This is a genomic window from Azospirillaceae bacterium, from assembly GCA_028283825.1.
In the GTDB taxonomy this organism is placed as follows: Bacteria; Pseudomonadota; Alphaproteobacteria; order Azospirillales; family Azospirillaceae; genus Nitrospirillum.
Genome location: JAPWJW010000005.1, coordinates 865,072 through 921,799, shown reverse-complemented (window position 1 = coordinate 921,799; position 56,728 = coordinate 865,072). Strand labels below are relative to the sequence as shown.

The 56,728-nt window shown below is 66.0% G+C and carries 37 protein-coding genes and 1 pseudogene (1 of these 38 cut by a window edge); 28 read left to right on the top strand and 10 right to left on the bottom strand.

What is annotated here, in order from left to right; genetic code table 11:
- The 7 genes from PW843_30465 to PW843_30435 form a co-directional block, all read left to right on the top strand.
- The coding region (locus tag PW843_30465; protein ID MDE1150895.1) for a hypothetical protein at nucleotides 1-4,810 on the top strand (4,810 nt) is incomplete at its 5' end.
- A gap of 452 nt (nucleotides 4,811-5,262) precedes the next feature.
- Nucleotides 5,263-7,566, top strand: a complete 2,304-nt coding sequence (locus tag PW843_30460; GenBank protein ID MDE1150894.1) for a hypothetical protein — start codon at nucleotides 5,263-5,265, stop codon at nucleotides 7,564-7,566.
- 775 nt (nucleotides 7,567-8,341) lie between these two features.
- On the top strand, nucleotides 8,342-9,223 hold the full coding sequence (locus PW843_30455) for an autotransporter outer membrane beta-barrel domain-containing protein (protein MDE1150893.1): 882 nt from the start codon (nucleotides 8,342-8,344) through the stop codon (nucleotides 9,221-9,223).
- Between the two features lie 294 nt (nucleotides 9,224-9,517).
- Nucleotides 9,518-12,370 carry a TonB-dependent receptor gene (locus tag PW843_30450; GenBank protein ID MDE1150892.1) on the top strand — a complete coding sequence of 951 codons (2,853 nt, stop codon included), beginning with the start codon at nucleotides 9,518-9,520 and terminating at the stop codon, nucleotides 12,368-12,370.
- A gap of 4 nt (nucleotides 12,371-12,374) precedes the next feature.
- Nucleotides 12,375-13,748 (top strand): hypothetical protein, encoded by a 1,374-nt coding sequence (locus PW843_30445; protein ID MDE1150891.1) that lies wholly within the window; start codon nucleotides 12,375-12,377, stop codon nucleotides 13,746-13,748.
- A gap of 22 nt (nucleotides 13,749-13,770) precedes the next feature.
- Nucleotides 13,771-15,993: a carboxylesterase family protein gene (locus PW843_30440; protein ID MDE1150890.1), complete on the top strand. Its 2,223-nt coding sequence runs from the start codon at nucleotides 13,771-13,773 to the stop codon at nucleotides 15,991-15,993.
- A gap of 24 nt (nucleotides 15,994-16,017) precedes the next feature.
- Nucleotides 16,018-16,764 carry a dienelactone hydrolase family protein gene (locus PW843_30435; GenBank protein MDE1150889.1) on the top strand — a complete coding sequence of 249 codons (747 nt, stop codon included), beginning with the start codon at nucleotides 16,018-16,020 and terminating at the stop codon, nucleotides 16,762-16,764.
- Between the two features lie 29 nt (nucleotides 16,765-16,793).
- Here PW843_30435 and PW843_30430 read toward each other — a convergent pair whose 3' ends face one another.
- Genes PW843_30430 through PW843_30420 form a run of 3 tightly spaced genes read right to left on the bottom strand, consistent with a single transcriptional unit; the run spans nucleotide 16,794 to nucleotide 18,813 of the window.
- Nucleotides 16,794-17,270 (bottom strand): hypothetical protein, encoded by a 477-nt coding sequence (locus tag PW843_30430; protein MDE1150888.1) that lies wholly within the window; start codon nucleotides 17,268-17,270, stop codon nucleotides 16,794-16,796.
- 9 nt (nucleotides 17,271-17,279) lie between these two features.
- Nucleotides 17,280-18,515 carry a LysR family transcriptional regulator gene (locus PW843_30425; protein MDE1150887.1) on the bottom strand — a complete coding sequence of 412 codons (1,236 nt, stop codon included), beginning with the start codon at nucleotides 18,513-18,515 and terminating at the stop codon, nucleotides 17,280-17,282.
- On the bottom strand, nucleotides 18,454-18,813 hold the full coding sequence (locus PW843_30420; protein MDE1150886.1) for a hypothetical protein: 360 nt from the start codon (nucleotides 18,811-18,813) through the stop codon (nucleotides 18,454-18,456). Before PW843_30420 ends, PW843_30425 begins: the two co-directional genes overlap by 62 nt.
- A 286-nt stretch (nucleotides 18,814-19,099) precedes the next feature.
- On the opposite strand from PW843_30420, the gene PW843_30415 reads away from it, so the two are divergent.
- The 10 genes and pseudogenes from PW843_30415 to PW843_30370 all read left to right on the top strand — a co-directional run bounded on the left by PW843_30415 (nucleotide 19,100) and on the right by PW843_30370 (nucleotide 29,353).
- Nucleotides 19,100-20,074, top strand: coding sequence for an ABC transporter substrate-binding protein (locus PW843_30415; protein ID MDE1150885.1), 975 nt, complete (start codon nucleotides 19,100-19,102; stop codon nucleotides 20,072-20,074).
- A 147-nt stretch (nucleotides 20,075-20,221) separates the two neighbouring features.
- A pseudogene (locus PW843_30410) lies at nucleotides 20,222-20,749 on the top strand (amidohydrolase family protein).
- A 79-nt stretch (nucleotides 20,750-20,828) separates the two neighbouring features.
- Nucleotides 20,829-21,245, top strand: a complete 417-nt coding sequence (locus PW843_30405; GenBank protein MDE1150884.1) for an amidohydrolase family protein — start codon at nucleotides 20,829-20,831, stop codon at nucleotides 21,243-21,245.
- A 151-nt stretch (nucleotides 21,246-21,396) separates the two neighbouring features.
- A complete protein-coding gene (locus PW843_30400) occupies nucleotides 21,397-22,245 on the top strand; it encodes an amidohydrolase family protein (protein MDE1150883.1) in 849 nt (282 codons plus the stop codon).
- 41 nt (nucleotides 22,246-22,286) lie between these two features.
- Nucleotides 22,287-23,657 carry an MFS transporter gene (locus PW843_30395; protein MDE1150882.1) on the top strand — a complete coding sequence of 457 codons (1,371 nt, stop codon included), beginning with the start codon at nucleotides 22,287-22,289 and terminating at the stop codon, nucleotides 23,655-23,657.
- Between the two features lie 45 nt (nucleotides 23,658-23,702).
- Nucleotides 23,703-24,692, top strand: a complete 990-nt coding sequence (locus PW843_30390) for a hypothetical protein (protein ID MDE1150881.1) — start codon at nucleotides 23,703-23,705, stop codon at nucleotides 24,690-24,692.
- Nucleotides 24,693-24,872: 180 nt separating this feature from the next.
- Nucleotides 24,873-25,727 (top strand): aldolase/citrate lyase family protein, encoded by an 855-nt coding sequence (locus PW843_30385; protein ID MDE1150880.1) that lies wholly within the window; start codon nucleotides 24,873-24,875, stop codon nucleotides 25,725-25,727.
- Nucleotides 25,728-25,752: 25 nt separating this feature from the next.
- A complete protein-coding gene (locus PW843_30380; GenBank protein ID MDE1150879.1) occupies nucleotides 25,753-27,303 on the top strand; it encodes an acetolactate synthase large subunit in 1,551 nt (516 codons plus the stop codon).
- Between the two features lie 179 nt (nucleotides 27,304-27,482).
- Nucleotides 27,483-28,367 carry a hypothetical protein gene (locus tag PW843_30375; protein ID MDE1150878.1) on the top strand — a complete coding sequence of 295 codons (885 nt, stop codon included), beginning with the start codon at nucleotides 27,483-27,485 and terminating at the stop codon, nucleotides 28,365-28,367.
- Entirely contained in the window at nucleotides 28,364-29,353 is a 990-nt protein-coding gene (locus PW843_30370) for an aldo/keto reductase (protein ID MDE1150877.1), read from the top strand. Before PW843_30375 ends, PW843_30370 begins: the two co-directional genes overlap by 4 nt.
- Here the strand turns inward: PW843_30370 and PW843_30365 are convergent.
- Both PW843_30365 and PW843_30360 read right to left on the bottom strand, forming a co-directional pair.
- Nucleotides 29,350-30,582, bottom strand: a complete 1,233-nt coding sequence (locus tag PW843_30365) for an MFS transporter (GenBank protein MDE1150876.1) — start codon at nucleotides 30,580-30,582, stop codon at nucleotides 29,350-29,352. The two genes, PW843_30370 and PW843_30365, sit on opposite strands and share 4 nt — an antisense overlap.
- On the bottom strand, nucleotides 30,583-32,268 hold the full coding sequence (locus PW843_30360) for a thiamine pyrophosphate-binding protein (protein MDE1150875.1): 1,686 nt from the start codon (nucleotides 32,266-32,268) through the stop codon (nucleotides 30,583-30,585). It abuts the gene before it with no gap.
- Nucleotides 32,269-32,799: 531 nt separating this feature from the next.
- Between PW843_30360 and PW843_30355 the strand changes: the two genes are divergently transcribed.
- The 7 genes from PW843_30355 (at nucleotide 32,800) to PW843_30325 (ending at nucleotide 44,355) form a co-directional block, all read left to right on the top strand.
- A complete protein-coding gene (locus PW843_30355; GenBank protein MDE1150874.1) occupies nucleotides 32,800-35,007 on the top strand; it encodes a type I secretion system permease/ATPase in 2,208 nt (735 codons plus the stop codon).
- On the top strand, nucleotides 34,994-36,451 hold the full coding sequence (locus tag PW843_30350) for an HlyD family type I secretion periplasmic adaptor subunit (GenBank protein MDE1150873.1): 1,458 nt from the start codon (nucleotides 34,994-34,996) through the stop codon (nucleotides 36,449-36,451). The genes PW843_30355 and PW843_30350 overlap by 14 nt, the downstream gene beginning before the upstream one ends.
- The gene (locus PW843_30345) at nucleotides 36,452-37,504 is read left to right on the top strand and encodes a hypothetical protein (GenBank protein MDE1150872.1); all 1,053 of its coding nucleotides are present in this window, start codon (nucleotides 36,452-36,454) and stop codon (nucleotides 37,502-37,504) included.
- 1,098 nt (nucleotides 37,505-38,602) lie between these two features.
- Entirely contained in the window at nucleotides 38,603-40,177 is a 1,575-nt protein-coding gene (locus PW843_30340; GenBank protein ID MDE1150871.1) for a matrixin family metalloprotease, read from the top strand.
- A 63-nt stretch (nucleotides 40,178-40,240) separates the two neighbouring features.
- On the top strand, nucleotides 40,241-41,074 hold the full coding sequence (locus PW843_30335) for a hypothetical protein (GenBank protein ID MDE1150870.1): 834 nt from the start codon (nucleotides 40,241-40,243) through the stop codon (nucleotides 41,072-41,074).
- A gap of 779 nt (nucleotides 41,075-41,853) precedes the next feature.
- Nucleotides 41,854-43,476: a matrixin family metalloprotease gene (locus PW843_30330; protein MDE1150869.1), complete on the top strand. Its 1,623-nt coding sequence runs from the start codon at nucleotides 41,854-41,856 to the stop codon at nucleotides 43,474-43,476.
- 63 nt (nucleotides 43,477-43,539) lie between these two features.
- Nucleotides 43,540-44,355, top strand: a complete 816-nt coding sequence (locus tag PW843_30325; protein MDE1150868.1) for a sulfotransferase — start codon at nucleotides 43,540-43,542, stop codon at nucleotides 44,353-44,355.
- Between the two features lie 79 nt (nucleotides 44,356-44,434).
- Here PW843_30325 and PW843_30320 read toward each other — a convergent pair whose 3' ends face one another.
- Both PW843_30320 and PW843_30315 read right to left on the bottom strand, forming a co-directional pair.
- Nucleotides 44,435-46,426, bottom strand: coding sequence for a serine hydrolase (locus PW843_30320; GenBank protein MDE1150867.1), 1,992 nt, complete (start codon nucleotides 46,424-46,426; stop codon nucleotides 44,435-44,437).
- 20 nt (nucleotides 46,427-46,446) lie between these two features.
- On the bottom strand, nucleotides 46,447-48,645 hold the full coding sequence (locus PW843_30315; GenBank protein ID MDE1150866.1) for a TonB-dependent receptor: 2,199 nt from the start codon (nucleotides 48,643-48,645) through the stop codon (nucleotides 46,447-46,449).
- Nucleotides 48,646-48,824: 179 nt separating this feature from the next.
- On the opposite strand from PW843_30315, the gene PW843_30310 reads away from it, so the two are divergent.
- The 4 genes from PW843_30310 to PW843_30295 all read left to right on the top strand — a co-directional run bounded on the left by PW843_30310 (nucleotide 48,825) and on the right by PW843_30295 (nucleotide 53,141).
- Nucleotides 48,825-49,496, top strand: coding sequence for an XRE family transcriptional regulator (locus PW843_30310; GenBank protein ID MDE1150865.1), 672 nt, complete (start codon nucleotides 48,825-48,827; stop codon nucleotides 49,494-49,496).
- Nucleotides 49,497-49,565: 69 nt separating this feature from the next.
- Nucleotides 49,566-50,906 (top strand): MFS transporter, encoded by a 1,341-nt coding sequence (locus tag PW843_30305; GenBank protein MDE1150864.1) that lies wholly within the window; start codon nucleotides 49,566-49,568, stop codon nucleotides 50,904-50,906.
- Complete coding sequence (locus tag PW843_30300; GenBank protein MDE1150863.1) at nucleotides 50,903-51,895, top strand: dipeptide epimerase; 993 nt, start codon at nucleotides 50,903-50,905, stop codon at nucleotides 51,893-51,895. Before PW843_30305 ends, PW843_30300 begins: the two co-directional genes overlap by 4 nt.
- A 337-nt stretch (nucleotides 51,896-52,232) precedes the next feature.
- Nucleotides 52,233-53,141 (top strand): LysR family transcriptional regulator, encoded by a 909-nt coding sequence (locus tag PW843_30295; GenBank protein ID MDE1150862.1) that lies wholly within the window; start codon nucleotides 52,233-52,235, stop codon nucleotides 53,139-53,141.
- A 34-nt stretch (nucleotides 53,142-53,175) separates the two neighbouring features.
- Here PW843_30295 and PW843_30290 read toward each other — a convergent pair whose 3' ends face one another.
- From PW843_30290 to PW843_30280, 3 genes are all read right to left on the bottom strand, one after another.
- Nucleotides 53,176-54,012: an alpha/beta hydrolase gene (locus PW843_30290; protein MDE1150861.1), complete on the bottom strand. Its 837-nt coding sequence runs from the start codon at nucleotides 54,010-54,012 to the stop codon at nucleotides 53,176-53,178.
- Between the two features lie 142 nt (nucleotides 54,013-54,154).
- Nucleotides 54,155-55,513, bottom strand: coding sequence for an MFS transporter (locus PW843_30285; GenBank protein MDE1150860.1), 1,359 nt, complete (start codon nucleotides 55,511-55,513; stop codon nucleotides 54,155-54,157).
- 229 nt (nucleotides 55,514-55,742) lie between these two features.
- Nucleotides 55,743-56,728 carry the 3' portion of an MFS transporter gene (locus tag PW843_30280; protein ID MDE1150859.1) on the bottom strand. Its footprint extends 397 nt past the window's final position, so only the last 986 of its 1,383 coding nucleotides appear in the window; its start codon lies beyond the right edge, outside the window; the stop codon is at nucleotides 55,743-55,745.

Genomic DNA, 56,728 nt, shown 5'->3' with positions numbered 1-56,728 from the left:
GAACGACTATGTCGGCGGCACCGTGGGCACGCTGAGCAACACCGGCACCATCAGTGCCAACAACGCCGTCTACGTGGCGGCCACGGGCACGCTGGGCACGCTGTTCAACAGCGGCACGCTGCTGGGCGCCAGTGCCGCGCTGAGCAATCTGGGCAGCATCACCAGCATCCTGAACGGCACCTTGGGCACGGCGGTGAGCCCCGGCCTGATGGCGGGTGCGGTGGGTATCGCCAACGCCGGCTACCTCGGCACGCTGACCAACTACGCCACCATCCTGGGCACGACCGGGGCGGCGGTCGACAACCAGGGCACGCTCTTCGGCCTGGGCAACGCCGGCACCATGACCGGTGTCACCAGCGGCCTGTCCAACGCCGGCAGCATGACCATCGTCCAGAACGCGGGCCTGGTCTCCGGTTCCATCGGTGTCAACAACACCGGCACGATCAGTGCGCTGGGCAACATCGGCTTCGGCACGCTGCTGGGCAGCATCGTCGGGTCGGCGACGGGCATCCGCAACAGCGGCAGCGGCGTGATCGGCACGCTGGCGAACGCGGGCCTGATCAGCGGCGTCACGGCCATCTACAACGCGGCCACGGCCACGCTGGGCACCATCGCCAACAGCGGCACCATTGCCGGCAACATCACCAACCTGTCGTCGGCCGACCTGGTGCTGGCCGGCAGCGGCGGCACACTGACCGGTGGCACCATCAGCAACACCTCTTCCAACGTGGTGTTCGCGGGTGGCAGCCAGCTCCTGGCGGACCAGCTCAATGTCGGCAGCCACACGGTGGTCAACAGCGGCGCCAGCCTGGGGCTGGGCGGCACCGTGACGGTGACGGGCAGCTACAGCCAGGTCTCGGGCACGCTGTCGGTCACCCCCGGCACCAGCCGGCTGGTGGTGACGGGGGCGGCCAGCATCACTGGCGGCACGGTGCTGGCCAGCCTGTCGGCCACGGCCAACTACCTGGTGGGCAGCGCCTACACCCTGGTGCAGGGCGGGGCGGGGTCCAGCTACACCGGCGCCACGGCGACGGTCTCGGGCGTGGCGGGCTTGAGTGCCGCGGCCAGCATCAGCGGCAACACCTTCCTGCTGTCGGTCAGCAACGACTATGTCGGCGGCAGCATCGGCACGCTGTCCAACACCGGCACCCTGAGTGCTGCCACGGCGGTCTACATCGCCAGCACCGGCAACCTGGGAACGCTGGTGAACACCGGCCTGATCCAGGGCAACATCGTCAACTTCAGCGCCACCGGCTTGACCATCGCGGGCGGCACGGGCGCCACGGTGGGCACGCTGACGGGCCCGTCGGGCCAGGGCACCATCACCAGCACGCTCGCCAACGTGGTGCTGGCGTCCGGCAACCTGGTGCTGAACGACGCCATCAATGTCGGCACCGGCACCCTGGTCAACGGCGGCGCCAACGTCCTGCTGACCAGCATCGTCTCGGTCACCGGCGGCTACAGCCAGTCGGCCGGCACCTTGGGCCTTGGCGCCAGCCAGCTGGTGGTCAGCGGTGCCGCCAGCATCACCGGCGGCACGGTGACGGCCAGCCTGTCCAGCACCGCCAACTACCTGGCGGGTGTGGCCAGTTCCACCACCCTGGTGGCGGGCGGCGCCGGTTCCAGCTACAGCGGTGCTGCGGTCGCGGTCGGCAACGTGGCCGGCCTGGCGGTGGGCGGCACCACCAGCGGCACCAACCTGGTGGTCCTGGGCCTGAACGACTATGTCGGCGGCAGCCTGGCCAGCATCGCCAACACCGGCAGCATCAGCGCCGACTACGCGGTCTATGTGGCGGCCACGGGCACGCTGGGCACGCTGTTCAACAGCGGCACGCTGCTGGGCGCCAGTGCCGCGCTGAGCAACCTGGGCAGCATCACCAGCATCCTGAACGGGACGCTGGGCACGGCGGTGAGCCCCGGCCTGATGGCGGGTGCGGTGGGCATCGCCAATGCGGGCTACCTCGGCACGCTGACCAACTACGCCACCATCCTGGGCACGACGGGGGCGGCGGTCGACAACCAGGGCACGCTCTTCGGCCTGGGCAACGCCGGCACCATGACGGGCGTGACGGCGGGCCTGAACAATGCCGGCAGCATGACCATCGTCCAGAACGCGGGCCTGGTCTCCGGCTCCATCGGTGTCAACAACACCGGCACGATCAGTGCGCTGGGCAACATCGGCTTCGGCACGCTGCTGGGCAGCATCGTCGGGTCGGCGACGGGCATCCGCAACAGCGGCAGCGGCGTGATCGGCACGCTGGCGAACGCGGGCCTGATCAGCGGCGTCACGGCCATCTACAACGCGGCCACGGCCACGCTGGGCACCATCGCCAACAGCGGCACCATCGCCGGCAACATCACCAACCTGTCGTCGGCCGACCTGGTGGTGGCCGGCAGCGGCGGCACACTGACCGGTGGCACCATCAGCAACACCTCTTCCAACGTGGTGTTCGCGGGCGGCAGCCAGCTCCTGGCCGACCAGGTCAACGTGGGCAGCCACACGGTGGTCAACAGCGGGGCCAGCCTGGTGCTGGGCGGCACCGTGACGGTGACGGGCAACTACAGCCAGGTCTCGGGCACGCTGTCGGTCAACCCCGGCGTCAGCCGGCTGGTGGTGACGGGGGCGGCCAGCATCACTGGCGGCACGGTGCTGGCCAGCCTGTCGGCCACGGGCGTGTACCTGGTGGGCAGCGCCTACACCCTGGTGCAGGGTGGGGCGGGGTCCAGCTACACCGGCGCCACGGCGGCGGTTGCGGGCGTGGCCGGCCTGGGTGCGGCGGGCAGCATCAGCGGCAACACCTTCCTGCTGTCGGTCAACAACGACTATGTCGGCGGCAGCATCGGCACGCTGTCCAACACCGGCACCCTGAGTGCGGCCACGGCGGTGTACATCGCCTCGACCGGCACCCTGGGTGTGCTGGCCAACAGCGGCCTGATCCAGGGCAACATCACCAACAACAGCGCCAACGCGCTGACCATCACCGGCGGCACGGGCACCACGGTGGGCACGCTGACCGGTCCGTCGGGCCAGGGCACCATCACCAGCACGCTCGCCAGCGTGGTGCTGGCCAGCGGCGCCCTGTTGCTCAACGACGCGGTCAACGTCGGCACCGGCACGCTGGCCAACAGCGGCGCCAGCGTCCTGCTGGCCAGCATCGTCAACGTGACGGGCGGCTACAGCCAGTCGGCGGGCACGCTGACGGTCAACGCGATCAGCGGCGGGCTGGTGGCCAGCAATGCCGCCAGCGTCACGGGCGGCACCATCGCGCTGACGGGCGCCTCCAGCACCACCACCTTCCTGGCGGGGCAGACGGGCGGCAGTGCCCTGATCGCGGGCGGGACGGGGTCCAGCTACACCGGCTACACCGTCAACAGCGGCGTGACGGGGCTGGAGGCCACGGGCACCACCGTGGGCAACAGCCTCTATCTCTACGGTGTCAACGACTACGTCGGCGGCACGCTGGGCAGCATCGCCAACAGCGGCACGCTGAGCGCCAACAACGCCGTCTATGTGGCGGCCACCGGCACGCTGGGCACGCTGTCCAACAGCGGCACGGTGCTGGGTTCCAGCGCGGCGGTGAGCAACCTGGGTAGCATCACCAGCATCCTGAACGGGACGCTGGGCACGGTGGTGAGCCCCGGCCTGATGGCGGGTGCGGTGGGCATCGCCAATGCGGGCTACCTCGGCACGCTGACCAGCTACGGCACCATCCTGGGCACGACCGGGGCGGCGGTCGACAACCAGGGCACGCTCTATCGGCCTGGGCAATGCCGGGACCATGACGGGTGTGACGGCGGGCCTGAACAACGCCGGCAGCATGACCATCGTGCAGAACGCGGGCCTGGTCTCCGGTTCCATCGGTGTCAACAACACCGGCTCGATCAGTGCGCTGGGCAACATCGGCTTCGGCACGCTGCTGGGGACCATCACCGGTTCCGCCATCGGCATCAGCAACAGCGGCAGCGGCGTGATCGGCACGCTGGCGAACCAGGGCCTGATCAGCGGCGTCACGGCCATCTACAACGCGGCCACGGCCACGCTGGGCACGATCGCCAACAGCGGCACCATCGCTGGCAACATCACCAACCTGTCGTCGGGCGACCTGGTGGTGGCCGGCAGCGGCGGCAATCTCACGGGCGGCACCATCAGCAACACGGCCAGCAACGTGGTGTTCGCGGGCGGGGCCCAGGTGGTGGGCGACGCGATCAGCGTGGGCAGCCACACGGTGGTGAACAGCGGGGCCAGCCTGGTGCTGGCCGGCACGCTGAGCATCACGGGCAACTACAGCCAGGCCAGCGGCACGCTGGTGCTGGGCACGTACGCGGCGGTGGTCAGCGGTGTTGCCAGCATCAGCGGCGGCACGGTCAGCACCAGCGTGGACCCGACGCTGAACTACATCGTGGGCAGCAGCACGGGCGTGGTGCTGGTGCAGGGCGGTGCGGGGTCCAGCTACAGCGGGGTCAGCGTCACCTCCACCGTCACCGGCCTGACCCTGGGCAGCGGAGTGGCCACCGTGGGGTCCAACGTGGACCTGGTGCTGGCGGCCAGCAACGACTACATCGGCGGCACGCTGGGGACCCTGAACAACAGCGGCACCATCGCCGGCGTGCTGACGGCGGCCTACATCGCCAGCGCGGGCAGCATCGGCACGCTGTCCAACAGCGGTGTGCTGAGCGGCTCGCGCTACGGCATCGACAACCTGGGCAGCATCGGCCTGGTGAGCAACAGCGGCACGGCCACGGGGGTGATCGGGCTGTACAACCAGGGCGTCATCGGCACGGTGCTGAACAGCGGCAGCCTGCTGGATGAGCCGGAGATCAACGCGGCGGGGCTGAACAACGCCGGCCTGATCGGGGCGGTGATCAACCAGGGCACGGGCACCATCAGCAGCGTGTTCTACGGCCTGTACAACAGCGGCACCATCGCCAGCGTGGACAACAGCGGGCTGATCAGCGCCACCAACACGGTCTCCGGCCAGGCGCTGGCCAACGTCGGCACCATCGCCGCGGTGAACAACAGCGGTGTGATCACGGGTGTCACGGCGCTGTACACCAGCGGCAGCATCGGCACGATCGCCAACAGCGGCACCATCGCCGGCGCGGTGGTGAACACCAGCGCCAACGCGCTGACCTTCACCGGCGGTACGGGCACGGTGACGGGCACCCTGACCGGCCTGGCCGGGGCGCAGGGGACGATCACCAGCACTGGCGCCAACGTGGTGCTGGCCTCGGGCAACATCCTGCTGAACGACGCGGGTCAATGTGGGCACGGGCACGCTGGTCAACAGCGGGGCCAGCGTCCTGCTGACCAGCGTGGTCAGCGTGACGGGCAACTACGCGCAGAGCGACGGCACGCTGGCGATGGGCATCGGCAGCGGCACGGCGGGTGAGCTGCTGGTCAGCGGCGACGCGGCGTTCAGCGGCGGCACGGTGGCGGTGACGGCGCTGACGGGCAGCAACCTGATCGCGGGGCAGAGCTACACCATCGCCGAGGTGGGCGGGACCCTGACGACCAGCAACCTGGCGGCGGCGGCCACGGGCTTCAGCGCCACGCTGGGCACCGGCACCAACGGGACGTCGACCGACCTGCTGCTGACCCTGCTGAGCGATTACGTCAGCGGCACGCTGGGCACGCTGACCAACAGCGGCACCATCAATGCGCCGACGGCGGTGATGATCACCAGCGCCGGCAGCCTGGGCACGCTGGCCAACAGCGGGACCATCATCGGCAACGTGGTCAACGCCAGCGCCAACGACCTGGTGATCACCGGCGGCACCGGCGGCACGGTGGGCAGCTTCTCCGGCGGCACGATCCACAACAGCCTGTCCAACCTGACCTTCGCGTCGGGCGCGGTCAGCCTGGGCGACGCCATCGACGTGAGCGGCCACACGGTGAGCAACAGCGGCGCCAGCCTGACGCTGGCGAATGACGTCAGCGTCACCGGGGCCTACAGCCAGAGTGCGGGCACGCTGAGCGTGGCGGGCCATGTGCTGAGCGTCAGCGGGGCGGCGGTGGTGACGGGCGGCCTGGTCGATGCCGGCCTGAGCGGGACGGCCAACTACCTGGTGGGTGACGGCGTCACCCTGATCCAGGGCGGGACGGGCAGCAGCTATACGGGTGCCACCGTCACCAGCGGCCTGACGGGCCTGGACGCCACCGGCACCACCAGCGGCACCAACCTGCTGGCGGTGGCTGCCAACGACTACATCGGCGGGGCCTACGGCACGCTGGCCATCACCGGCACGCTGGCCAACACGGCCGGGGGTGCCACGGCGCTGTACATCGCCCGCACGGGCACGCTGGGGGCCTTGGCCAACAGCGGCACCATCGCCGGCAACATCACCAACCTGTCGTCGGGCGACCTCAGCATCACCGGCGGCAGCGGCAGCGTGGTGGGTGTGTTCACCGGCGGCACCATCGCCAACACCGGGGCCAACGTGGTGTTCGCCGGCGGGGCGGTTGCCCTGGGCGACGCCATCGATGTGGGCGGGACGCACACGGTCAGCAACATCGGCGCCAGCCTCAATCTGACCAATGACGTGGCGGTCAGCGGCACCTATGCCCAGACTGCGGGCACGCTGACTGTGGGCGGTCATGTGCTGACGGTCAGCGGCCCGGCGCTGGTGAGCGGTGGCACGGTGTCGGCGGGCCTGGCCAGTGTGGGCAACTACCTGGTCGGCGACAGCGTGACGATGATCACGGGCGGTGCGGGGTCCAGCTACACGGGCGCCACCGTCACCAGCGGCCTGACGGGCCCTGGACGCCACCGGCACCACCAGCGGCACCAGCCTGCTGGCGGTGGCGGCCAACGACTACATCGGCGCCAGCTACGGCACGCTGGTCGTGACCGGCACCCTGGGCAACACCGCCGGGGGTCTGTCGGCGCTGTACATCGCCTCGACCGGCACGCTGGGGGCCTTGGCCAACAGCGGCACCATCGTGGGCAGCATCACCAACCTGTCGTCGGGCGACCTCAGCATCACCGGCGGCAGCAATGGCACGGTGGGCCTGTTCAGCGGCGGCACGATCAGCAACACATCCGCCAACGTGGTGTTCGCCGCGGGGGCGGTCAGCCTGGCCGATGCGATCAACGTGGCCAGCCACACGGTCGGCAACATCGGCGCCAATATCGGCCTGGCCCAGGACGTTGCCATCACCGGCAACTACAGCCAGTCGGCGGGCACCCTGTCGGCCAACGGCCATGTGCTGTCGGTCAGCGGGGCGGCCAGCGTGACGGGCGGCCTGGTCAATGCCGGCCTCAGCGGGACGGCCAACTACATCGTGGGCGACAGCATCACCCTGATCCAGGGTGGGGCGGGGTCCAGCTATGCCGGGGCCACGGTGACCAGCGGGGTGACCGGCCTGTCGGCCACCGGGGTGACCAGCGGCACCAGCCTGCTGGCGGCGGCTGCGAACGACTACATCGGCGCCAGCCTGGACACGCTGAACGTGACGGGGGTGGTGTCCTCGCCCACCGCCCTGTACATCGCGGCCACCGGGACCTTGGGCACGCTCGCCAACAGCGGCACGCTGGCGGGCAACATCACCAACCTGTCGGCCGGTGACCTGGTCATCAACGGCGGCACGGACGCGGCCCCGGGGACGCTGACCGGGTACAACGGCAGCGTCGGCACCATCAGCAACACCCTGTCCAACGTGCGGTTCACCGGCGGGGTGCAGCTGCTGAACGACAGCATCGATGTTGGCAGCCACACGGTGTTCAACAGCGGGGCGACCCTGCTGGTGAACAACGCGATCAACATCGCCGGCAGCTACAGCCAGAGTGCGGGCAGCCTGGTGATCGGGGTGACGTCGCAGACCAACTACGGCAACCTGGTGATCAGCGGCAGTGCGGCGTTCACCGGCGGGTCGATCGCGCTGCAGGGCGTGGGCAGCGGGGCGGGCGCCTTGCAGGCCGGCACCTACACCATCGCCTCGGCCAACGGGCTGAACCTGAGCGGGCTGAGCTTCAGCGCCACCGGCTACACCGTGACCAGCAACCTGGTGACGGTGGGCGGCACCACGGAGCTGGTGCTGAAGGTGGCGGGGGCCGCCACCAACTACACCTCGGTGGGCAACGCCCAGGGCGGTGCGGCGGTGGGCACGGGGTCGGCGCTGGATCGCATCGCGGCCCTGGCCGGCAACAGCATCACCACCAACACGCAGCTGGCGGCCTTCCAGCAGCAGGTGCTGGCGCCGTTGGCGACCCTGACGCCGACGGCGCAGCGGACGGCGGTGGCGCAGCTGTCGCCCAGCCAGCTGACACCGCAGCTGACGGCGACGTCGGTGACGCCGACCACCACGGCCATCAGCCAGCACCAGGACCAGGTGGCGGGCCTGATGGACGGAGACGGCAAGGGCCTGGCGGCGGGCTCCGACGGCCGTACCGGGGTGATCTGGGGAGAGGTCGTGGGGGCGGGCGTGCTGCGCGGCACGACGACGGAGGCGGCCGGGTACCGGGCCAGCAGTGCGGGCATCGTGCTGGGGGCGGACTGGTTCGCCAACTCCGAACTGATGGCGGGCATGGCGTTCAGCTGGATCAACAGCGCGTCGGTGGGCCAGGGGGTGATGGCGGGCAGCCTGACGCGGGTGGGCAGCTACCAGCTGACGGCCTACAGCGTCTGGCGTCCGGACTGGTCGGACCAGCGTCTGTCGGTGGAGGGCCAGCTGGGCTTCGGCTACAACCACTTCGACCAGCGGCGCGACATCGCCTTCCTGGGCGCCCGTGCCAACGCCAACTATGGTGGCGAGCAGTACCTGGGCAAGGTGACGGTGGGGTACGACCTGCCCAAGCAGGGGGCGCTGACGTTCACGCCGCAATACAGCCTGCGGGCGGTGCGCCTGACCAACCATGGCTACCAGGAGCGGGACGCGGGTCCGGCGAACCTGACGGTGGACCCGTTGGGCACGACGGCGCTGACGCAGGAGCTGGGGGTGAAGGTGACGACGGACGTGCACACCGGCCTGGGCACGTTTATGCCGGACCTGAAGGTGGCCTGGCTGCATGACTTCAAGGACGGCCCCATCCCGACGACGGGCGTGCTGGCCGGCGTGGCGTTCGCCAGCACCACCGGGCGGATCAACACCGACGGCCTGGCGCTGAACCTGGGCACCACCCTGGACCAGGGCGGGGGATTCAAGCTGCGGCTGGAGTACAACGGCGAATACCGCCGCGACTACCAGAGCCACGGCGGCGTCCTGCGCGCCTCCTGGGACTTCTGATCCCGCAACCCCAAGCGGACAACCCAAACAAAACCCCGCCGGTGGCCGCCGGCGGGGTTTTGTGTTTTTGCGATGCCGTTGGGGACAGGCGCCAATGGCAATCCTGTCCGGCAATCAATCCAGAACTTATCAACAATATATAAAACCGATACCCCTGTAGCGGGCACCGTATGCGATCACCAAGGCGAACGTTCCGAGCGTTCGCGAACAAATGACCTACCGAAACGGTAGGCGCCGCGAACAAGGCGTAAGAACGAAACAAAAGGGAGGATCGCCATGAAGTCGAGATGTTTGATGCGCAGCCTGTTGCTCGGGGTTAGCGCGCTGGTGCTTGGCTGCCCGGCGTTCGCGCAGTCGGCCAATGCGCCGCAGGCGACCGGCGGTGTCGCGGCACCCCAGGGTGCGGACGCCCCCGCCGGCAGCGCGCCGCTTGAGGAAGTGGTGGTCACCGGTTCCCGCGTCATCAAGGACGGTTCGGCCAGCCCGACGCCGCTGACGACGGTTGATACCGCCGCCCTGTTCGCGGCCGCCCCATCGGGTTCCATCTCCGACGCCCTCAACAACCTGCCGGTCTTCTCCGGCTCGCGCAATTCGTTCAGCAACCCGGGCTCCAACGCCACCGGCGTGCAGGGCGGCAACGGCTCCGCCAATGTGCTGAACCTGCGCAACCTGGGCTCCTACCGTACGCTGGTGCTGTTCGATGGTCACCGCGTGCCGCCCACGCTGTACAACTCCACCGTCGACGTGGACATCATCCCGCAGGAACTGATCCAGCGGGTGGATATCGTCACCGGCGGTGTATCCGCCGTCTACGGTTCCGACGCCGTTTCGGGCGTGGTCAACTATGTCCTGAACCGCAAGTTCGACGGTTACCAAGCGCACAGCGAATTCGGCATTTCAGACCGGGGAGATGCCCGCAACCGCGATGTCGGTGGCGCCTTCGGGTTCGAGGTTGGCAGCAACGGCCATTTCGAGGCCAGTGTCCAGCACCGTGAGAGCGACGGCATCCTGAACCGCGCCGGCGACCGCGACTGGGACAACCTGGCCGCGATGCAGGGGGCGGGCACCGCCGCCAACCCCTATGTGCTGGACACCAACGTCCGCCTGCGCACCTACAGCTTCGGCGGCCTGATCACCTCCGGCGCCCTGAACGGCCAGACCTTCAATTCCAACGGCGTGCTCAGCACCTTCAACAAGGGCACGTCCACCGGTTCGACCTGCTGCCAGATCGGTGGCGACGGCGCCTACCAGAACGCCTCCATGATCTCGCCCTATGAGGGCACGCAGCTGTTCGCCCGCTATGACCTGGACATCTCCGACCATGTGCACGCCTTCATCCAGGGTGGCGCCAACCTGAAGACCAACACCTCCTATACCGGGTGGAACCAGCTGTCGGGCCTGACCCTCAGCGCCACCAACGCCTTCCTGCCGGCGGCCTACCAGAACGCCTTCGCGGCGGCCGGCCAGAAGACGTTCACGATGAACGAGATCTGGTCGGGCGCGCCGCGCATCGAGGCCAAGACCGACACGACGCAGCTGTACCTGAACACCGGTCTTGAGGGCGATTTCAGCGGTTTCGACTGGAACACCACCTATACCCACGGCTCGTCGCGCATGAAGACGACGGTCAGCAACCTGCCCAACGCCGAACGGCTGTCGGCGGCGCTGGACGCGGTGGTCGATCCCTCCACCGGCAATATCGTCTGTCAAGCAAGCCTGACCAACCCGTCCAAGTACGGCAGCTGCGTGCCCCTGAACCTGTTCGGCCCCACCGCCGCCAGTTCCAAGGCCATCAATTACGTCCTGGGCGGCGTCGGTTTCCTGACCCACACCGACATGGACGCGGTCGACGCCTCGATCAGCCGCACCGCCTTCGACGATTGGGCCGGGCCGGTCAACGTGGCGCTGTCGGGCGAATGGCGACGGGAGACGTTCGACGCCTCCAGCACCGCGACGGCCAGCGATTACGCCGACTGCACGGGCCTGCGCTACAACTGCACCTCCACCACCACGCTGTACCCCAGCACCTTCCCCAACAGCGACACGGTGGCGCAAAGCGTGAAGGAAGTGGCGCTGGAGGTCGAGGTGCCGCTGCTGAAGGACCTGCCGTTCGCCAAGTCCCTGGACCTGAACGCGGCGGCGCGCTTCACCGACTACAGCACCAGCGGCCAGTACCTGACGTGGAAGGTCGGTTCGGTCTGGCAGGTGGACAGCGACCTGAAGTTCCGCGGCACCGTTTCCCGCGACATCCGGGCACCCACCCTGTACGACCTGTTCCAGCCCAAGACGGTGGTGCCTGGCAACTTCACCGACACGCTGACCAACACCACCTCCTACGTGCCGTCGATCAACACCGGCAACACCGCCCTGCAGTCGGAAGTGGGCCACACCTACACCGGCGGCTTCGTCTATGAGCCGAGCTACATTCCGGGGGCGACCTTCACGGTCGACTACTATCACACGGAAATCGACAACGCGATCACCACGGTCCAGGGCTTCAACGCCGCGACCCAGGCGGCCTGCTACGCCAGCAACGGCACCTCGCCCTATTGTTCGCTGATCCAGCGCGACGCGTCGGGTGCCGTCACCGCCTATTACATCCAGCCGCAGAACATCGCCACGGTGAAGACCTGGGGCATCGACGCCGAGGTCGGCTACAACACCGAGTTGTTCGACCGCGGGCTGGGCCTGCGCTTCCTGGTCAACTGGCAGCCGCACATCTATTACGCGCAGCCGGGCGTGGCCTTGATCGACCAGGGCGATGCGGGCTGGGGCCAGAACGGCCTGATGCCCAGCCCCAGCGTGCAGCTGGCGGCCTTCGCCAGCTATCAGGTCACCGACCAGTTCAAGGTCGACCTGTTCGAACATTACCGCAACGGCTTCCGCCGCAGTGGCGTGGCCAGCCAGGTCTACGCCGACGAATATGTCGGCAGCTACGCCACCACCAACGTGACGCTGACCTACGATGTCGGTTCCATGTGGAAGGTCAAGGAAAGCTCCATCTACTTCAGCGTGACCAACGTGTTCGATGCCACCCCGCCGCTCAGCGGCTATTACAGCGGCACCACCTCGGCCGGCCAGGCCTATGAGTTCTCGGACGACCCCACGGGCCGCGCCTTCCTCATCGGCTTCCGCATCAAGGGCTGATGGGATGGTCTCGCCCAAGCTTCTTAAGGCCGCGCTCGCTTCCGCGCTGATCCTGCTGGGCAACCAGCAGGCATCGGCGGCGGAAGGTGCGTCGGCGCCCAAGACCACCTTCGTGCATCTGGCGCGCGGCGTGCCGGGGGTGCTGTATGAGCCGGCGGTGATCGGCCCCAAGGCTGAAACCGCCGTGTTCATCATGCACTCCTCGGCCGATTACCTCAGTTTCCCCGGCTGTACCGAACTGTCGCAACGGGGTTATCGGGTGCTGTGCGCCAACAACAGCACTGCCAAGTCCGGTGTCTCCAACGACGGCGTGCTGGACCAGGTGATGCTGGAGGTCAAGGCCGCCGTTGCCTGGCTGCGGCAGCAGCCGGGGGTGAAGCGCGTCGTGCTGCTGGGCCACAGCGGCGGCGGCACGGTGATGAGCGCCTATCAGTTCATCGCCGAGGGCGGCGTCAAGGCCTGCCAGTCGGCGGAGAAGATCTGGAAGTGCCCGGACAGCTTGGGCGGATTGCCGCCGGCCGACGGCCTGATGCTGATCGACAGCAATTGGGGCCTGGCGGCCATGACGCTGTTCAGCATCGACCCGGCGGTGACGGATGAGGCCAAGGGCACCACCCTGGATCCCAAGCTGGACATGTACAATCCGGCCAACGGCTTCAAGCCCGCCGGCTCGTCCTACAGCCCCGCCTTCACCAAGGCCTTCCTGTCGGCGGAAGGCGCACGCAACAACGCCCTGATCGCCAAGGCGGAAGGGGAACTGGCGGCCATCCGGGCGGGCAAGGGGCCTTACGACGACGACGCGCCCTTCGTCGTGCCCGGCGCCATCCTGCTGGGTAGCAACAACCGGCTGTTCTCGCAGGATGTCGGCCTGATGGCCCATACGGTGAAGGCCTGGCCGCTGCTGCACGCCGACGGCCATGTGACGATGGGTGTCATCCCCACCGTGCGCGTGCCGGAGAACACCCGCAACAACTCGCCCTCCTTCATCAAGGGCGCCCTGAAGACAACGGTGCAGAACTACCTGAACGCCTATGCCATCCGTACCCGGCCGGACTTCGGCTATGATTCCGAGCATGTGACCGGCGTGGACTGGACCTCCACCTACGCCAGCCCGCCGGGCGATGTGCAGGGGATCAACGCGCCGCTGCTGGTCATGGGCATGACGGGGCACTGGGAATATCTCGCCAGCGAAACGATTTATGAGCTGGCCCACAGCCCGGACAAGACCATCGCCTTCGTGGAAGGCGCGACGCACCTGTACGACACCTGCAAACCGTGCGAACGCCATGCGGGGGAATTCGGCGACACGCAGAAGACGACGTACGACTACATTGACGCCTGGCTTGCCAAGCCCGGCCGCTTCGCGAACCGGCAGTAATAAAAAACAATAGGGGATGGGAATGCGCAGTTGGGTCCTTTCCACGTCGGCGCTGATGCTGGCCTTGGTGATTTCCAGCACGGGCCAGGCGCAGGCGGTGCCGACCACCATCGGCCATGACCAGCGCCTGCTGATCGCGGGTGTGCCGGCCGCCCGGCGCGACGCCCTGACGGTCACCAGCCCGGCCTTCGTCGCCGGTGGTGACATTCCCCTGGCGGCCACGCAGTACGGCGAGAACCGTTTCCCCGGTCTGGCCTGGACCAAGGGCCCCAAGGGTACCCGGTCCTATGTCGTCGTGCTGCAAGGCATGCTGGGCCGGGACGGGGCGGCGGAGGCGGGGACCAGCGTCCATTTCGTGCTGTACAATATTTCCGCCGGGACTTTGGTGCTGCCCGCGGGGTTGCAGACGCCGCCGGCCGGTGCCGCCTTGGGCCCCAATGTGCACGGCCCCGCCGCGGCGTATGCCGGGCCGCACACCCATGATGCCAGTCGCCACCCCTACCATGCCCAGGTGTTCGCCCTGGACACCGCCCTGAAGGCCGACGCCGATATCAGCTTCAACGCCCTGCGCCAGATGATGGACGGCCACGTGCTGGCGGCGGGCGACCTGGTCGGGTTCGCTGCCAAGCCGGAAGGGGTGTCGGTTGCCGGCACCAGCGCCGCCACGGCGCCGGTGACGGTGCAGACGGGGCAACTGACCGGTACCCATGGGCGCGACCCGGCCATCGCCGTCTACAAGGGCATCCCCTATGCCGCCCCGCCGGTGGGGACCTTGCGCTGGCGGCCGCCCGCCGCACCGCTGGCCTGGGAGGGCGTGCGCCATGCCGACACCTTCGGGGCGGCCTGCCCGCAGCCGGGGGGCGAGATGGCGCGCGGCATGCCGCAGAGCGAGGACTGCCTGACCCTGAACGTCTGGACCGGTGCCGCACCGGGCAGCGGGGAAAAGCGCCCCGTCTATGTCTGGATCTACGGCGGCGGTTTCATCGGCGGCACCGGTGCCAGCCCGGAATTCGATGGTGAGGGCTTGGCGCTGAAGGGCGTGGTGGTCGTCACCTTCAACTACCGCGTCGGCGTGCTGGGTTTCCTGGCGACGCCGGAACTGAGCCGCGAGTCCGGCCATAACGCGTCGGGCAACTACGGCCTGCTGGACGACATCGCCGCCCTGCAATGGGTGAAGCGCAACATCGCGGCCTTCGGCGGCGACCCGGACCGGGTGACCATCGGCGGCCAGTCGGCCGGTGCCGGCTCCGTCGGCTTCCTGTCGATGTCGCCGCTGGCAAAGGGCCTGTTCCGCGCCGGCATCGCCGAAAGCCACGCGCGTTATCCGCGCGATACGGAGTTGCGCTATCTTTCCGTTTCCTGGCGGCCGCTGGCGACGGCGGAGGCCGCCGGCACGCAATACGCGGCCCAGCACGGCGCCAAGACGCTGGAGGAGTTGCGCGCCCTGCCGGTGGACACGCTGATCGCGGGCAGCAACGGCGTCGATGCCGCGGTGGAAACCGGCAGCGACGGCAAGCCGCCGCTGTTCCGCCCGGTGGTGGACGGCTGGGTCATCCCGCAATCCTATTGGGACACCTACCAGGCGGGCGCCCAGAACCAGATCGCCTATGTCGCCGGCAACAACAAGGATGAGACGGGTGCCGTGCCGGAAACCGCCTTCGCGGCCCTGCGCGCCAGCACCACGCCGCCGCGTGCCGGCATGCCGCAGACCAGCGTCACCGTCGCCCAGTTCGATGCCGCCGCCCGGCGCAAGTTCGGCCCGCTTGCGGATGAGTTCCTGAAACTCTATCCGGCGAAGACCGATGAGGACGCGGCCTTGCAGAACAACGCCGCCGCCCGCGACAACTCCCGCGTCTCAACCTGGCTGTGGGGCACGCTCTGGACCAAAGGCGACAGCCTGCCCCTGCACACCTATTTCTGGACCCATGCCATCCCGGGCCCGACGCATGACCGGCGCGGCGCCTTCCACGGGTCGGAAATCCCGTACGTCTTCAACAGCCTGGACGCGCTGGACAGCCCCTGGACCGATGACGACCGCCGCATCGCCGAAACCATGTCCAGCTATTGGGCCAACATCATCAAGACCGGTGGCCCCAATGGCCCGGGCCTGCCGGCGTGGCCGGCCTACAGCGCGGAAAAGCCGCAGGTGATGGAACTGGGTGACCATTTCGGACCTATACCTGTGGCCAGCGCCGAGAAGGTGGACTTCTGGAAGCGCTTCTTCGCCACGCAGGCGGCCTGGTAGGCTGCCGATAAAGGGATCGTCGCCATGGAAAAGTTCGAGGTTCCGGCCAAGGACGGGCTTTGCCCGGTGTGGCTGCATCTGCCGGCCGGTCAGACGGGACCGTGGCCGGGCATCATCCTGTTCATGGATGGACCCGGCATCCGGCCCGCGCTGCACCGCATGGCGGATCGGCTGGCGGATGCCGGGTACGCCGTGGCGCTGCCCGACCTGTTCCACCGCGCCGGCCCTTACGATCCCATCGATCCCAAGGTGGTGTTCACCGACCCCGCCCTGCGCCAGGCGCACCGGGAAAAGCTGATGTCGGCGACATCTCCCGCCATCGCCATGGTCGATACCGAGGCCGTGCTGGCCTTCCTGGCCGGCCGGGACGATATCCGCAAGGGCCCGGTGGGCGTGGTGGGGTATTGCATGGGCGGGCGGCTGGCCCTGATCGCGGCGGCGACCTTCCCCGACCGCATCGCGGCGGCCGCTTCCTACCACGGCGGCGGCTTGGCCGACGGCAAGCCCGACAGCCCGCACCTGCTGGCCGGCCAGATCACGGCACGGGTCTACGTCGCCGGCGCCATCGAGGATGCCAATTTCGACGACGCCCAGAAGGCGCGGCTGGAAGAGGCGCTGGCCGCCGCCGGTGTCAATCACACCGTGGAAACCTATCCCGCCCGCCATGGCTGGGTGCCCGACGACATGCCGGTGCACGATCCGGTCGAGGCCGAACACCACTGGCGGACACTGCTGGCGCTGTTCGACGGTGTGTTCAAACCGGTGGCATGAGGCCGGGCCGCATGCCGCTCAGCGCCCCGTCACGGCGCGGAAATAAGTGTCACATTGCAGTGAACGCCATCGCCGACGCTGTTCGCCCAGAATGATACCGTTGTGTTGGTCGAGTATGCGGTCAGCAGGAGTGAATAAACACTCATGACGCTGGTGGATTTGCCAACGGAATCCGAGCCCTTCGCATTCCAAACGAACCAGGTTCCGGCGCAGGGGCTGGTGGACTTGTCGATCAGGAACTGAACAAAGTCAGGCATGTAGCTTGGTTCGATTCGCGTTACTTTGGCATTCTGAAAGAAAATGTCATCAGCTTTTCCGATATTGGGGTAGGCGGCGTAGAGAAATAACGCGGCAATAGCCAAAATTCTTTTCATTGGAAACACCTGACCATCATAGGTACCGAAATTCATACCATGGGCGTGAACCCATATCCAATAATGGGAAAGATCGTGGCTACCATGCTTGCCGATTGTATCGGTTGATGCGCCCCCAGCGTCTGAGGGCACATGGACACTTCAACTGGCGTAGCGCGTCGGCGACATGATGCTGCGCGTGGTGACGCGTGACTTCACCAGGTTGATGAAATCCCGGTGCAGGGCGGTGGGCAGCCAGTCGGCGCGGGTGGTGATGCCGATTGTCGGGCAGGGCAGGTCCACGTCGATCGGCACGCGCATCAGCATGCTTTCGTGCTGCAACTCGTATGAAGTCATCAGGGTCAGCCGGTCGCTGCCCGCCAGCAGATGGCGGATCAGGGGCAGGGCGGAGGTGGCGATGGGTGTGCGCGGCTTGGCGTTGCCGGCGAACAGCCCGTCGAAACATTTGCGGCGGTTGGACCCGTGGGTCCCCACCACCCAATCGAAATCGATCAGGTCGGTGCGCGAGACCGCCCCACGCTGGGCCAGGGGATGGCCGCGGCGGCCCACCACCTCATAGGGGGTTTCCGCCAGGGTCTGGCTGACCAGATCGTCGCCCACGGTTTCCTGCGTCAGCCCCACGACGATGTCGACCTTGCCCTCGCGCAGGTGCTGCATCATTTCCGAGGCGTTTTCGTTGGCGATGCGCACGTCCACCTTGGACTGCATCGCCAGGAACTCATCCAGCACGGTGGCCAGCAGCACGCTGCCGCCGAAGGGCAGGGCGCCGATGACGATGCGGCTTTCGCCGATGTCGCGGGCCAGGTCGATCTCATCCATCGCCCAGGTGATTTCCTGCAAGGCCAGGCCCATGCGGCGGCCGCAGGCGATGCCGGCCGGCGTCACCATCACGCCCTCGGCGGAACGGTAGAAGATGCTCTTGCGCAGGTTGGCTTCCAGGTCGCGCGCCGCCCGCTGCAGCGACGCCTCCGTGATGTGCAGCGACCGGGACGCGGCGGCGAAGGTGCCGTGTTCGATGATGGCGACCAGGCTGCGCACCTGCGAGCGGGTGAGGCGGTGGACCACCGCCTCCGCCCCCACCTGGCCGCCGGTGACGTCCAGGTCCAGCAGAGCGTCCACCAGTTGGCGGAACATGCGGATGACGCGCCGGTGCAGGATGACGCCGGGTGGTGTGAGATAGCTGCCGCTGGTGCGGCGTTCGAACAGCTCGATCCCGATCATCTGTTCCAGCTTGGCCAGGGCTTGCGTCACCGCCGGCTGGGACAGGTTGCATTCCTCGGAACCGCGCCGGACGCTGTTCAGCCGCCCCACGCTTTCAAACAGGCGCAGTTGGCGGAAGCTGATGGCGTCCAGGCAAGGGAACGGTGCTTCGGGCATGTTTTTTATCCTCCCTGGACATCACCGTATTGAATTTCTTATAGGGCTGGAATGGTCTTTCGATGCTGCACTGCGGCAGCGCTTCGGGCCGGAATTCGGCTGCATAAGGGGGTAGGCATCGGCTTCCCGGCGTCCCGGCACCGGCCGAGATATCGTCATAAGGTGCCAGGGTTTTTCGGCCCCAAGCCGTTGAAATCGTCACGACTTTGGCGTGCGGGATGCGCCGCTTCAGGTGTCTCTGCCGGTGCGGCTGGCTGCCCTTTTCCAGGGCACCGCGGCGATTGAAAACCTGCAGCATGACCGGGGCGCCCTGCACAAAACTTATCACCTTTCGCACGCTTCCTGGGGGGCGGTTTCGGGTGGTGGAGGGCTAAGTGGGGATGTGCCCGGCCGCCTCTTCCGACTTGGGCGGTCGATAGGGTCGCCGTTGGGACGGGCGGGCCTGATAAAAAGTGTGCACGGCTTGACAGGAAATTCGCCCGGCTGATTGACGACAGGGCGGTAAATCGCGCGAATATTGCGGTGAGCCCGGTCAAAGCCGGAGCATAGCCCAGAATAGAACAACATCTGAGGGAGTGGAAACCGTGACCAAGAAACTGCCGCTCACGTTCGCCGTCGCGGAAGCGCCGCATACCTCGGCCGTGCGCAGTGGCGCCATCCCGGTTGACGGCGTCGACGGCAACTTCATGACCATCCATCCGCAGATTGCCGCCTTCCGGCGCATGGTGCGCGATGTGGAGTTCGACGTCTGCGAACTGGCGCCCACCACCTACATCATCGCCCGCGCTTATGGCGCGCCCTTCGTGGCCCTGCCCATCTTCGTGCTGCGCAAGTTCCACCATTCCGGGCTGCTGGTCCGCCCCGACGCGGGCATCAACCAGCCCAAGGACCTGGAAGGCCGCAAGGTCGGCGTCCGCGCCTATTCGGTGACGACCGGCGCCTGGACCCGCCAGGCCCTGATGGAGGATCTGGGCGTCGATTGTTCCAAGGTCACCTGGGTGGTGGACGACGAGGAGCATGTGACCCAGCTGAAGCTGCCGCCCAACGTGCAGCATGTGCCCGAGGGCCGTTCCCTCTACGACATGATGGCGACAGGGGAACTGTCCGCCGGCTTCGGCGGCAACGCCGGGGTGGGGCGCACCGGCAACCCCACCAGCGGCTGGAAGGAGGTGGAGGTCGACTACCCCGACCTGCTGCCCAACGCCGAGGCGCTGGAGTGGGATTATTACCGCCGCACCGGCGTCTATCCCATGCACGGCACCATCGTGGTGCGCGAGAGCGTGCTGAAGGAAAACCCCTGGGTGGCCAAGGCCATCTATGAGGCGTTCGAGGAGGCCAAGCAGGGCTGGCTATCGCGGCTGAACAGTGGCGAGGCCAACACCGCCTCCGACCGCCGCTACGCCAAGCTGCAGCAGCTGGTGGGCAACGATCCGCTGCCCTACGGCATGGAGGCCAACATCCGCACCATCCAGGCGCTGGAGGAGACGGCCTTCAAGCAGGGACTGACGCCGCGCCGCATGTCGCTGGATGAGCTGTTCGTCGATCCCGCGAAGTTGTGACCGCCACAGGTCTTATACGGCCGGGGGCAATATCAATAAGCGCCGCTGGCCGGCGGCGCCTAGGATGTTGATGGAAAAGCCATTTGACATGGCGACATGTGCTGGGCGCGCGTCTGCGCCGGCGCCAAGAATGCGATGAGGAAACCCATGATCATCGATTGCCATGGTCATTTCACCACGGTGCCCCAGTCCTTCCGCGACTGGCGCGCCAAGCAGGTGGAATATGCCGACGATCCGGTGAACGCGCCCAAGGTGTCCGACGCCATCGTCACGGACGAACAGATCCATGAGGGCGTGGGCGGCGGCCAGTTGCGGCTGCAGCAGGAACGGGGCAGCGACCTCACCCTGTTCTCGCCCATCGCCGGGCTGATGAGCCACCATCTGGGCAATGAGCGCACCAGCCTGGAATGGGCGGAGGTGTCGAACAACCTGGTGCGCCGCGTCTGCGACATCTATCCCGACAACTTCGTGCCGGTCTGCCAGCTGCCGCAGTCGCCCTCTGCCCCCCCGAAGAACTCCATCCCCGAACTGCGCCGCTGTGTCGAGGAACTGGGTTTCGTCGGCTGCAACGTCAACCCCGATCCCACGGGCGGCTATTGGACCGGCAAGCCGATGACGGACCGGGAATGGTACCCGCTGTATGAGGCGTTGTGCGAACTGGACGTGCCGGCCATGGTCCACGTGAGCGGCGTCGTGCAACCCCAATTTCCACGGCACCGGCGCGCATTACCTGAACGCCGACACCTCCGTCTTCATGCAGTTGCTGCAAGGCGATCTGTTCCGGGACTTCCCCACCCTGCGCTTCGTCATTCCGCATGGCGGCGGGGCGGTGCCCTATCACTGGGGCCGCTATCGCGGCATGTCGCTGGAGATCGCCAAGCGCCCGCTGGAAGGGCTGCTGAACAACATCTTCTTCGACACCTGCGTCTATCACCAGCCGGGCGTCCAACTGCTGACCACCGTCGTGCCGACCAGCAACGTCCTGTTCGGGTCGGAGATGATCGGCGCCGTGCGCGGCAAGGACCCCGACACCGGGCAGTACTTCGACGACACCAAGCGCTACGTCGATGCGCTGGGCCTCAGCGACGCCGACCGTGCCGCCATTTTCGAAGGCAACGCCCGCCGTGTCTATCCGCGCCTGGATGCGCACCTGAAGGCGCGCGGGCAGTAGCGCCAACGCCAGTCAACGGCATCCATGCCGTTGTAGGCCGCGACGGCGGCCGCCGCAGCTTTCCGGGGAGCGCAGCGGACTGGAAAGCGAGGATAGCTTAAGGGCCGGATGGCCCGCCGGCGCCTGAGGGGTCTTTAGACCAGAGGGAAAAATGCACTATTTCGACATCCATCCGCACATCATCTCGGATGATGAGACGCGATACCCGCCGGCGCCCCTGTTCGGCAAGCGTAGCGACTGGTCGCAGGAGCGGCCGAACACGGTGGAGACCCTGATCGCCGCCATGGACGCGGCCGGCGTGGCCAAGGCCGCGGTGGTCCATTCCTCCACCACCTACGGCTTCGACAACTCTTATGTCGTCGATGGCTGCAACCAGTACCCTGATCGCCTGGTGGCGGTGGGCTCCGTCGATATGCTGGACGGGAACGTCTGCGCCACCATCCGCGATTGGGCGGGGCGGGGCCTGGCGGGCCTGCGCATCTTCACCGGTGGCTCCACCAAGGATTTCGATCCCAAGGAACTGGATGATCCCCGGTCCTTCAAGGCGTGGGACCTGCTGGGGGAACTGGGCCTGCCTATGTGCATCCAGACGGGGCCCATCGGCCTGCCGCAGGTGACCATGCTGGCCCGGCGCTTCGCCAACGTTGCCATCATCATGGACCATCTGGGCCGGCCCGACGTGCTGGACGGCCCGCCCTATGCCAACGCCGCCAGCCTGTTCGAACTGGCCGCCCTTCCCAACATCTACTTGAAGCTGACCCCGCGCATCTTCGGCGACGTGAAGAAGGGCCAGGCCAGTGCCGGGACCTTCTTCCCCAAGCTGGTGGCGGCCTTTGGCGCCGACCGGCTGGCCTGGGGGTCCAACTTCCCGACCTCCCCCGGCACGCTGGCCGAGATCAAGGCGGACGCGGAGGCGGGCCTGGCCACGCTTTCTGATGCCGACCGCGCCTGGGTGTTCGGCGACACCGCCCGAAAATTGTATCCAAGGCTGGCGGACTGAGCCGAAAATCAGCCGCGATAAAGATAAAAACGGGAGGAGTTATGGCGAAGTTGGAAACGGGCGAACAGGGCCCCGATGAGGGGGAGGACCCGGTGACGGCGCTGCGGCGCTGGTCCGTGCTGCTGCTTCTCTCGCTGGGTGTGCTGATCGCCTTCGTCGACCGGACCAGCATTTCGTCGGCCTTGGCGGACGTCAATTTCATCCGGAATTTCGGGCTGTCCGACACCGATCGCGGCTGGGTCAACGCCGCCTTCTTCTGGTCCTATGGCGTCATCCAGATCCCCATGGGCTGGGCGGTGGACCGGTATGGCGTGAAGACGCCCTACACCATCTGCTTTTTCCTGTGGTGCGTGGCCACGGCCCTGACGGGCGCCATCTCCGCCTTCACCGGCCTGATGATCATGCGCATCGTCGTCGGCGTGGCCGAGGCCATCGTCATGCCCGCCAGCTACCGCTGGATCCGCAACCACTTCAGGGAAGGGCAGAGCGGCACGGCCGTCGGCATCTTCACCATGGGCAACAAGTTCGGCCCCGCCATCGGCGCGCCGGTGGCGGCCTGGCTGATCGTCCATCACAGCTGGCAGGCCATGTTCGTCATCACCGGCCTGGTGGGCCTGCTGTGGCTGGTGCCCTGGGTGCTGCTGGTGAAAAGCGACCTGCCCAAGGCGGCGGACATGGTGGCGGTCCGGCGCAACGCCTCGGCCCTGCCGTTCCGCACCATCATGGCCAGCCCCCTGGTCTGGGGCGCCATGATCGTCAACTTCTGCTACGGCTATTTCACCTTCTACTGCATGAGTTGGATGCCGTCGTATCTGGTGGAGCAGCGCGGCCTGTCGCTGAAGGAATCCGGCCTCTACACCTTCTTCAGTTTCGCCGGCATCGCCATCGTCGCGGTGGTGGCGGGCTGGGCGGCGGACCGCATCATCGCCCGGGGGCACGACCCCGTGCTGGTGCGCAAGGTGTTCGTCATCGCCGGTTTCCTGGGCGCGTGCACCGTGCTGCTGGGCGTCAACGCCACGTCGCTGGACGCCGCCCTGTTCTGGAACGTGACCTCGCTGTCCTTCCTGGGGCTGGCCACCGCCAACAACCTGGCGCTCTGCCGCCTGACCCTGATCCCCAAGCCGGCCATCGGCATCGTGACGGGGGTGCAGCAGGTGGCGACCAGCCTGTCCGGCGGTGTCGCCGCCAGCCTGTCGGGCTGGCTGCTACAGGTCAGCGGCAATTATGAGCTGCCCATGCAGGTGATCCTGGTCTTCCTGATCATCGGCGCCGTGACCACCGCCGCCCTGCTGCGGGCCCGGTACGCGCCCCGGCTGCCGGGCGACGGCGGCCCGCCCAGCGGCGTCGCCACGCCGGTCACGCGCGGGCCGGAACTGATCGCGGGGTCCGCTGGTCCCCAGTCCATTCGTTAAGCGGCCCATTCGTTAAACGTCAGTACGGAAAAAGCGAGGAACAAGATGGCCAAGATCGTATTCGGCATGGCGGTCCCTCACAGCGGCATGCTGGGACAGGCGCCGGAAGACTGGCTCAACAACGGCGAAAGGGATCGCAACAATCCCAAGCTCTGGTACCGCCAGCGCACCTGGACCTATCCGGAACTGGAGGCCGAGCGCGGCCCCAACAATTTCGAACCCCTGCTGTCCTTGGCGGAACGCCAGGCGCGCGCCGCCCGCAACAGCGCGGCCCTGGCGGAAATGCGTCGGGCGTATGAGGCGGCGAACGTCGACGTGGCGATCATCCTGGGCAAGGACCAGAAGGAGATCTTCATCGACATGTCGCCCTCCATCGCCATCTACACGGGCGAGGAGGCGTACAACGGCCCGCCGCAGCGCTCGGTCTACGCGCCCGACCACGCGGTGACGCACCCATGTCATCCGGAACTGGCCCTGCACCTGATCCAGTCGCTGGAACAGGACGGCTTCGACATCACCGACCTGTTCAAATGGCCGGACAATGTGTGGATGAAGCCGACGCCGGAACGGCCCATCGTCCCGCACGCCTACAGCTTCGTCTATCACCAGATCATGGGCGACAACCCGCCGCCCAATGTGCCCGTCATCCTGAACTGCTTCTACGCGCCGACCCAGCCGCCGATGAAGCGCTGCATCGCCTTCGGCGAGGCGCTTTTGCGGGCCGTCAAGGCGTGGAAAAGCGATGCCCGCGTGGCCATCATCGCCTCCGGCGGCCTGTCGCACTTCGTCTGTGACGAGGAATTCGACCGCCGCATCATCGAGATGCTGCGCACCTTCGATTATGACGGCCTGGGCGCCCTGGATGAGCGCTGGTACCAGTCCGGCACCTCGGAAATCAAACTCTACGTCTCGGTCCTGAAGGCGCTGGAGGAGACCGGCGCCCAGATGACCCTGGTCGATTACGTGCCCTCATACCGCACCGCGGCCGGCACGGGTGAGGGCATGGGCTTCATGTACTGGTCGACCGACCGCTAACGCACAACCCGACCAGCAGGGATCACCCTGGTGGTCTAGGACGCGACCGCGTCCGCCGGAACGAGCACCGCAGGGCGCAGTGAGGATAAGCCAAGGCGGACGGATGTCCGCCGCCCGGCGCCTGAGGGGGCCTTTGATCGGTCGCGATCGAAGGCCGAACACGAACAAGGGATTAATATCATGAGCGATCGGCTCAACGGCGTCATCCGCGCGTGGAAAGCGGGCAAGCCGGCCTATTCCTGCTTCGCCAAGGCGGACAAGCAGAGCGCCATCGACCTGTCGGACAGCCCGTATGACGCGCTGGTGTTCGAGATGGAGCACAACCCCTTCGACATGGCGGCCCTGGGCGACGCCCTGCAATATCTGCTGAACCGCAAGCAGATCCACAGTGCGGCCACCTTGGCGCCGAACGTCACGCCCATCGTCCGCATCCCGTCCAACGGGGTGGAGATGAACCAGGCGGAGGCCAAGCAGGCGCTGGATCGCGGCGTCTATGGCGTGGTGTGGCCGCACATCAAGACGACGGCGCAGGCCTACAACGCCGTCGCCTCCTGCCGCTACGCCCGGCCCAAGAGCGCACCCCTTTATGAGCCCAAGGGCCTGCGCGGCGACGGCCCGGCCACGGCCGCCCGCTACTGGGGCCTGTCGCAGGCGGACTATTACAAGGCGGCCGACGTCTGGCCGCTGGCGCCGCATGGCGAATTGCTGGTCGGCCTGATGATCGAGAGCGTGGAGGCGATCGAGAACCTGGACGACATGCTGGCCAACGTGCCCGGCATCGGTTTCTGCCTGATCGGGGAAGGGGACCTCAGCCAGGAATTGGGCCTGCCGCGCCAGTACGAACATCCCGAGGTGGTGGCGGCCATGGGCCAGATCGTCGCCACCTGCAAGAAGCACCGGGTGGTGGTCGGCCACCCCCACGTCACGGCCAAGAACGCCCAGCGCCTGCTGGATGAGGGCTACGGCTTCCTGATGTCGGCGCCGCAACGCGTTTACGGCGTCGTCGGCCAGGCGCGTGAGATCGCCGGCTATTGATTCCCTTTTTTCAAGGACAGGAACGATGAACGGCGCGGAAAGTCTGGTCAGCACGCTGGTGGATGAGGGGGTAGACATCTGTTTCGCCAACCCCGGCACCTCGGAAATGCACTTCCTGGCGGCGCTGGAAAACCCGCGCATGCGCAGCGTGCTGTGCCTGTTCGAAGGGGTGGCGACGGGGGCCGCCGACGGCTGGTATCGCATGCGGCGCATGCCGGCCGCCACCCTGCTGCACTTGGGCCCCGGCCTCGCCAACGGCCTGGCCAACATCCACAACGCCAAACGCGCCGGCAGCGGCATGGTCAACGTCATTGGTGAGCATGCCACGGCCCACCTGAAATACGACGCGCCACTGGCCTCGGACATCGAGGGGTTGGCCCGGCCCTTGAGCCACTGGGTGCGCCGCACGGCGTCATCCAACACTCTGGCCGGCGATGCCGTCACGGCGGTGGAACAGGCCAGCGCCCGGCCGGGCAAGATCGCCACCCTGATCCTGCCGGGCGACACCTCCTGGGGTGATGTGACGGTGCCGGCCGGCAGCTTCGCGCGCAGCGGTGTCGCCAAGCCGGGTGTGCCGGATGCCGCGACCATCGCCCGCATCGCCGACGTGCTGCGCTCCGGTGAGCCCGCCTTCATCATCCTGGCTGGCAACGCCACCTTCGGCCCGGCGCTGGAATGGGCGGGGCGCATCAAAGCCAGGACCGGCGTGCGCATCGGCACCCAGTTCTTCACCAGCCGCATCGAGCGCGGGGCCGGGCGCGTGCCGCTGGAACGGCTGCCCTACGCGGTGCCGCAGGCGGTGGAGTTCCTGCGCGGTTTCAAGCACATCATCACGGTGGAGACGGGCGAACCGGTGGCCTTCTTCAGCTATCCGGGCAAGCCCAGCCTGCTGAAGCAGCCGGAAACCCTGGTCCACCGCCTGGCCGCGGCGGATGAGGACAGCGCGCTGGCCATGGAAATGCTGGCCGAGGCTGTGGGCGCGCGGGGTGTCGGACCCGCCCTCCAGGCCCGGGAGGACAAGGGTGTGCCCACCGGCGCCCTCAACCCCCTGTCCATCGCCCACGCCCTGGCCTCCGCCATGCCGGAAAACGCCATCCTGGTGGATGAAAGCCTGACCACGGGGCGGGAGACCATGGGCCACACGGCCGGGGCCGTGGCCCACGACACCATCCAGAACATGGGCGGCTCCATCGGCTATGGCACGCCGGTGGCGACCGGGGCGGCGCTGGCCTGCCCGGACCGGCGGGTGGTCTGCATGGTGGGTGACGGCAGTGCCATGTACACCATCCAGTCGCTGTGGACCCAGGCGCGCGAACAGCTGAACGTCACCACCATCATCTTCGCCAACAACTCCTACCAGATCCTGAAGGCGGAGTTCGCGAACATGGGTTTCGGCGCGCCGGGACCCCAGGCGCTGGCCATGATCGACATCGACCGGCCCAGCATCGACTGGCTGGCCATGGGCAAGAGCATGGGCGTGCCGTCGGTCAGCGTGGCCACGGCCGAGGACTTCTACCACGCCATGAAGAAATGCAACGCCGAGCCGGGCCCTTCGCTGATCGAAGTCCGGCTCTGATGCTTGTGGCCTTTGATCGTGACCGATCAAAGGCTTCCCTCAATCGCCGGGCGGCGGCATCCGCCGCCTTGGCTTCCTCGCTCCGCCCTGCGGTGCTCGCTCCGGCGGCCCCAGTCGGGGCCTACAGCGGTAATGAGGAACGCCTCATGCCGCTGCCACTAAAGAATGGGAGAGCCGTGATGGCCGACATCCTGACCCTGCGCACCAACCTGGCCGACGCCCCCGTGACTCAGGCCATGAAGGACGGCCGGGTGACCTCTGACATCGTCAGCCTGAACTTCTGCGGGCCCGAGACCGCCCACAACGGCTTCAAGGCCATGATCCGCCGTAACGAGTTCGACTGTGGTGAACTGGCCATCGTCACCTTTTTGCAGGCCAAGGCCTATGGTAAGCCCTTCGTCCTGTTGCCCGCACCTGTGTCGGGGCGGTTCCAGCACCACTGCGCCGGCTTCAACAAGGCGCTGGGCCACCTGGATCCCAAGGACATCGAGGGCAAAAAGGTCGGCGTGCGCACCTATGCCCAGACCACCGGCCTGTGGATCCGGGGCGTGCTGAAACACGAATACGGCGTGGACCTGGACAAGGTCACCTGGATGACGGTGGGCGAAGGCCATCTGGAGGAATACACCGACCCGGACAATTGCGTGCGCCTGCCCAAGGGATCGGACATCGGCCAGATGATGCTGGACGGCGAATTGGCGGCGACCTTGCAGGGCGTGGACCTGCCAAAGGACGAACGGGTGCAGTACCTGGTGCCGGAACCGTTCAAGGCCGCCAAGGAATGGTTCGCCCGCGAAGGCGTGGTTCCCATCAACCACATCTTCACCGTGCATGAGAGCATTTCCCGCCAACATACTGATGCTATTCGCGAAATCTATCGCATGCTCAAGGAAAGCCGGGCCCTGGCCACGGGCGGCGTACCCGACCCGTTCCCGCCCCTGGGCCTGGAGGCCAACCGCAAGGGCCTGGAACTGGCCATCGACTGGTCGCTGGAACAGAAGATCATCCCCCGCCGCCTGTCGGTGGATGAACTGTTCGACGACGTGACCGGCGCCCTGGCGTGACCAGCCGGCGCCTGCTGGCCGGTCGCCCGGTGCGGCCGGTCGGCCTCGGCTGCATGGGCATGAGCTGGGGCTACGGCCCGGCCATGCGGGACGAGGATGCGGTGCGCCTGCTGCACCGCGCCCTGGACCTCGGCTACGACCATGTCGACACGGCCGCGCTCTACGGTGGCGGCCGCAGTGAGACGCTGGTCGGCCGGGCGCTGGCCCACAACCGCGACAAGGTGCTGATCGCCAGCAAGGTGGGGCTGTTCGCCCAAGGCGGCGGGCGTGGTATCGATTGCCGGCCGGAGACCATCCGCGCCGGCTGCGAGGCCTCGCTGGCCAACCTAGGCCTTGACCATATCGACCTGTTCTACCTGCACCGCCTGGACCCCCAGGTGCCGGTCGAGGAGTCGGTGGGTGCTATGGCCGACCTGGTGGCCGCCGGCAAGATCGGCGCCATCGGCCTGTCGGAAATGTCGGCCGCCACCCTGCGGCGGGCGGCCGCCGTGCACCCCATCGCCGCCATGCAGACCGAATATTCCCCCTGGTCGCGCAATGCCGAGATCGCGGTGCTGGACGCCACCCGCGACCTGGGCGTGGCCTTCGTCGCCTTCTCCCCCCTCGGGCGGGGCGTGCTGGCCGGCCGCATCGACGATCCATCGCGCCTGGACCGGGCGGACGTGCGCCGCCACATGCCGCGCTTCTCGGCAGAGAACTGGCCCGCCAACCACGGCCTGGCCCAGGACTTCACGGCGCTGGCGGAGGTATGCGGGGTGACCCCGGCGCAACTGGCACTGGGCTGGCTGCTGTCGCGCGGGCCCCATGTCCTGGCCATCCCCGGCACGACCTCCTTGGCTCATCTGGAAGAAAACGTGGCCGCCCAGGATTGGGTGATCCCGGATGAGGTGGTCGACCGCATTGACTGGATGTTCGACCCATCCGCCATCAGCGGCCCGCGCTATCCGGCGAACGTCCAGGCGACCATCGATACCGAGGAGTTCTAGGCCTTCTCCGGCGCGAAATCGCGGGCATGGCGCAACTCGGGAAACAACCGGGCCCAGGCGGCGGCGATGCCGATGGCGCAGACGCCGCCCACCACCACCGACCCCACGGGACCGATCAGGGCCGCCAGGCTGCCGGATTCCATCTCCCCCAACTCGTTCGATGCGGAGATGAACAGGGTGGAGACGGCACCCACCCGGCCACGCATGTCGTCTGGCGTGGTGATCATGATCAGCGACTGGCGCACGTTGACGGAGATCATGTCGGCAGCACCCAGGACCACCAGGCAGCCCATGGACAGGGGCAGGCTTGGCGACAGGCCGAAGACGATGGTGGCCAGGCCGAAGACCGCCACGGACAACAGCATCTTGAGGCCCACGCCGCGGCGCATGGGCACGGTGGACAGCCACACGCCCACCGCCAACGCGCCGATGGACGGGGCGGTGCGCAACAGGCCCAGGCCCTGGGGCCCGGCATGCAGGATGTCGCGGGCGAACACCGGCAGCATGGCGGTCACCCCGCCCAGCAGGACGGAGAACATGTCCAGGCTGATGGCGCCCAGCAGCAGCCGGTTGGACAGGACGTAACGCACACCCTCCACGATCATGCCCAGGCGCTTACCCGCCCGGCCCTGGGTGGGCTGGTCGACCGGGCCGATGCGCCACTGGCAGAAAAGGGCCACCGCCAGCAGGGCGGCGCAGCCCGCGAAGGCGCCCCAGGGTGACACGGCGAAGACCATGCCGCCCAGGGCCGGGCCCAGGATGCCGCCCACCCGCCCGGCGATGGATTGCAGGGCGATGGCGTTGGGCAACACCGCCGCCGGCACCATGCGGGGTGTCAGCGCGTTCATGGCCGGGATGAAGAAGGCCCGCGCCGCCGCGATGAAGCCGGCCAGGGCGTACAGCATCCACAGGGCCGCCCGGCCGCTTTCCACCAGCAGGGCGACGGTGGCGATGCCGGCGACCTGGGCCGCCAGGGCCAGCATGACGATGCGGCGGCGGTCGTGGCGGTCCGCCGTCACGCCGGCGATGGGGCTCAGCACCAGGAAGGGCAGGAACTGCGCCAGGCCGATCAGGCCCAGGCGGAAGGCGGCGGCCCGCACGTCCATGGTCTGGCGCGCCAGATCATAGACCAGCCAGCCCAGCGCGATGACGACGGCGCTGTGGGCCAGCATGCTGGCCATCCGCGTCGCCCAGAAATAGCGGAAGCGGCCGTATCTTAGCGGATGCACTCAGCCCATCCACTGGCTGACGGGGACGGCGGATTGCTCCAGCGGCTGGGCGATGACGTCGATCAGGGTGGGGCCGTCGAAGGCCAGGGCCTTGCGCACCACGCCGTCCAGTTCCGCCGGGTCGCGCACCGTCCACGACATGATGCCATAGGCCTGGGCCACCAGGGCGTGGTCGGTGCGGTCGAAATCGACGGAGAAATAGCGCTCGCCATAACCCGTCTTCTGGCTGGCCTTGATCCAGCCGAAGGACGCGTTGGACAGCACGATCATGGTCAGCGGCACCTGCTTGCGCACGATGGTCTCCAGCTCCCCCACCGTGAAGCCGAAGCTGCCGTCGCCCATGACGGCCACGACCTTGGCGTCCGGCCGGCCGTACCAGGCGCCGATGGCGGCCGACAGGGCGTAACCCAGGGCCCCTTGGGCGCGGTTGGTGATGATGCGGGTGGCGCTGCTGCGCAGTTCGAAATGGCCGGAGAAATAGGGGCAGGGCGTGCCGGGGTCGGCGACGATGATACCGTCCTCCGGTAGGTGCCGTTGCAGGCTGGCCACCAGACGCTCCGGCCGGATGGGCAGGTCGGGCGACTGGGCCAGCGCCTCGAACCGCGCCCGCTTGGCCGCCTTCAAATCGGCCAGGCGGGTCCTGATGCCGCTGTCGCGCGCGGCGATCCGCGCCGCCCCCTCGCGCGCCAGCGCCTCCAGGCACAGCCGCGCGTCGCCGACCAGCGCCGCGTCATAGCGATAGTTGGCGCCGACCACCATGGGGTCGCAGTCGATATGGACGATGGCCGTGCCGGGGCCTGGCACCCGGCCGTGCTCGGTGGAGGTCGATCCGGCGCGGCAGCCGACGAAGATCACCAGGTCGGCGCCCTGGAGGACGGCGCGGGTCTCTTCCGTGCCGCCGTTGGTGCCGACCACGCCCACGGCCAGGGGATGGCTGTCGGGCAGGGCGCCGTGGCCGCTGATGGTGCTGGCCACGGGGGCGTCCAGCAGTTCGGCCAGCTGGCGCAAGGGCCCTTGCGCGCCGGAGATGACGACGCCGCCGCCACACAGGAAGACGGGCGCCTTGGCCTTCAGGATGGCGTCGGCCGCCGCCGTCACGGCATCGGGGTCCGGCCCCTGGCGCAGGGCGGGGAAACGGGCGTGCTCGCCTTGCGCCCAGATCAGGGCGGGGTCCAGTGCCTGCTTCTGCAGATCATAGGGCAGGCCGATATGGGCGGCCCCCGGCCGGCCGGTGGTCATGGCGCGGAAGGCGGTGCGGAACAGGTGGGGGATCTGGTCCACCCGGTCGGCCACGGCGTTCCACTTGGTCAGAGGCGCGAACAGCGCCTTCTGGTCCAGTTCCGTCAGGGCGTAATGCCCACGCCCGCCAATGGGGATGTCCGACGTGATGGACAGCAGGGCGATGGAGGACTCGTTCGCCTCCACCACGCCCGGCAGGATGTAGGTGGCGCCGCCGCCGCTGGGCCCCTCGCACACGCCGGGCTTGCCCGTCACCCGGGCATAGGCGTCGGCCATGTAGGCCGCACAGCGTTCATCGCGGGCCAGGATGTGCTGCATGCCGTGGTCAATGCTGCACAGCGCGTCGTAGAAGGGCAGGCTGGTGTCGCCGCACAGTCCGAAAACATGTTTGACGCCATGGGCTTGCAGCATGCGGACCGCCGCTTCGGCGCCCGTCGGTTCAGTCATTGTCCGGCACTCGTGTCGTGTTGCCCCGTGCGGTCGGGACTGCAAGCTATACCGCCTTCGGAACGGTGCGCCGGTGATTGAAGATGCGCTTGATTAGATTGGTTCTTCCACGGACGGGGTTGCGTCCGCGTATGGACGCGGCCCCGTAGGGGCGGCGCGTGCCGTGTGATCGGCGTATCCCCGGATGCAAGTGGTATTACTTATGTATGGGTAAAGGCATTTATTGTGCCGAGGTGATGCGCATAATTATTATAGTATTTGATCTTTTGATTTATCCGATTCGCGATGGGTGGCGGTAAATATCCGCTATATTGATAAATCTTTATTTGTTAAAGCTGCGACAATTTGCCGATGTCAATGGCGCAAAATGAAGCCGACGCGGCGTCATGATGTCGCATTTTTGCTGGCAAGCAGAAAATCCGGCACATTTTATTTCAAGCAAAATTGCCAATTTATTTCTTTTTTGGCGCATTCCCCTAAACGGGGCATTTTTCTAGATGTTTGCAACCGCCGCGTATGAACGGTGTCCTGATGCAGCATAGAGAAGAAAATCCGAAGGGCGAGGTGGCGACGGGCAACGATAGGCCCGGTGCTTATCCCATGGGCGAGGCGCTGGGTATGAACCCGGACGCCGGCCTGGATGCGCTTGTCGCCCTTTTCGCTGTCCATGGCCTGCCCGCCGACAAGGCGCAATTGCGGCATGAGGCGGGACGGCAGGGTGCCTTGCCGCCCATGGAACTGGTGCGCCTCGCCCGGCGCCGGGGCCTGCGCGCCAAAGAGGTGGCGTCGGCGTGGGGGCGGCTGGCCGGTGCCATTCTGCCCGCCATCGCCATTCTGGCGGATGGCACCTCCGCTTTGCTGGTCAGGGCGGCACCCGACCGCGTCTTGCTGGTGGAGCCCGCCACCGGCCGGCCGACCGTCCTTGGGCGGGCTGAATTCGAGGCGCGGTGGACCGGCCGTCTGATCCTGGCCACCAAGCGCCTGGGCCTTGGCGATTTGGGGCGCCGGTTCGACCTGGGCTGGTTCCTGTCCGCCATGCACAAGTACCGCCGCCTGTTGGGCGAGGTGCTGGTGGCGTCGCTGTTCCTGCAGATCTTCGCGTTGGTGTCGCCCTTGTTCTTCCAGGTGGTGGTGGACAAGGTGCTGGTGCACCGGGGCATCAGCACCCTGGACGTGCTGGTGATCGGCCTGGTGGCGGTCTCCTGCTTCGAAAGTCTGCTCAACGTCCTGCGGACGCATGTTTTTTCCCACACCACCAACCGCATTGATGTGGAATTGGGCGCGCGGCTGTTCCGCCACCTCATGGGCCTGCCGCTGGCCTATTTTGCCAACCGCCGCGTGGGCGACAGCGTGGCGCGGGTGCGGGAGTTGGAGAACATCCGCACCTTCCTGACGGGATCGGCCCTGACCTCCGTGGTCGACCTGGTGTTCACCGCCGTCTTCATCGGCGTCATGCTGATCTATTCGCCGCTGCTGACCCTGGTGGTGGTGGTGTCGCTGCCGCTCTACGCCCTGATCAGCGCCGGCGTCGGCCCCCTGTTCCGGCGGCGACTGGAGGAGAAGTTCCGCCGCGGCTCGGAAAACCAGGCTTTCCTGGTGGAGGCGGTGGGCGGTGCGGAAACCATAAAGGCCATGGCCGTGGAACCACAGCTTCAGCGGCGGTGGGAAAACCAGTTGGCCGAGTATGTCCATGCCGCCTTCCGCGTCACCAGCCTGGGCAACGTCGCCAGCCAGTCCATTCAGCTGATCTCCAAGCTGGTGACCGCCGCCATCCTCTACTTCGGCGCCGGCGCGGTCATGGCCGGCCGCATGACGGTGGGGGAGCTGGTGGCCTTCAACATGCTGGCGGGGCGCGTCAGCCAGCCGGTGTTGCGCCTGGCCCAGGTCTGGCAGGATTTCCATCAGGCGCGCCTGTCGGTGGAGCGCCTGGGCGATATCCTGAACACCCCGACCGAGCCCCAGGCCACCGCCGGCCAGACGGCGCTGCCGGGCATCAAGGGGGAGGTGGTGTTCGAGCATGTGCGCTTCCGCTATCGCCCCGACACGGCCGCGATGCTGGAGGATTTGAGCCTGACCGTGGCGGCGGGACAGAGCATCGGCATTGTCGGTCCCTCCGGTTCGGGCAAAAGCACGCTGACCAAGCTGCTGCAACGCCTTTACGTGCCCGAGGCCGGCCGCGTGCTGGTGGATGGGGTCGACATCGCGCAAATCGACGCCTCCTGGCTGCGCCGGCAGGTCGGCGTGGTGTTGCAGGAGAACGTGCTGCTGGCCGGCACCATCCGTGAGAACATTGCCCTGGCCGATCCGGCCATGCCGCTGGAGCGCGTGATGCGGGCGGCGCGGCTGGCCGGCGCGCACGATTTCATCCTGGCCATGCCCCAGGGTTATGACACCGTGGTGGGGGAGCGCGGCGCCAGCCTGTCGGGGGGGCAGCGCCAGCGGGTGGCCATCGCCCGCGCCCTGGTGGCCGACCCGCGCATCCTGATTTTCGATGAGGCGACCAGCGCGCTTGATTACGAGAGCGAGCGCGTGGTGCAGGAGAACCTGGCCGACATGTGCCGTGGCCGCACCGTGTTCATCGTGGCGCACCGCCTGTCGGCCGTGCGCCACTGCGACCGCATCGTCACGCTGGAGAAGGGGCGCCTGGTGGAAGCCGGCAGCCATGAGGAACTGATCCATGCCGGCGGACGCTATGCCATGCTTCATCGCTTGCAGGGGGGGCTCCATGGCGTGGGCTGATACGATCAAGGACCTGGCGCGTGGGCCGGGCCAGGGCGGGCGGCGGGGCGATGAACGGGCCTTCCTGCCGGCGGCGCTGGAGATCATGGAGACGCCGGCCTCGCCCGTGGGACGCGCGGTGGGCGGCACCATCATCGCCTTCTTCTCCGGCGCGCTTGTGTGGAGCTGCCTGGGCCATATCGACATCATCGCCACGGCACCCGGCCGCATCGTGCCGGCGGGCCGGGTGAAGGTGATACAGCCGTTGGAGGCGGGCATCGTCACCGCCATCAACGTGCAGGACGGCGACCATGTCACGGCGGGCCAGCCCCTGATCCTGCTGGATGCCAAGACCACCACCGCCGACCGCGACCGCGTGGCGGCGGACCTGACCCGGGCCCGGCTGGACGTGGCGCGCCTGACAGCGCTGCGCGCCGGCATCAACGGTCAACCGGCGCTGGCGGCCTTCATCGCCCCCGACGGTATCGCTGCCGCCCTGGTGGAGCGCGCCCGCGCCGCCACCCAGGCGCAGGAGGCGGCACAGCGCGCCAAGGTGGCCTCGTTGGACCAGCAGATCGCGCAGAAGAGGGCGGAGGGCGAGGAGGTCACGGTCGCCACCGCCAAGCTCACCGCCTCCATCCAGCTGCTGGAACAGCAGGTGGAGGTGCGCCGCAAGCTGATGGACATGGAATACGGCAACAAGCTGAGCTACCTGGAAGTGCAGCAGAAGCTGGTGGAAAGCCAGCATGAGCTGACCGCCCAGAAGCAGCGCGCGGATGAGGCCAGCGCCGCCCGCCTGTCCCTGGAGGGGCAGCGGGCCCAGGCGGTGTCCGACTATGGCCACCAGGTGCTGGAGGATTTGGCGACGGCCAGCCAGAAGATGGCGGAAAACAGCCAGGATTTGATCAAGGCGGATGAGCGGCTGGGCCAGCAGACCCTGGCGGCACCGGTCAGCGGCACGGTGCAGCAGTTGGCGGTGCACACCGTGGGCGGGGTGGTCACGCCGGCGCAGTCGCTGCTGGTGCTGGTGCCGGACGACACGCCGCTGGTGGTGGAGGCCAACGTCGACAACAAGGATATCGGTTTCGTCCACCGCGGGCAGGAGGTGGAGATGAAGGTGGAGACCTTCACCTTCACCCGCTACGGCCTGGTGCGCGGCCATGTGCTGGACGTCAGCCGCGACGCGGTGACGCCGGACCGGGACACCGCGTCCGCCGGCAACGGCCGGTCCCGCACGGACGATCCGTCGTCCTCGGATACCGGCGACCGCACTACATCCGGCACCCCCACCTACCTGGCGCACATCGCCCTGGACCGCACCACACTGCCGGTGGACGGACACGATGAGGCGCTGACCACCGGCATGGCGGTGACGGCGGAAATCAAGACCGGCCGCCGCCGGGTGATCGATTACTTGCTCTCACCGCTGGGTGAGTATGTGCATGATGGACTGAAGGAGAGATGAATGAGAGCTACCACAAATAACACCATATCAAAGAAGAATTTGATTTCATTCATGTCTGCAACTTGGATAATAATCATGTCAGACTCATTTGGTTCGCCATCTCATGCAGCTGTTTTTCAGGATATGTCCATATCGCCCGATGGGGAGACGTTGGCTCTTCAATACAGGGGTGAAGTTAATGGACTGTCTAGTATTATTTTAATGAATGTGAATTCAGGATTATTGTCTAATATTGATAACCCTCAAGGATATCAGGTTGGCTCCCCTAGTTTTTCGAGCGATGGGAAGAAGATTGCCGTCGTTATCGAAAGTAAGTCTGGTGGCATTCCATCTGATATCGGTTACATAGACACGGAAGAAAAGAAAGTTCATTTCGTCACAAACGGGATGAAGGATAATATCACGTCGCGTGGATATCCAATATTTTTTCCGGATGGAAATAAAATTCTATACACCAAAGGTGGTATTGGTAAAAGGACGAATTTTTTCTCAATAGAAATTGACGGACGTGGAGATAAAAAAATAAATAAAGATCAGTATTCTTTTATTTCAAATATATCTAGCAGGCCTTTTTTTATATCTAATGATGAATTTGTCTTTCTGTCAAAAGGACAAACAAACATAGAAATAAATAATTACCTTAAGTCAATTGGTGTTGACAGTGTGTATTCCATGTCATATGTGTTGGCTATGAATGGAAATCTGAATTATAGTTTGGTTGATTTCAATAAATATATCTTATCAAAAGATAAATTTGACAAAAATGGGCTTAATTATTTATCTGGATCATTTAATTATGGCGCATATTATTATGTTGGAAGAAATTATGAAGATAATAATAGGAACTATAGATATGATGTATATAAAATAAACGGAAATGAAAATCCAAAAAGGATTACATCTGCGGATGGTGATATTTTATATTTGTGTTCATCGTTTTTTGGAGATCGAATAGCCTTCCTTTCTTCGCCAGGTGACAGTGGTAAAATGAATGTGCATATAGTTGATTTAAAAAATTCTACAGATAGAATTATTGATTTACCGTTATTATGAAAAAATATCGGCGTTATTATTGGAATAGGCAAGGGGCGACAGGTAATGTCATACTCATCACCGAATACGGATATGCGTTATGGAAACTGGACTGGCGGTGGATATTCTGCTGGGCAGTTGAGTCCTTCGTTTGTCCCGCTGACCCCGGAACAAATTAACCAGACAGCGGCAAATTCACAGCCTGTTGACGCATTCGATGCCGCATCCGCCGCTCACGATGTCGGCGAAGATCAGGCTCAGCAGAACCTGTTGACGAACCTGGCGAGTGGAATGTCGGGAAGCCAGGCGATTGTACAATATCTAACGGAATTAAAATCAGCCGATGATGCGTTTGTTGCTCAAGCCAGCGCGGCGGCTACCCCCGACAATCCATGGGGTGCAAGCATGCAGGCGACCGGAATCGCGGTCATGTCCGCCAAATCGGACTGGGAGGCCGCCGATATTCAGAGAATAGAGAGCGATACAAATTATGCGAAATCGCTAGACGATTTGGCATCCGGTTACGATGCTGGCTTGGTTCAACAGGACATAAGCAACTTTACGCAACAATATCCTAATCCTACCGCGGCTGATGTTTCTCAATTTGAGGAAAAGCTGGCGGCAGATGCACCAATTCTTTCCAAGGCGGGGGATGACGCATCTTTTGCCGGTGACGCTGTGGTGACTGATCCCAGCCTTGCTCCTGAAATTGTCGCGCACGCGGCGGAAGTGACCTTGTATACAGTTGGGGGTACACTGGCGTCGGCCGTTGAATCCGCCATTGATGCGATTGGTTCCGTCGTTAAGTCGGTAACAGACACTATAAGTTCAGCCGTCGATGGTATTGAAAGCATTTTTAGTGGATCTGAAGTTGCTTCAAGCAGTGACCAGAACGGGCAATTGAATATCACGTTTTCCGATCAATCCGTTCTTTCCGCCACTTCAACGTCGCTGTCTGCATCGTTCACGCAAGCTGATGGATCAGACGTTTCATCAAGTCAGCAATTCGATGGCTCAGGTGTGCTTGACAGCAGCGTGACCTATACCGCTGAATCGAATGGGCAGGAAATAGTTGAGGTTAGTGGGGATGCGGGGAGCATCGATGTAAGTAATGCGACGGTGGAATTTGATTCTGGGGCGCAGGTCGTCGTCAACGGTAGTGGCGATACGATTATAGAAGAGGGTAATAACACCGCGTGGGTCTATGGCGACAACAACACGCTGGACATGGCGGCGGACAGCGGCACGGTCGCGGTGGTTTTCGGGGGCGGTGACGTGGCCAACGCGTCGGGCGACCTGGTGAACGTCACCGACGGGTCGAACATCACCGTCAACGGCAGCGGCAACGACGTGGGCCTGGTGGGGGACGACACCACGGTGTGGGCGTCGGGCGACACCTTCAACATGCTGGCTGACATCACCGGTGCCACCATCAGCGGCAGCGGTGACAACATCAATGTCGGTGCCGGGTTCAGCGGCAACGTCACGGGGTCCGGCGACACGGTCAACATGGACGCCAACGGCGACGCCTATGTCGGTGTCTACGGCACCGACCAGACGGTGAACAACGACACCGGCAGCGACTATGTCAACGTGGCGGGTGACGGGTCCAGCGTGGCCTTCACCGGCACCGGTGATAATTTCGGCATCGTCAGCAACGATGATCTGGTCACGGCCTCGGGTGACAGCATCGCCCTGCTATCGTTCATCACCGGCATCGATATCGCTGGCAGCGAGGACACCATCGCCGCTGGCGGCAATGACAACATCAGCGTCGACGGCATTTATGACGACGTGTACGGCAATGCCAGCGACGACGTTGATTTCGTGGGTGGCAACTATTCCGGTGACGATGCGTTCGGCGGCGTAGGAGAAGAAGAGGGCGGTGGCTACGGCTATGGCTATTACGGCTTCTACGGTCTGGCCGGCAGTGCGGCGAAGGTGAAGGCGACGCTGGGCCAGGACATCGGTAGCATCGCCCAGCGGGACCTGGCGTCCGGCGACCAGACGGCGGCGGCGGTGGCCGTGGCCGGCCTGCAGCAGGCGGCGGCCGTCGCCGCGCTGACGCCGACCGACGGCACCGGCTCCGCGGTGCTGGAGGGGGCGAAGTGGGACAGCCAGGTGGTGACCTGGGCCGTGGGTTCCGGCGTGGACGAGAGTGTGGTGGCCCAGGCCTTCGCCACCTGGGGGGCGGCCACCGGCATTACCTTCCAGGAGGTGACGGACCCGTCGCAGGCCAACATCGACGTCCAGGCGGCGGACCTGGACACGGCGGACAGTGGCGTGGTGGGTTACACCACCGATCACACGGCGGACGGGGCCATCACCCAGGCGACGGTGCGGGTGGAGGACACGGGCGAGACGGCGCTGGTGACCGACGCGTCGGGGCAGCAGGTCTATGACGGCACGGCGGCGACGCTGTCGCAGACCCTGCTGCATGAGATCGGCCACGCCCTGGGCTTCGCCGACACCAGCGACCAGGCGTCGGTCATGTATTACGCCCTGGGGACGGGCAACCAGACCCTGGACGCGACCGACCTGAGCGGGGCGACCACGCTGTATGGCGGGGCCACCAACCTGGCGCAACTGACCCAGGCCACGGCGGCTTTCGACACCGGTGCGTCCACCGCCACCCTGGTCGCCGCCAACGACGACACCCAAGCCACCCCCCTGCTGGCCGCCAACGGCCACTGACCTGAACCAACCGGCCGGCATCGCCCAGGCGCGGTGCCGGCCAACCGATGCCAGGGAATAAATGTGAAAATTAGGAATAGCGTCATCGGCAATCTGTCACACTCAGCCGAACGCCGCTGGTGTTCGGTGCTGGGCATTGCAATGGTCAGCATGTTTGCCGCGGTGCCCGGACTTGGCCGGGCAACTACCACGCCGACGGAGAACACGTCATCATTCTGGGACAGCTTCCTGCGATCTGCGCCCAAACCGGATCCGCGTTTCCCACCAGCTGAACCCGGCGATGCGGCATTGCCGTGGCCGGTAGTTCGTGTGCGGATGGGCTCATCAATAATGACGATCCCTAAAGGATATATCGCCGAAGGTGATGGCTATGGCCGCCCTTTCGATTACGTGAGGCTATGGGCCTTGCTGCCCTGCATGGCCATGGAAACACGTGAAAATTATTCCGAATTTCACGGGACTCATTACCGTCAGAGAATAGAGATCGAGGTCAGTAGCGGACAAGGCACTTGGGCTACGGGTGATGAGGCACTTAAAATCGCCAGGCGGCGTTTAGATGGACGAGGAGATGTTGATGTTATTCGTATTCCCGATACAGGTTTCATTAAATTTTCTAATTACTACGATTACTATTCTGTAAAGCGAGAAGATATGGTCTTCCTGGTGCGTTGTGATCCAGATCCTCCAGAGAATTTAAAGGCGATGATTTCTCCGATATGTCACGTCAGTGAAAATATAAAGCATAATATTTTAATTAAATATATTTACGAGAAAAAATATATAACTGAAAATATTAATAAATCACTTATTATAGATGGGTATGTCATTTCATTTCTCGATAATATTTTCCGAAGGCCGGAAGATTCCGTAGGGATATATAAGGAGAAGTGCGAATGACTAGCGGTGTTTATTATACGGATGACCAAATATCCGCAATGAGATCTATTATTGCCAATGCAAATTCAGATTTTAGTACTGGAAATTATGCTGGCGCATTGTCAAATATACAGCAATATTATTCTATGCAATCCAGCATTCGTGGATATGCGACGTTGGCGGCCGAGGTCGCTAGCAACACGGGAGCCGGTATCGTTGCCAATACGGAAGTCAGCAATGCCGTTGGTAGCCAGAATTTCACGGATCAATTCCGCGCGAATTTGGCCCTTGGTTTAGCCAACGCGGATATGAACGTCATAAATAACAATGGTGGCCAGGTTCCAACCCTGGCCGATGATGCTTCAGAACATATTCAGGTATTCAATGCCGATAACATTTCCATAACGGCGTGGGGAGGGGCCGCATTTGCTGCGTTTAGTGATGATTTCACGCAAGGATTGGCGACGTCTGCCGAGAAATCGTCCATGACAACCACCGATTTTACAGATATGTCCGGTGCGGCTGTGAAGGAATCTATACTGAATCTTGAAAGTGCGGGTGTTAATGCGTCTACAAGCATCGGTCTTGGAATGGATGTCAGCGGATTTTTTACCATCGATGGGCTGATGCAGCAATGGCAGGCGAAATTCGCGCCTGGGACGAGTTATATCCAGATCAATCAAAATAATGATGGAAGTACGACTTATAGCTTATCTGACCCTGAGCCTTACACCATCACCGTAGGCTCCGACGGATCATTACAGCAGGGGATCGTCACTCTGGAGGATGAGAACGGTGAGGTGATCGTTGCCGGTTCGGTCCAGACCGTCAACGTCGACAACACCACCGTGGTGTTGACCGATGGCGCGCAGGCCGTTGTGAATGGCAGCGGCGACACCATCGTCGAGGATGGCACCAACACCGCTTGGGTCTACGGTAACAACAACACGCTGGACATGGCGGCGGACAGCGGTGCCGTCGCGGTGGTTTTCGGGGGCGGTGACGTGGCCAACGCGTCGGGCGACCTGGTGAACGTCACCGACGGGTCGAACATCACCGTCAACGGCAGCGGCAACGACTTGGGCCTGGTGGGGGACGACACCACGGTGTGGGCGTCGGACGATACCTTCAACATGCTAGCCGACATCACCGGTGCCACCATCAGCGGCAGCGGTGACAACATCAATGTCGGTGCCGGCTTCAGCGGCAACGTCACGGGGTCCGGCGACACGGTCAACATGGACGCCAATGGTGACGCCTATGTCGGCGTCTACGGCACCGACCAGACGGTGAACAACGACACGGGCAACGACTACGCCAATGTGGCCGGTGATGGGTCCAGCGTGGACTTCACCGGCTCCGGCGACAATTTCGGCATCGTCAGCAACGACGATCTGGTCACGGCCTCGGGTGACACCGTCAACCTGCTGTCGGGCATTTCCGGCATCGATATCACCGGTAGCGGCGACGCCATCAACGCCGGCAGCGATGACGACATCAGTGTCGACGGCATCTATGACGACGTGTACGGCAACGCCTCCGACGAGGTCGATTTCACCGGTGGGGACTATATCGGTGACGATACCTCCGGCGGCGTGGGGGAGGAGGGCGGTGGCTACGGCTATGGCTATTACGGCTTCTACGGTCTGGCCGGCAGTGCGGCGAAGGTGAAGGCGACGCTGGGCCAGGACATCGGTAGCATCGCCCAGCGGGACCTGGCGTCCGGCGACCAGACGGCGGCGGCGGTGGCCGTGGCCGGCCTGCAGCAGGCGGCGGCCGTCGCCGCGCTGACGCCGACCGACGGCACCGGCTCCGCGGTGCTGGAGGGGGCGAAGTGGGACAGCCAGGTGGTGACCTGGGCCGTGGGTTCCGGCGTGGACGAGAGTGTGGTGGCCCAGGCCTTCGCCACCTGGGGGGCGGCCACCGGCATTACCTTCCAGGAGGTGACGGACCCGTCGCAGGCCAACATCGACGTCCAGGCGGCGGACCTGGACACGGCGGACAGTGGCGTGGTGGGTTACACCACCGATCACACGGCGGACGGGGCCATCACCCAGGCGACGGTGCGGGTGGAGGACACGGGCGAGACGGCGCTGGTGACCGACGCGTCGGGGCAGCAGGTCTATGACGGCACGGCGGCGACGCTGTCGCAGACCCTGCTGCATGAGATCGGCCACGCCCTGGGCTTCGCGGATACCAGCGACCAGGCGTCGGTGATGTATTACGCCCTGGGGACGGGCAACCGCACCCTGGACGCGACCGACCTGACGGGGGCGACCACGTTGTACGGCGGGGCCACCAACCTGGCGCAGTTGACTCAGGCCACAGCCACCTTCGACACCGGCACCTCCACCACGTCCACCCTGGTCGCCGCCAACGACGACACCCAGGCCCCCCCCCTGCTGGCCGCCAACGGCCACTGACCTGAACCAGCCGGCCGGCATCGACCAGGCGCGGTGCCGGCCGGTCTTTCGTACTGGTAAGCCATGCCCCAGAATCTTCATGTCATTTCCGGCCTGCCCCGGTCGGGGTCCACGCTGCTGGCCGCTCTGCTGTGTCAGAATCCCCGCTTCCACGCGGCGATGACCAGCCCCGTCGCCATGCTGTGCGGCACCCTGCATGCCAAGACGGTGGGGGGCGAGTTCGGTGTCTTCTTCGACGACGCCCGCCGGGCGAGGCTGTTGCGTAGTGTCTTCGACGCCTATTACGAACACGTGCCCGCAGGCAATACCGTCTTCGACACCAACCGCACCTGGACGGGGCGCGCGGCGTTGCTGGGGGCGCTTTATCCCGATAGCCGCGTCATCTGCTGTGTGCGCGATGTCGGCTGGATCATCGACAGCATTGAACGGCTGCTGGGCAAAAACCCGCTGCAACTGTCGCGCGTGTTCAACTTCCAGCCCGGCACGTCCGTCTATGCCCGGGTGGAGACGCTGATGAATTCCGATACCGGCCTGGTCGGCCTGGCATGGAGCACGCTGCGCGAAGCCTGGTTCGGCGACCAGGCGCACCGCCTGATCATCGTGCCCTACGACCATCTGGTCAAGGAACCCGCCCGCACGATGGCACGCTTGTATGAGGCCCTGGGGCAGGCGCCCTTCACCCATGATTTCGAAAACGTCGTCTACGATGAACCGGACTATGACTCCCTGCTGGGCATGCCGGGCCTGCACAAGGTGAGGGAGCGGGTTGAATACCGCGAACGGCGCACCTGCCTGCCGCCCGATCTTTTCGCCAAGTACGGCAGCGCGAATTTCTGGACGAAGCCGGAACTCAACCCCAACGGCGTTTTGGTCCTGTAAGCGGCGGAACCATGGCCACAACCAATGAGAAGGGCGCCCACCCGGCAGGATCCGGGGGGCGCCCGTCGGTTCGGCCGGATCAGAAATCCAGCGTGACCGTCAGCAGCTTCACACTGATCGCCAGCCAGGTCAGGAACAGCAGCGACAGGGCCAGGAGGGCCGACCAGGCCGTGGCCAGGCGATGGCGGCCGGGTCGGGTGGCGATGTCGTAGGTGTTCCAGATCGCCGCCACCGTGCCGACGATGACCAGCAGCAGGATGGCCTGCAGCAGGCGCATCCACACGTCCAGCCGGCCGTCCAGCGCGGAGATGTCCTCGTTCACCATCGACAGGATGACGCCCCAGCCGGCGATGAAGGCCACCACCAGCCAGGTGGTGATCCGGGTGGCCCGGTGCAGGGCCAGCGGCCGCCCGGCGAGGCCGGGGTTGTGGCGATAGCGGCGGCGCACCAGCGCCACGATGGGCCAGGACAGGGCGGTCAGGGCGACGGCCCCCAGGGCCACCGCCACCACCGGCATGATCCAGCCGGCGTTCAGCAAGGCGGGCGCCGGCACGAACTCGATGATGGGGGCGAAGGCGGCGATGGAGAACATCTGGACGTGCCCGTCCTTGACCACTGCGGCCAGGGTGTCGCGGCCGTCCACCTCCTGCCAGCGCCAGGGCGCCACCTCACGCCACTTCTTCGGCACTTTGGCGGCGTTCAGCAGCGAGGACACGGTGATGGTGTCGTCGGCGTTCACACTCACCTGCGTCTCGCCCAGCAGGGCCAGCATCTTCATGAAGTTGCTGACGGACCCCCGGCTGCTGACGTAGTGGCCGGCCAGCAGGGCCCCGTGTTCCCGCGCCGTCGGGGCGGTGGGCAGGGCGGGCGCCGCCTGGGGGAAATAGCGGTCGGTGAAGTCGTCGAACAGCTGGGCGCGCAGGACATGGGCCGCCCCTTCGCGGCCGGCGCTGTTGAACGACATGAACAGGCCGACGCCCCGGCCCAGGTACAGGTGTAGGTCGGAATGGAAGACGTCGGTGTCGCCGCCGTGGCCGACGATGGTCTGGCCGTTGCGGTCCTCATGATAGAAGCCCAGCGCCATGGCCGGCAGGCCGGCGTAGGGGACGTTGGCGTCGGCGTGCATCTGCGTCGCCGTCTGCGGGTTCAGCAGCGGGCCGCCGTCGGCCAGGTGGGCGATCATGAAGCGGGCCATGTCCGCCCCGGTGGCCGACAGGGCGCCGGCCGGCGACATGTCGATGATCTCGAACGGCAGCGGGTCCTTGGACGCCAGGGTGTAGCCCTTGGACATGCCCGGCGCCAATTCCGGGGGCAGGGGCTGGAGGAAGCTGGAATGCGCCATGCCCAGGGGATTGAAGATATGGTCCTGGATGTATTGGGCGAACGGCTCCCCCGACACCCGCTCCACGATATAGCCGGCCAGCGAGGCGCCGTAGTTGGAATAGGCGGGGATGGCGCCCGGCGCCTGGATGCGCTCCGGGATCCAGCGCTTCATGGCCGTGCCCAGCGGCACCGACAGCTTGGGGTCGTTCAGCAGCAGGTACTTGGCCGTTTCCTCGAACCCGCCGGTGTGGGTCATGAGGTTGCGCAGGGTGATGGGCTTGCCGAAGGCCGGCGGGATCTTGAAATCCAGGTAATCGTTGATGTCGCGGTCCAGGTCCAGCGTGCCGGCCTGCACCTGCTGCATCACCGCGGTCCAGGTGAACAGCTTGGAGATGGAGCCCGGGCGGAACAGGGTGGCGGCCGGATCGACGGGGACGTGTTCCTTGACGTCGGCATAACCATAGCCGCGCTGGGTCAGCACCTGGCCGTCCTTGACCACCACGATGACGGCGCCGGCGATGTCGCCCGTGGCCAGGCCGTAGGGCAGGTAGCCGTCCAGCCAGGCGTCCACGTCGGCCTTGGTCAGGCTGGCGGTTGCGGCGGGCGCTTCCGCGGATGGCGTCTCCGTGGCCGGGGCGGTGACGGTGGGCACCGGCGCCGGCGGTTTCAGGTCGGCGGGCGACTGGGCGGCGGCCGGCAGGGCGGCCGCCACGGTCAGAAGGGCGAAAAGCCCTTGTTTCCACTTCATCTGCTGTGTCCTTCCAGACCTCAAAAGCGGACGCCGATGGTGGCGCCGAAGGAACGCGGGCGAATGATGGCGGCCGCAACCGCGCCATTCTGGGCCGACCCCGCGGCGCCCAAATCCATGATGCCCCGGCTGTCGGTCAGGTTGCGACCGAACACCTCCACGCGATAGGCGCCGAAGGTGATGCCGGCATGCGCGTCCAGCTGGCTGAAGGCCGGCAGGTTGCGCTGGCCGTAGTCGGTGTCGAAGGCGGACCGGCGGTCACCGGTGTACCGCCAGCTGATGCCGCCGAATCCGTCCACCGTCCCGTTCAGGGGATGTTCGTATTCCACCGCGATGGTGGAGGAGAAGCGGGCGGTGTAGGGCAGCAGGTCGCCGTTGTGCCCGCCGGTGAGGGCGGAGGTGTCGGCGGTCAGTGCTGCGTCCACGATGGCGCCGTTGGCCGAGATCGTCAGCCCCGTCAGCGGCCTGACGGTGACCGAGGCCTCGAAACCCTGGCTGCGCGCGCTGCCGCCGTTGGTGTTCACGCCGAACCCATCGACCGTGGTCAGCAGCTGGATGTCGCTCCAGTCGATATAGAAGCCGGTGAATTCCAGCGACAGCTTGCGGTCCCACAGTTCCGATTTCACGCCCACCTCGTAATTGGTGGTGGTGTCGGCGGCGAAGGTGTGGGGCACGGCGTCGGGTGTGGTGGGGGGCAGGACGTTGGGGCCGCCCGGCCGATAGCCCCGCGCCACCCGGGCGTAGACCATGAGGTCATCGGTGATCTTGTAGCTGGGGGCCACGGAATAGGTGAACACGTCGTCGGACGACCGGGCGGTGTAGCTGGCGTCGCCGGCCAGCGGCCCGCCGCTGAGCTCCGCCGCCTGCTGTTCATTGTGGCTGTAGCGCCCGCCGAAGGTCAGGGCCAGTTGCGGGGTGAAATGGATGGTGCCGTTGGCGAAGCCGGCATATTCCCGATAGCGGGAGTCGAGGCTGACGGTGGCCAAGCCGGCATAGTCGGCCAGCCGCGCGCCGCTGGCATAGTCAACGCCGTCTATGCCTTGGACCAGGCTGTCCGTTTCCCGGGTGAAGAAGCCGCCCACCGTCCAGTCCAGCCATTTGCCGTCGGTGGAGGCCAGGCGCACCTCCTCCGTGAAGCGGCGCTGTTCCAGGCGCTGGTCTTCGGCGGCCCCCAAATCCGTGCCGAAGGCGGAGGTCAGCAGCGGGCCGTACAGCCCGGTGGCGTCCGCCACCTGTTCCTGCGTCAGGCTGCCGAAACTGGTGGAGGACAGCAGCTGCATGTCTTCGAAATCATAGGTGCCGGTCAGGTTGTAGATGCGGTAACGCATGTCGTTGGGCTGGTTGATCACCTGGGCCTGGGCGTAGGGACCCGCCACCGGCTTCAGGGTCAGGGGATCGACGTCGATCTGGTTGGTGCCGTCGCTGTCCAGGTTCTGCATGACCACACTGGCCCGCAGGGTCAACGCCTCCGTCGGGCGGAACAGGACGGAGACACGGCCGCCATAGGTGCGGTCGTCATTGACGTTCTGGCTGCCCCGTTGGGCATCATCGATATAGCCCGGATCACGGCGGTAGAAACCGCTGGCCCGCACCGCCAGATTGTCCGTGACGGGGACGTTGACGGAGGCGCGGCTGGACCAGCCGGTGTCGCCATGGTCCACATCCTCGAAACTCGTCTCCGCCGAGGCGTGGACGGCGTCGGTGCTGGGGGCGGCGGTCACGTACTTGACCACGCCGCCCAGGGAATTGGCGCCGTACAGCGTGCCCTGAGGGCCGCGCAGGATTTCCACCCGTTCCAGATCCACCGGATCCAGGTCGGGCGCCAGGATGGCGCCGTTGGCCAGCGAGGTGGCGGAGCCGTAGGGCGTCTCATCCACATATGTCGCCACCGTGGCGGCGACACCGCCGGTGTTGATGCCGCGCAGGATCAGCCGGGCCTGGCCCGCCTGGGTTTCCACCAGGGCGGCGCTGGGCACCCGGGTGAAATAATCGTCCAGCCGGTCTGCATGGCTTTGCTGCAAAGCCTCGGACGACAGCGCCGACACCGATTGCGGCACGTCGATCAGCCGTTCCGTCCGCTTTTGCGCCGTGACGACGATTTCCTCCAGCGCGTCGGCGCCCGACGGCGCGTCCGTGCCGGCCGCCGGCTGCGCCCATGCCGCCGTGCTCAGGGCGAGTGCCGCCGCACCCGTCCATAAGGCCCAGGTTCCCCTATTCATTACCCGATCTCCCTGATCGATTGTGGGGGCATGATGGCATGCGTTTCAGATTTGGCAACAGTGTTTCTGTAATGGGTCATTCACAACGCCATGAGGCTGGTTTTCAGGCGGCACCTGATGCATTTTGGAAACAGAGCAGGGCCTGTGAAACACGGGTCATGGGAAACATGGAGAATGGCATGGCCAACCCCGCCCCGGATCGGGCCCATCCGGCCCCCGGTCATCCGGCGGCGGCGCTGAAAGCGGTGCGCATCAAGCAGGGCTTGACCCTGCGCGCGCTGGCGGCCCGCATCGGCATGCCGTTCTCAACCCTGTCCAAGCTTGAGAACGGCAAGATGGAGATGACCTACGACAAGCTGCTGCGCCTGGCGCAGGGCCTGGGCGTGGACATCGCCGCCTTGCTGGCCGGGCCGCCGGAAACGGAGGCGCCGGCGGCCCTGGGGCGCCGCAGCGTGTCGCGCGCCGGCCGGTCTTCCGGCGCCACCTCGGACGTGCATGCCCACCAGTACCCGGCGGCGGATCTGCTGGGTAAGCTGATGGTGCCCATCATCATCGAGGTGCGCGCCCGCAGCGTGGCGGAGATGGGCGGCATGGTCCGCCATTCGGGGGAGGAGTACCTGTACGTCCTGTCCGGCGCCATGGAACTGCACACCGACCTTTACGCGCCTTTGCGGCTGGAGACCGGCGACTCCGTCTATTTCGACAGCGGCATGAGCCATGTCTATGTCCGGGTGAGCGAGGAGACGTGCCGGGTGCTGTCGGTCTGCGCCGGCCCCGGCATCCAGCGCCTGGCCCAGACGGCCGCCAAGGCCTGGAAACTGTCGCCCCCGCCGGAGGATGAGGGCGCCTGATCCGGTTCTTTTTCGAAACGTGTTTCACTTATTGAAACACCCATCGACCTGTGTGATGCTGGCCCCATCATGCAAAACCAATCCCCCGACATCGCCATCGAAATGCAGGATGCCCAACCCTGGCCCCGGCCCTTGGCGGCGTGGTCGGCGGTGGGGTTGTTCTGCGTCGCCGCCGTCCTGTCCTACACGGACCGGCAGATCCTGAGCCTGCTGGTCGACCCCATCCGGGCCGACCTGGGCATCAGCGACACACAGGTCGGCGTGCTGCAGGGCGTGGCCTTCGCCCTGATCTATTCCGTTGCCGGGCTGCCCCTGGGCCGCCTGGCCGACGTGCTGCCGCGCCGCGCCGTCATCAGCGCCGGCGTGGCGCTGTGGAGCGTGGGCACCCTGCTGTGCGGCTACGCCCCGTCCTTCTGGGTGCTGTTCGCCGGCCGGCTGGTGGTGGGCGTGGGCGAGGCGGCCTTGGCCCCCGCCGCCATGTCCATGATCGCCGACATGTTCCCGGCCGAACGGCGGGGCCTGGCCACCGGCGTCTTCATCATGGGCATGACGGTGGGCGGCGGTGTCGCCATTGCCATCGGCGGCGCCGTGCTGGGCCTGGCCGCCGCCGGCGGCTTCAATGGCGTGCCCCTGCTGGACGGCCTGGCCGCCTGGCGGGCGGTGCTGGTGCTGCTGGGCCTGTGCGGCCTGCCCCTGCTGCTGTCGCTGCTGCCCATCCGGGAACCGGCACGGCGCAGCGAACCTGTCGCTGGTGCTGTGGCGGAGGCCATTTCCCTGCGCGACATCCTGGCCCAGCTGGCCACCATCCGCGCCGTGCTGCTGCCCCTGATCGCCTGCTGCGCCTTCATGTCGGTGGGCGACTTCGCCATGATGAGCTGGGCGCCGGCCCTGCTCAGCCGCCGTTACGCCATGGCGCCGGACGCCATCGGCCTGATGCTGGGCACGCTGATCGTCGTGGCCGGCGTCATCGCCACCGTGGCCGGCGGCCTGATCAGCGATGTGGTGGTGAAGCGCCGGGGGCCGTCGGGCCGCATCCAGGTGGCCGCCATCTGTGCCGCCCTGGCCTTTCCCTTCGCCCTGGTGGCCCTGGCTGGCACCGCCAACCAGGTGCTGGCGGCCGTCACCCTGTGGACCCTGTTCTCCAGTGCCGCCGGCACCATCGGCATCACCGCCATCCAGGAGATCGTGCCCAACCGGGCGCGGGGCCTCAGCGTGTCCTTCGTCGCCTTCGGCAACATCATGCTGGGCCTGGGCGGCGGCGCCACCCTGACCGGTTATGTCACCGACCATGTGTTCGCCGACCCGCTGGCCATCGGCCGGTCGCTGACCCTGGTCATCGCCCCGGTGGCCGGTGCCGCCATCCTGCTTTTCCTGTATGCCTCAAGAACCGCGCGGAGTGTCAGCCGGTGAGCCTGTCCATTACCCATCGTCGCGACGCCATGCGCATGCGCGAACCCTTCCGCATTTCCGGATACCTGCTGGAGGCCATGCCCGCCGTCATCGTCACCGTCGGCGACGGCCGCCATGAGGGCCGGGGGGAGGCCGCCGGCGTCTATTACCTGAGCGACGATCCCGCCCATATGGAGCAGGAGATCGAGCGGGTGCGCCCGGCGTTGGAGGCCGGGATCGACCGCCGGGACTTGCAAGGCCTGTTGCCGCCCGGCGGCGCCCGCAACGCCCTGGACTGCGCCCTGTGGGAACTGGAGTCCCGGGTCAGCGGCCGGCCGGTGTGGCAACTGGCCGGCGTGGCGGCACCCAAATCCCTGGTCACCACCTTCACCCTGCCGGCCGACGACCCGGCGGAGATCCTGCGCCGCCTGGCGGCCTTCACCGACGCCACCGCCATCAAACTCAAGCTTGAAGGCGACCTGGCGGCGGATGCGGAGCGGGTGCGCGCCGTGCGCCGGGCCCGGCCGGACGTCTGGCTGTCGGTCGATGCCAACCAGGGTTTCGGTGCGGCTGACCTGGACCCGCTGGCGGCCTTGCTGGTGGACCAGCGCGTTTCCCTGCTGGAGCAGCCCATCCGCCGGGGGGCGGAGCATTTGCTGGACGGCTGGAACAGCCCCATCCCCCTGGCCGCCGACGAAAGCATCCTGGACCTGAAGGAACTGGCGGCCCACCACCGCCGCTTCAACGTCGTGAACATCAAGCTGGACAAGTGCGGCGGTCTGACCGAGGCGTTGGCCATGGCGGCGGAGGCCCGGCGCCTGGGTCTGGGCGTCATGGTGGGCAACATGGCGGGTTCCATCCTGGCGACGGCCCCCGCTTTCGTGCTGGCCCAACTGTGCGACGTGGTCGACCTGGACGGCCCGTATTTCCTGGCCGAGCCGGGGGCCGATCACGGCATCTATTCCCAGGGTCGTATCTTCGTGCCCGAGGTCTTGTGGGGTGTGGGTTAACGCAGCGGCATTAGAGCGGAACGCGATCAGGTGGAATCACCTGATCGTGTAAATCCGCTCTATCATGAACAGCTTAAGGGCAAGATGCGATCACGCGTGATCGCATCTTGCTCTAATGCCGCTGTAGGACGCGACGCGACGGCGTCCGCCGGAGCCTTTCGGGAAGCGTAGCGGACTGAAAGGCGAGGATAGCCCAAGGGCCCGGATGGGCCCGCCCGGCGTCTGAGGGAACATGACTTTCCAACAGTCGGGCAAACCGAACGCAAGCGCATAGCTATCGGGGTGCGTGCCTGTATGCTCCAGTCGCCTCGGCGGAACCTCGTGAGCGATACAGGGTATGAATCTCGTCCAGCTGAAACGGATGATCGCGGTCTATGAAACGGGCAGCCTGCGCAAGGCCTCCCAGATCATCGGCGTCACCCAGCCGGCCCTGACCTCCAGCATCAAGCAGCTGGAGGAGGAACTGAACACCTCGTTGTTCGAGCGTGGGCCCACCGGCGTGCGCCCGACGGAGATTTGCGAAACCCTGGTTCAGCGCGCCAAGCTGATGCTGAACGAGGAACAGCGCATCATCAACGACATCTCGGAAATCAACCGCGTCCCCAGCCTGGCGGTCGGTGTCCACCCCATCATGATGAATGAGGCGCTGGCCCGGGTGATGGCGGGATTCGTCGAACGCTATCCCGCCATCGACCTATGGGTGCGTGAGGGTTACACCTCGCAGATCCTGGCCCTGCTGACCACCGGCGACCTGGACTTCGCCGTCTGCGGCTTCCCCGAGGGGTATGAGCACCAGGACTTCATCTTCGATTCCCTGATCACCCAGGAATACGCGGTGGTCGCCGCCGCCGATCATCCCATCTTCAGGCAGATCGCCGAGGGCGCCCCCTTCGGTCAGTACACCTGGGCCCAGGTCCACGCCTATGACCGTCCCGACATGATCGACCGGAACGAGGACGTCATGCGGGTGATGCGCAAGTTCGGCCATACCGACGACAGCAAGGCCATCAAGTCATCCTCCATCGCCTTCGTGAAGCACCTGATCCTGCACGGCCAGATGATCGGCATGGTGGCGCGCGAGGTGGTGGCGCATGAGCTGAAGGCCGGTACCATGCGGGCCTTGCCGGGGTCGGAAATCCCCGCACCCTCCTTCGGCTTCATCACCCTCAAGGACCGGTATGAGTCCAAGGTCGCGCGGCAGCTGAAGTCCATGATCCGGCACTGGATCGGCCGCGCTTCGCGCTAGGGGGATCGGCCGCGCGGCCAGATCAAGGATCCGGTCAAGGCGCCAGGAAGGCCTCGATCTCCGCCAGCACCAGGGCCTTCTCCAGTTCCAGCACCCCGTGCTTGACGCCCGGTATGTCGAAGCGCCGGCCGTTGGGATAGGTGTGGGACGTTTGATGCGTGACGGTCCACAAATCATCCTCGGGGTTCATGACCAGCACCGGCTGTTTCACCGCCGTCATGGCGCCCAGGAAATCGAAGCGATAGACGGACTGGTAGCCCCAGGTCATGCGGCTGCCCAGCCGCAGGCATTCCGCCATGGCGACGTGCCGCTGTTCCGCGTCGCGGCGCGGGTCGCTCAACTGGCTGATGATGCTCCACAGCTTTTCCACGTGGTTCAGCGTGCCGTCGGGCAGCGGAAACACCGTGGCCAGGTTCGCCAGCTTTTCAGCACGGATGTCGGCCGGGTAAGCCGCCAGGCCGAACACCACCGCCCGGCGCACCCGGTCGGGCAGGGACCGCGCCAGCTGGGTGGCGACCAGGGATCCGGTGTGGAAACCCATCACGTCGAACGGGCCCGCTGGCACCACGCCGTCGGCCGCCAGGTCGGTCATCAGAGTGCCCATGATGTCCGCCAGATCCTCGATGGTGGTGGGGGCGGGGGGCGGGTCGCTCATGCCGTAGCCGGGGGTGTCCGCCGCCACCACCACGCGCCTGGCACCCAGGTCCGGCATCACGGGTAGCCAGTCGCCGCTGTGGCTGGGCGTCTGGTGCAGGCACAGCAGCGGCGGCAGGCCCGCGACCGGGTCCGTCGGCTGGACGACGCGATAGTGAAGCTGGCCGTGGCGGCTGTCGGCATAGGCGCGTTTGACGCTGGTCATGGGGGCGGTCATCGGGGCATGTCTCCAGAGGCGGGCTGGCCTGGGGCCAGCCGCGATCGATCGGAACCGTGATCGGTTCCGGGGTGATGGTCAGGGAAGGGGGCACGAACGCCCAGGCGGCGATGCCCGGGCGTCCACGCAATGGCCGATGGCCTCAGGCGGTGGCCTGGACCACCTTGGCCACATGGCGCGAGGCAACCCAGGCCAGTGTTGCCGACAGCAACAGGGCGGCGATGCCGACAATGGCCATGGAGGAGCCGACGGCGGCCGGCGACTTGAAGACGTGTTCGGTCAGATAGGCCACGGCGATGGGGCCGATGGAGCCGCCGATCATGGTCATGACGAAGGCGTACAGCGCCACCGCCAGGCCGCGCACCCGCAGGGGCGCCACCTCCGATATCACCGACAGCATGGTGGTGCCGTAGAGGGCGCTGGCGAACATCACCTCCGCCAGCAGGATGGTGGCGATGGTGCCGTTGGGGGCGGCGACCGCGACCACCGAGGGGATGCACAGCAGGGCCAGGCCGGCGGCCAGCCGCACCTTACCCACCGCCCCCGCCCGGCGGGCGACGCGGTCGACCAGCACGCTGGCGATGATGGCGCCGATGGCGGCCCAGGCGATGTAGGCGGAGCCCAGACCCTTGCCGGCCGCCCCCAGATTATAGCCGTAGGCGCGGGTCAGCAGCACGGCACCCCAGCCGGTGGCGGCCGCACCGCCCATGGCGAAGAAGGCGAGCGCGCCGTACAGCGGCAGGAACACCGCCCGCGCCGCCCAGAAATGGGTCAGGCCGGCGCGGAATCCGGTCGTCTCTGCCGAGGCCGCGCGCTGCTGCCGTGCCGGTTCGCGCAGCAGGCCCAGCACGGCGGCGATGACGAAACCGAAGGCGCCCACCAGGACGAAGGCGATGCGCCAGGGCGCCAGGGTGCCGATATAGGGCAGGCCGTCGAACGCCCCCTGGGGGGCGACTTGCAGGATATAGCCGCTGACCAGCGAGCCGATGCCGTAGGCGATCATGGTGCCGAAGACGTAGACTGCCATGGGGCGGCCGCGGCCGTGCACCGGGAACAGGTCGCTGATCATGGTGACGGCGCAGGGGCCCAGCACCGCCTCGCCCACGCCGATGAACAGGCGTGAGGTGAACATGCCGCCGAAATCCTGCGCCAGGCCGCCGCCGATGGTGGCGGCACTCCACACCAGGATACCGCCCACCAGCAGCCGGCGGCGGCTGACCATGTCGGCGACCGCCCCCAGCGGCAGCCCGACCGTGACGTAGAAGATGGAAAAGGCGAAACCCTGCAACAGCGCGATGTCGATCTCGGTGATCTTCAGGTCGGCGCGCACGGGGTCGATCACCAGGGCCAGCATGCCGCGGTCGATGGTGGAGATGATCTGCGCCACGCACAGCGTGAAGACGGTGAACCAGGCCACCGCCGGACCGATGGGCCGGGCCAGGGTCGGGATGGATGCCGTGATGGGGGGCGCTGCGCCGTCGCGCACTGTCGTCTCGACCAAGATATTGCCCGCTCCTGTTCAAAGGGCACGCGCCAAACGACAGCCTTATCCGTCCCCAAGTCGAAAACGGATTTCGACTTGAAACGGAGCGGTATGGAATTACTTCCACTGCCAGTGGTATGGCCTAACCCTGTCCATTTATGATTTTCTGGGGCAACGATATAGCAGAACAATGTCATGGACGAGGGGAAAGGCCGGTCCGGCGGGTGCTGAATAGTTTTGGGGCTGATTAGATTTTCTTTGCAGGCAGGGCGGCCGGCGCCAGGGCCACATGCGCCGAACCCGTGCCCCTGGCCTGCGGCGCATCGGCGGATGCCAGCCGGTAGGCGCGCAGGAACAGGCAGGCGGCGGCGGCGGCCAATGCGGGCAGGGCCCACAGCGCCAGGCTGATGCCGGCCACGACACCGGCGGGCTGCATGTCGGTGCCGGCATCCTTGGCGGAGGTGAAACCGACGATGCTGAGGATGGCGCTGAAAACGAAAGTGCCGAAGGCGGCGGTGGCCTTTTCCGTCATGACGAACACGCCGGCCAGGATGCCGTCGCGGCCCTGGTTGCCCGACAGCCGGCGGCTGTGGTCCATGGTGTCGCTCAGCACGGTATAGAGGCCCAGGAAGATGCCGCCGCTGGAAATGCCGCCCAGGGCGCCGATGATCTGGATCCAGGGCTGCGGCTGGGCCACCGGCACCAGGAACCAGCAGGCCATGACCGCCGCCTGCATCAGGGCCGCCGCCATCAGGCCGTTGCGCCGCCCGAAGCGCCGGGCCACCCGCACCCAGATCAGCTGCGACGCCATCATCGCCAGGGTCTGGGTCAGGAAATAGCTGCCCAGGCTGACATCCGACGCCTTCAGGACGTGGCGGGTATAATAAGGTATGGCGGAGATGTGCAGGGCCAGGGCTGCGAACATGGTGACCTTGAAGCCCATCAGGCACTGGAAGGGCTGGTTGGCGCGGATGGCGGCCCAGGCGTCGCGGAAGGACAGGCTGTGCCGCTCCGCCGTCGCGCCCTCATTCTCGGTGATCAGCAGGAAACTGACGGTACCGCCCAGCGCGATCAGGGCGGCCAGGATGATGGCCACCAGGCCGTGGCCCTCACGGTTGCTGCCGATGTGGGCCAGCAGGAAGGGGGCGGCCGAGGTCGCCGCCAGGCCACCCAGGGATGATCCGTAGACGCTGAACGTCATCAGGCGCGACCGTTCGTGGAAGTCCTGGGTGA

What these genes read in the sequence shown, in the direction of transcription:
- PW843_30290 (MDE1150861.1), bottom strand. Translation starts at nt 54,012, where the DNA reads ATGACCGCCCCCATGACCAGCGTCAAACGCGCCTATGCCGACAGCCGC.
- PW843_30390 (MDE1150881.1), top strand. Translation starts at nt 23,703, where the DNA reads ATGGCCAAGATCGTATTCGGCATGGCGGTCCCTCACAGCGGCATGCTG.
- PW843_30435 (MDE1150889.1), top strand. Translation starts at nt 16,018, where the DNA reads ATGGAAAAGTTCGAGGTTCCGGCCAAGGACGGGCTTTGCCCGGTGTGG.
- PW843_30350 (MDE1150873.1), top strand. Translation starts at nt 34,994, where the DNA reads ATGGCGTGGGCTGATACGATCAAGGACCTGGCGCGTGGGCCGGGCCAG.
- PW843_30315 (MDE1150866.1), bottom strand. Translation starts at nt 48,645, where the DNA reads ATGAATAGGGGAACCTGGGCCTTATGGACGGGTGCGGCGGCACTCGCC.
- PW843_30445 (MDE1150891.1), top strand. Translation starts at nt 12,375, where the DNA reads ATGGTCTCGCCCAAGCTTCTTAAGGCCGCGCTCGCTTCCGCGCTGATC.
- PW843_30320 (MDE1150867.1), bottom strand. Translation starts at nt 46,426, where the DNA reads ATGAAGTGGAAACAAGGGCTTTTCGCCCTTCTGACCGTGGCGGCCGCC.
- PW843_30450 (MDE1150892.1), top strand. Translation starts at nt 9,518, where the DNA reads ATGCGCAGCCTGTTGCTCGGGGTTAGCGCGCTGGTGCTTGGCTGCCCG.
- PW843_30380 (MDE1150879.1), top strand. Translation starts at nt 25,753, where the DNA reads ATGAACGGCGCGGAAAGTCTGGTCAGCACGCTGGTGGATGAGGGGGTA.
- PW843_30395 (MDE1150882.1), top strand. Translation starts at nt 22,287, where the DNA reads ATGGCGAAGTTGGAAACGGGCGAACAGGGCCCCGATGAGGGGGAGGAC.
- PW843_30305 (MDE1150864.1), top strand. Translation starts at nt 49,566, where the DNA reads ATGCAAAACCAATCCCCCGACATCGCCATCGAAATGCAGGATGCCCAA.
- PW843_30375 (MDE1150878.1), top strand. Translation starts at nt 27,483, where the DNA reads ATGGCCGACATCCTGACCCTGCGCACCAACCTGGCCGACGCCCCCGTG.
- PW843_30405 (MDE1150884.1), top strand. Translation starts at nt 20,829, where the DNA reads ATGCAGTTGCTGCAAGGCGATCTGTTCCGGGACTTCCCCACCCTGCGC.
- PW843_30385 (MDE1150880.1), top strand. Translation starts at nt 24,873, where the DNA reads ATGAGCGATCGGCTCAACGGCGTCATCCGCGCGTGGAAAGCGGGCAAG.
- PW843_30345 (MDE1150872.1), top strand. Translation starts at nt 36,452, where the DNA reads ATGAGAGCTACCACAAATAACACCATATCAAAGAAGAATTTGATTTCA.
- PW843_30310 (MDE1150865.1), top strand. Translation starts at nt 48,825, where the DNA reads ATGGCCAACCCCGCCCCGGATCGGGCCCATCCGGCCCCCGGTCATCCG.
- PW843_30420 (MDE1150886.1), bottom strand. Translation starts at nt 18,813, where the DNA reads ATGCTGCAGGTTTTCAATCGCCGCGGTGCCCTGGAAAAGGGCAGCCAG.
- PW843_30295 (MDE1150862.1), top strand. Translation starts at nt 52,233, where the DNA reads ATGAATCTCGTCCAGCTGAAACGGATGATCGCGGTCTATGAAACGGGC.
- PW843_30360 (MDE1150875.1), bottom strand. Translation starts at nt 32,268, where the DNA reads ATGACTGAACCGACGGGCGCCGAAGCGGCGGTCCGCATGCTGCAAGCC.
- PW843_30455 (MDE1150893.1), top strand. Translation starts at nt 8,342, where the DNA reads ATGGACGGAGACGGCAAGGGCCTGGCGGCGGGCTCCGACGGCCGTACC.
- PW843_30425 (MDE1150887.1), bottom strand. Translation starts at nt 18,515, where the DNA reads ATGCCCGAAGCACCGTTCCCTTGCCTGGACGCCATCAGCTTCCGCCAA.
- PW843_30355 (MDE1150874.1), top strand. Translation starts at nt 32,800, where the DNA reads ATGCAGCATAGAGAAGAAAATCCGAAGGGCGAGGTGGCGACGGGCAAC.
- PW843_30325 (MDE1150868.1), top strand. Translation starts at nt 43,540, where the DNA reads ATGCCCCAGAATCTTCATGTCATTTCCGGCCTGCCCCGGTCGGGGTCC.
- PW843_30400 (MDE1150883.1), top strand. Translation starts at nt 21,397, where the DNA reads ATGCACTATTTCGACATCCATCCGCACATCATCTCGGATGATGAGACG.
- PW843_30440 (MDE1150890.1), top strand. Translation starts at nt 13,771, where the DNA reads ATGCGCAGTTGGGTCCTTTCCACGTCGGCGCTGATGCTGGCCTTGGTG.